This is a genomic window from Kribbella sp. NPDC056345, assembly GCF_042262745.1.
Classification (GTDB): domain Bacteria; phylum Actinomycetota; class Actinomycetes; order Propionibacteriales; family Kribbellaceae; genus Kribbella.
Genome location: NZ_JBHJQQ010000022.1, coordinates 1 through 57671, shown reverse-complemented (window position 1 = coordinate 57671; position 57671 = coordinate 1). Strand labels below are relative to the sequence as shown.

The 57671-nt window shown below is 68.2% G+C and carries 45 protein-coding genes and 1 pseudogene; 28 read left to right on the top strand and 18 right to left on the bottom strand.

The features are described 5' to 3' along the window. Positions 1-699: 699 nt before the first annotated feature. Positions 700-1248 carry a TetR/AcrR family transcriptional regulator gene (locus ACFCV3_RS40460; RefSeq protein ID WP_376040202.1) on the bottom strand — a complete coding sequence of 183 codons (549 nt, stop codon included), beginning with the start codon at positions 1246-1248 and terminating at the stop codon, positions 700-702. Between the two features lie 66 nt (positions 1249-1314). After that, on the bottom strand, positions 1315-2916 hold the full coding sequence (locus ACFCV3_RS40455; RefSeq protein WP_376040199.1) for a hypothetical protein: 1602 nt from the start codon (positions 2914-2916) through the stop codon (positions 1315-1317). 199 nt (positions 2917-3115) lie between these two features. Between ACFCV3_RS40455 and ACFCV3_RS40450 the strand changes: the two genes are divergently transcribed. The 5 genes from ACFCV3_RS40450 to ACFCV3_RS40430 are packed head-to-tail and all read left to right on the top strand — an operon-like array spanning position 3116 to position 9277. Continuing rightward, a complete protein-coding gene (locus tag ACFCV3_RS40450) occupies positions 3116-4540 on the top strand; it encodes an MFS transporter (RefSeq protein ID WP_376040196.1) in 1425 nt (474 codons plus the stop codon). 16 nt (positions 4541-4556) lie between these two features. After that, positions 4557-4886 (top strand): MmcQ/YjbR family DNA-binding protein, encoded by a 330-nt coding sequence (locus ACFCV3_RS40445; RefSeq protein ID WP_376040194.1) that lies wholly within the window; start codon positions 4557-4559, stop codon positions 4884-4886. 47 nt (positions 4887-4933) lie between these two features. Then, positions 4934-6619 (top strand): DUF885 domain-containing protein, encoded by a 1686-nt coding sequence (locus tag ACFCV3_RS40440; RefSeq protein WP_376040192.1) that lies wholly within the window; start codon positions 4934-4936, stop codon positions 6617-6619. Beyond that, entirely contained in the window at positions 6616-7806 is a 1191-nt protein-coding gene (locus ACFCV3_RS40435; RefSeq protein ID WP_376040189.1) for a Maf family nucleotide pyrophosphatase, read from the top strand. The genes ACFCV3_RS40440 and ACFCV3_RS40435 overlap by 4 nt, the downstream gene beginning before the upstream one ends. Continuing rightward, positions 7799-9277 carry a hypothetical protein gene (locus tag ACFCV3_RS40430; protein ID WP_376040186.1) on the top strand — a complete coding sequence of 493 codons (1479 nt, stop codon included), beginning with the start codon at positions 7799-7801 and terminating at the stop codon, positions 9275-9277. The genes ACFCV3_RS40435 and ACFCV3_RS40430 overlap by 8 nt, the downstream gene beginning before the upstream one ends. Before the next feature lie 25 nt (positions 9278-9302). Here the strand turns inward: ACFCV3_RS40430 and ACFCV3_RS40425 are convergent, their stop codons facing one another. The 3 genes from ACFCV3_RS40425 to ACFCV3_RS40415 all read right to left on the bottom strand — a co-directional run bounded on the left by ACFCV3_RS40425 (position 9303) and on the right by ACFCV3_RS40415 (position 11729). Then, positions 9303-9497: an acyl-CoA carboxylase subunit epsilon gene (locus tag ACFCV3_RS40425; protein WP_376040183.1), complete on the bottom strand. Its 195-nt coding sequence runs from the start codon at positions 9495-9497 to the stop codon at positions 9303-9305. Positions 9498-9510: 13 nt separating this feature from the next. Then, positions 9511-11088, bottom strand: a complete 1578-nt coding sequence (locus ACFCV3_RS40420) for an acyl-CoA carboxylase subunit beta (protein WP_376040180.1) — start codon at positions 11086-11088, stop codon at positions 9511-9513. Between the two features lie 170 nt (positions 11089-11258). Then, positions 11259-11729, bottom strand: coding sequence for an SCP2 sterol-binding domain-containing protein (locus ACFCV3_RS40415; RefSeq protein WP_376040177.1), 471 nt, complete (start codon positions 11727-11729; stop codon positions 11259-11261). Between the two features lie 65 nt (positions 11730-11794). Here ACFCV3_RS40415 and ACFCV3_RS40410 point away from each other — a divergent pair, with 65 nt between their 5' ends. The 3 genes from ACFCV3_RS40410 to ACFCV3_RS40400 all read left to right on the top strand — a co-directional run bounded on the left by ACFCV3_RS40410 (position 11795) and on the right by ACFCV3_RS40400 (position 15946). Further along, positions 11795-12421 (top strand): TetR/AcrR family transcriptional regulator, encoded by a 627-nt coding sequence (locus tag ACFCV3_RS40410; RefSeq protein ID WP_376040174.1) that lies wholly within the window; start codon positions 11795-11797, stop codon positions 12419-12421. A 100-nt stretch (positions 12422-12521) separates the two neighbouring features. After that, positions 12522-15149 (top strand): phosphoenolpyruvate carboxylase, encoded by a 2628-nt coding sequence (locus ACFCV3_RS40405; protein ID WP_376040171.1) that lies wholly within the window; start codon positions 12522-12524, stop codon positions 15147-15149. Continuing rightward, positions 15149-15946, top strand: coding sequence for a biotin--[acetyl-CoA-carboxylase] ligase (locus ACFCV3_RS40400; RefSeq protein ID WP_376040168.1), 798 nt, complete (start codon positions 15149-15151; stop codon positions 15944-15946). The genes ACFCV3_RS40405 and ACFCV3_RS40400 overlap by 1 nt, the downstream gene beginning before the upstream one ends. Positions 15947-16042: 96 nt before the next feature. On the opposite strand, the gene ACFCV3_RS40395 is transcribed toward ACFCV3_RS40400, so the two are convergent. Further along, positions 16043-17437 carry an OFA family MFS transporter gene (locus ACFCV3_RS40395; protein WP_376040166.1) on the bottom strand — a complete coding sequence of 465 codons (1395 nt, stop codon included), beginning with the start codon at positions 17435-17437 and terminating at the stop codon, positions 16043-16045. A 159-nt stretch (positions 17438-17596) separates the two neighbouring features. Here ACFCV3_RS40395 and ACFCV3_RS40390 point away from each other — a divergent pair, with 159 nt between their 5' ends. Further along, entirely contained in the window at positions 17597-18187 is a 591-nt protein-coding gene (locus ACFCV3_RS40390; protein ID WP_376040163.1) for a PH domain-containing protein, read from the top strand. Here the strand turns inward: ACFCV3_RS40390 and ACFCV3_RS40385 are convergent. Both ACFCV3_RS40385 and ACFCV3_RS40380 read right to left on the bottom strand, forming a co-directional pair. Then, positions 18174-19904 (bottom strand): annotated as a pseudogene (locus ACFCV3_RS40385) (hypothetical protein). The gene ACFCV3_RS40390 and the pseudogene ACFCV3_RS40385 sit on opposite strands and share 14 nt — an antisense overlap. A 401-nt stretch (positions 19905-20305) precedes the next feature. Beyond that, complete coding sequence (locus ACFCV3_RS40380) at positions 20306-20863, bottom strand: GtrA family protein (protein ID WP_376040160.1); 558 nt, start codon at positions 20861-20863, stop codon at positions 20306-20308. Between the two features lie 141 nt (positions 20864-21004). On the opposite strand from ACFCV3_RS40380, the gene ACFCV3_RS40375 reads away from it, so the two are divergent. The 3 genes from ACFCV3_RS40375 (at position 21005) to ACFCV3_RS40365 (ending at position 23983) form a co-directional block, all read left to right on the top strand. Continuing rightward, positions 21005-22177, top strand: coding sequence for a 5-(carboxyamino)imidazole ribonucleotide synthase (locus ACFCV3_RS40375; RefSeq protein WP_376040157.1), 1173 nt, complete (start codon positions 21005-21007; stop codon positions 22175-22177). 25 nt (positions 22178-22202) lie between these two features. After that, positions 22203-22688 (top strand): 5-(carboxyamino)imidazole ribonucleotide mutase, encoded by a 486-nt coding sequence (purE, locus tag ACFCV3_RS40370; RefSeq protein WP_376040254.1) that lies wholly within the window; start codon positions 22203-22205, stop codon positions 22686-22688. 74 nt (positions 22689-22762) lie between these two features. After that, positions 22763-23983 carry an MFS transporter gene (locus tag ACFCV3_RS40365; RefSeq protein ID WP_376040154.1) on the top strand — a complete coding sequence of 407 codons (1221 nt, stop codon included), beginning with the start codon at positions 22763-22765 and terminating at the stop codon, positions 23981-23983. A 610-nt stretch (positions 23984-24593) separates the two neighbouring features. Here the strand turns inward: ACFCV3_RS40365 and ACFCV3_RS40360 are convergent. Next, complete coding sequence (locus ACFCV3_RS40360) at positions 24594-25931, bottom strand: UDP-glucose dehydrogenase family protein (RefSeq protein WP_376040151.1); 1338 nt, start codon at positions 25929-25931, stop codon at positions 24594-24596. Between the two features lie 133 nt (positions 25932-26064). Between ACFCV3_RS40360 and ACFCV3_RS40355 the strand changes: the two genes are divergently transcribed. The 4 genes from ACFCV3_RS40355 to ACFCV3_RS40340 all read left to right on the top strand — a co-directional run bounded on the left by ACFCV3_RS40355 (position 26065) and on the right by ACFCV3_RS40340 (position 31670). Further along, entirely contained in the window at positions 26065-27228 is a 1164-nt protein-coding gene (locus ACFCV3_RS40355) for an acyl-CoA dehydrogenase family protein (protein WP_376040149.1), read from the top strand. Between the two features lie 204 nt (positions 27229-27432). After that, entirely contained in the window at positions 27433-27954 is a 522-nt protein-coding gene (locus ACFCV3_RS40350; RefSeq protein WP_376040146.1) for a hypothetical protein, read from the top strand. Positions 27955-27994: 40 nt separating this feature from the next. After that, positions 27995-28645, top strand: a complete 651-nt coding sequence (locus tag ACFCV3_RS40345) for an HAD family hydrolase (RefSeq protein WP_376040144.1) — start codon at positions 27995-27997, stop codon at positions 28643-28645. A gap of 226 nt (positions 28646-28871) precedes the next feature. Further along, positions 28872-31670 (top strand): glycoside hydrolase family 3 C-terminal domain-containing protein, encoded by a 2799-nt coding sequence (locus ACFCV3_RS40340; RefSeq protein ID WP_376040141.1) that lies wholly within the window; start codon positions 28872-28874, stop codon positions 31668-31670. On the opposite strand, the gene ACFCV3_RS40335 is transcribed toward ACFCV3_RS40340, so the two are convergent. Together ACFCV3_RS40335 and ACFCV3_RS40330 are read right to left on the bottom strand one after the other, a co-directional pair. Beyond that, positions 31663-33909: a rhamnogalacturonan lyase gene (locus tag ACFCV3_RS40335; protein ID WP_376040139.1), complete on the bottom strand. Its 2247-nt coding sequence runs from the start codon at positions 33907-33909 to the stop codon at positions 31663-31665. The genes ACFCV3_RS40340 and ACFCV3_RS40335 overlap by 8 nt on opposite strands. Before the next feature lie 104 nt (positions 33910-34013). Beyond that, positions 34014-34232 (bottom strand): hypothetical protein, encoded by a 219-nt coding sequence (locus tag ACFCV3_RS40330; protein ID WP_376040136.1) that lies wholly within the window; start codon positions 34230-34232, stop codon positions 34014-34016. Positions 34233-34417: 185 nt separating this feature from the next. Between ACFCV3_RS40330 and ACFCV3_RS40325 the strand changes: the two genes are divergently transcribed. From ACFCV3_RS40325 to ACFCV3_RS40280, 10 genes are all read left to right on the top strand, one after another. Then, entirely contained in the window at positions 34418-34561 is a 144-nt protein-coding gene (locus tag ACFCV3_RS40325; protein WP_376040134.1) for a GPGG-motif small membrane protein, read from the top strand. A gap of 111 nt (positions 34562-34672) precedes the next feature. Beyond that, positions 34673-35059 (top strand): VOC family protein, encoded by a 387-nt coding sequence (locus ACFCV3_RS40320; RefSeq protein ID WP_376040132.1) that lies wholly within the window; start codon positions 34673-34675, stop codon positions 35057-35059. Beyond that, on the top strand, positions 35056-35721 hold the full coding sequence (locus tag ACFCV3_RS40315) for a DUF6766 family protein (RefSeq protein ID WP_376040129.1): 666 nt from the start codon (positions 35056-35058) through the stop codon (positions 35719-35721). Before ACFCV3_RS40320 ends, ACFCV3_RS40315 begins: the two co-directional genes overlap by 4 nt. Beyond that, on the top strand, positions 35722-36708 hold the full coding sequence (locus ACFCV3_RS40310; protein WP_376040127.1) for a DNA topoisomerase IB: 987 nt from the start codon (positions 35722-35724) through the stop codon (positions 36706-36708). It begins immediately after the preceding gene. Positions 36709-36790: 82 nt separating this feature from the next. Then, positions 36791-37120, top strand: a complete 330-nt coding sequence (locus ACFCV3_RS40305; RefSeq protein ID WP_376040124.1) for a hypothetical protein — start codon at positions 36791-36793, stop codon at positions 37118-37120. A 15-nt stretch (positions 37121-37135) separates the two neighbouring features. Then, a complete protein-coding gene (locus ACFCV3_RS40300; protein WP_376040122.1) occupies positions 37136-38932 on the top strand; it encodes a thiamine pyrophosphate-requiring protein in 1797 nt (598 codons plus the stop codon). 2 nt (positions 38933-38934) lie between these two features. Next, a complete protein-coding gene (locus tag ACFCV3_RS40295) occupies positions 38935-41301 on the top strand; it encodes a phosphoketolase (protein ID WP_376040252.1) in 2367 nt (788 codons plus the stop codon). Continuing rightward, a complete protein-coding gene (locus tag ACFCV3_RS40290; protein ID WP_376040120.1) occupies positions 41289-42320 on the top strand; it encodes an acetate/propionate family kinase in 1032 nt (343 codons plus the stop codon). The genes ACFCV3_RS40295 and ACFCV3_RS40290 overlap by 13 nt, the downstream gene beginning before the upstream one ends. A gap of 34 nt (positions 42321-42354) precedes the next feature. Then, the gene (locus ACFCV3_RS40285; protein ID WP_376040119.1) at positions 42355-42639 is read left to right on the top strand and encodes a hypothetical protein; all 285 of its coding nucleotides are present in this window, start codon (positions 42355-42357) and stop codon (positions 42637-42639) included. Between the two features lie 18 nt (positions 42640-42657). Continuing rightward, positions 42658-43035: a DUF2809 domain-containing protein gene (locus ACFCV3_RS40280; protein ID WP_376040249.1), complete on the top strand. Its 378-nt coding sequence runs from the start codon at positions 42658-42660 to the stop codon at positions 43033-43035. Position 43036: 1 nt separating this feature from the next. On the opposite strand, the gene ACFCV3_RS40275 is transcribed toward ACFCV3_RS40280, so the two are convergent. Both ACFCV3_RS40275 and ACFCV3_RS40270 read right to left on the bottom strand, forming a co-directional pair. After that, positions 43037-45043 (bottom strand): glycoside hydrolase family 6 protein, encoded by a 2007-nt coding sequence (locus tag ACFCV3_RS40275; protein ID WP_376040117.1) that lies wholly within the window; start codon positions 45041-45043, stop codon positions 43037-43039. A gap of 163 nt (positions 45044-45206) precedes the next feature. Then, positions 45207-46253 (bottom strand): LacI family DNA-binding transcriptional regulator, encoded by a 1047-nt coding sequence (locus ACFCV3_RS40270; protein WP_376040114.1) that lies wholly within the window; start codon positions 46251-46253, stop codon positions 45207-45209. A 67-nt stretch (positions 46254-46320) separates the two neighbouring features. On the opposite strand from ACFCV3_RS40270, the gene ACFCV3_RS40265 reads away from it, so the two are divergent. Next, a complete protein-coding gene (locus ACFCV3_RS40265; protein ID WP_376040112.1) occupies positions 46321-48957 on the top strand; it encodes a substrate-binding domain-containing protein in 2637 nt (878 codons plus the stop codon). 22 nt (positions 48958-48979) lie between these two features. Here the strand turns inward: ACFCV3_RS40265 and ACFCV3_RS40260 are convergent, their stop codons facing one another. Then, positions 48980-50278 carry a glycoside hydrolase family 6 protein gene (locus ACFCV3_RS40260; RefSeq protein WP_376040109.1) on the bottom strand — a complete coding sequence of 433 codons (1299 nt, stop codon included), beginning with the start codon at positions 50276-50278 and terminating at the stop codon, positions 48980-48982. Positions 50279-50487: 209 nt separating this feature from the next. On the opposite strand from ACFCV3_RS40260, the gene ACFCV3_RS40255 reads away from it, so the two are divergent. Then, entirely contained in the window at positions 50488-53415 is a 2928-nt protein-coding gene (locus tag ACFCV3_RS40255; RefSeq protein WP_376040107.1) for a glycoside hydrolase family 48 protein, read from the top strand. Positions 53416-53475: 60 nt separating this feature from the next. On the opposite strand, the gene ACFCV3_RS40250 is transcribed toward ACFCV3_RS40255, so the two are convergent. Genes ACFCV3_RS40250 through ACFCV3_RS40235 form a run of 4 tightly spaced genes read right to left on the bottom strand, consistent with a single transcriptional unit; the run spans position 53476 to position 57582 of the window. Beyond that, entirely contained in the window at positions 53476-54468 is a 993-nt protein-coding gene (locus ACFCV3_RS40250) for a LacI family DNA-binding transcriptional regulator (RefSeq protein WP_376040105.1), read from the bottom strand. Next, complete coding sequence (locus tag ACFCV3_RS40245; protein WP_376040102.1) at positions 54465-55874, bottom strand: GH1 family beta-glucosidase; 1410 nt, start codon at positions 55872-55874, stop codon at positions 54465-54467. The genes ACFCV3_RS40250 and ACFCV3_RS40245 overlap by 4 nt, the downstream gene beginning before the upstream one ends. Beyond that, a complete protein-coding gene (locus ACFCV3_RS40240) occupies positions 55871-56722 on the bottom strand; it encodes a carbohydrate ABC transporter permease (RefSeq protein ID WP_376040100.1) in 852 nt (283 codons plus the stop codon). Before ACFCV3_RS40240 ends, ACFCV3_RS40245 begins: the two co-directional genes overlap by 4 nt. Then, complete coding sequence (locus tag ACFCV3_RS40235) at positions 56719-57582, bottom strand: carbohydrate ABC transporter permease (RefSeq protein WP_376040097.1); 864 nt, start codon at positions 57580-57582, stop codon at positions 56719-56721. Before ACFCV3_RS40235 ends, ACFCV3_RS40240 begins: the two co-directional genes overlap by 4 nt. Positions 57583-57671: the final 89 nt, after the last annotated feature.

Genomic DNA, 57671 nt, shown 5'->3' with positions numbered 1-57671 from the left:
TCGTGCGGACCCCAGGGCCATCACAACTGCCTGCCGCCGTCCCTGCTCCGCCTAAGCACAGGCGCCGCGGGCAATTGTGATGGCCTGGCGGTCCGCCCACCGCGTCGGTCGCTCCACGTGGCCCGACCGCCGACCGCAGCCCGTCAACCCCAGACACGTGGACCGACCGCCGACCGCAGCCCGTCAACCCCCAGGCAACGTGAACCGACCGCCGACCGCCCGGAATTGGTTGGAGAGGCTGGGGAGTCGTCGCTGTCGATCGGGGGTGATTGGTTCCCCTGCCCAGCCAGGTACCCCCAACCCGATCTCGAATGTCAGGGGATATCCGTCCGAGTTGCCCCTCCTCAGCTCGTATACGGCGTGAGAAGGAGCAACACCAACGGATATCCGTTGGTGTTGGCGGGGCGGGCGTGGTGGGAGCGGGTGAGACGGGGCGGCACGGTGGGACGGGCAGGCGGGGACGGGCCGTGCGGGCGTGCAGGGCGTGTGTCGTGCGGGCGTGCGGGCGTGCGGGGCGTGCAGGCGCGCGGGGCGTGTGTGCGTGCGGGCGCGCGGGCGCGCGGGGCGTGTGTGCGTGCAGGCGCGCGGGCGTTGGGGCGCGCGGAGCGTGTGGGGCGTGCGGGCCGCGGAGCGTGGGGTGCGTGCGGGGGCGCGGGGCGTGCGGGCGGCGCGTGGGGGCGTGCGGGTGGGTGGTGAGGGTTAGTTGGTTTGGATGGTGAGGGTGGATTTTAGTTCTTCGGCCCAGGGGGCGGGGTGGGGGTTGGGGCCTAGGACCTGCATGGCGGAGAGGACGGTGAGGAGCATGCCGGTGCTGAGGAACTCGCGGGCTTCTTGGGGGGTGGCGCCGGTGAGGTCTCGGATGAGGTTGTAGATGCTGCCGAAGCGTTCGCGGACGCAGTCGCCGATGTCGGGGTCGGCGCTGGCGGAGAAGCCTTGGAGGAGGACGAGGAGGAGTTCGCGTTCCTCGGACATTTTCTCGTAGCCGCGGGCGAGGCTGGCCAGGTCGGGGGACTCGAGGGCGGCGTCGCGGAAGACCTGTTCGATCCGGGTGCAGACCCAGCGGACCGAGGCCAGGAAGAGTTGCTGTTTGGTGCCGAACAACCGGATGACGTACGGCTGGGAGACGCCGGCGAGGCGGGCGATCTCGTCGGTCTTGGTGCCTTGGTAGCCCGAGGCGGCGAAGGCCAGGACGGCGGCCCGCAGCACCTCCTCGCCGCGCTCGGCGGCGGTCAGCCGTACTCTCGTCATCCGGTCCTCCGTCAGTAGCGCGCGATCACCCCGCCAGTGAGGTTATCAGTCAATGCATACAACGGTTCAGCGGTGCCGGTCCAGGTACTGCGCCTGGTACAGCGACGGCGGGACCAGGCCCGGGCGGTTCGCGCCCTCGATGTAGCCGGCGGGCTGGGGGAAGGGGCCGTCGCCGGTGATCACGCCTCGGCCGCCGATCGCGTAGTTCTGGGCGGTCGGTGGCTTCTGTACGACGAGTTTGGCGGTACCGGTGTCGCAGTTCCAGCCGACCGAGTGGGAGGTCGCCCAGCCGTGGCCCGTGCCGTAGTCGCCGCGGTTGTAGATGCCGAGGACGAGGTCGACCTTCGGTGCGATGTCGCAGTGGTTGTCCCAGAGCAGGCCCTGGCTCCACCGCCGGTGGCCTTCACTCGAGGCGAGCGCGCCCTCCGATGTGCCGCGGAGGAAGACGATGCCCGAGGCGCTGCTGGCGCCGTTCGAGATGAACGCGTGCCGGGCCTTGCTGGCGTAGCAGTCCACGAACAGCACCTGCTGTGAGAACGACTCGCAGTTGAAGTTGTAGCGCAGTCCGCCGGTGATGACCGAGGCCGGATCCAGCGCGCGGCAGTTGCGTACCGTGACCCGCGTGGCTTCGGTCGTCTCGACCCCGGCCTTCGCGAAGTGCAGGAAGGTGCTGTCGCGCACCCACGCATCCTCCACCTGGCGAACCTTCACGCCGACCCAGGCGTGCGCCTCGTCGGCATCCGGGTCACCCGCGAACTGGATGTCGATCCGCAGGCTCTCCACGCCGACGCCGGTCACCAGGCCGGCGCGGTCCCAGACGTACAGGTAGGACTGCGAGCGGGCGCGTCGCAGGTGCTCGAAGATCGGTACGTCGACCGTCACCGTGTTGCCGCGGATCGAGCGGATGAAGCGGTTGTACGTGATCGGTTGGCTGTCGACCGTCCAGCCGGCGTCCTTCGCCGTACCGCCGTAGTCGACGGAGGCGAGCCAGGCCTCGGTGCACGGGTGGATGATGACGATGTTGTCGCCACGCTTCAACCCACTCGCATCGGCGACGTCGAACGATCGCGACCCGACCTGCACCCAGTCGCTGGTGATGTCGGTCCGGGTGCCGGCGACCTCACCGCGCCAGCCGGTGCTGACCGACCCACCGAGTACGACGACATCGCGCGCCACCGGGGTGTTGCCGGTCGCCTGGATCACCGTGTTCTTCGCCGGATCCGCACCGTCGCCGGAGCCACGCAGTACGACGCCGGAGCGGTTCACCCGTAGCGTTCCGGCCACCGGGTAGTTGCCGGGGGCAAGCAGTAGCGCCCCGCGGAAGCCGTTGCGGTCCGGCGTGCGCAGGCCGATCTCGTCGATCGCCGCCTGCAGGTGCGCGGTGTTGTCACCCTCGATGGGCTGCACGGTCTTGACCGTGCGGACGTGCGGGATCGGGCTGTCGCCGTTCTTGTACCCGGCGTGGCTGAAGTCCGGGATCCGGTTCCCCTCGGCGTCGGCGGTGTAGACCAGCCGGTACTTCGAGTCGTACCGGACCCGCTCGGACTGCCAGAGCCGGCCGGTGGGTGACGCGGTGGCCTGTTCTAAGCCTAGGGAACCGAGTGCGGCCGCTCCGACCGCTGCTCCTCCGGCTCCGAGCACACTGCGTCGCGTGAAGAGGTTGGTCATCGAGCACCTTCCTGATGGCGGAATCAGGTGGCCATAATGCGGCCGGCCCACCGCCTTGGCAAGCGCTTACCGAAACATTCAGAACAAATTCCCGTCAAGCGGAACTCGACAGCCGAAGCGACCGGTTGACAAGTTATCAGTCGATGCATACCTTGCTGAGGAGACTTGTTATCAGTGAATTACAACTAGGAGCTGGCAGATGACGTCGACCGCTCTCGGCGAGCAGGTACCGGTCGCCGCGGCGCCGGGCCGGAAGCGCGGGATGGCCGCGGTCCTGGCCGCCGTCGGAATCCCGACCTTCATGGTCACGCTGGACAACCTGGTCGTGACGAACGCGCTGCCGGTGATCAAGACCGAGCTCGGCGCCTCCCTGGCCGACCTGCAGTGGTTCATCAACGCGTACACGCTGTCCTTCGCCGCCCTCCTGCTGACCGCGGCCGCGCTCGGTGACCGGCTCGGCCGGCGCCGGATGTTCCTGGCCGGCATCGTGCTCTTCACGCTGGCCTCGGCCGCCTGTGCGTTCGCGACCGAACCGTGGATGCTGATCGCGGCCCGTGCGATCCAGGGCGTGGGCGGTGCCGCGGTGATGCCGCTGGCGCTGACCCTGCTCGCCGGTGCGGTGTCCGACCGGCAACGGAGTGCGGCGATCGGGATCTGGGGAGGTATCTCCGGGCTCGGTGTGGCGCTGGGCCCGGTCGTCGGCGGGGCTGTGGTCGAAGGACTCAGCTGGCAGTGGATCTTCTGGCTGAACGTGCCGATCGGCGTCGTCGCCGTCGTGCTGGTCGCCCGAGTGCTGCCCGAGTCACTGGGAGCGAAGCAGCGCCTGGACCTGCTGGGGCTGCTGCTGGCGAGCGCCGGTGTGCTGTCGGTCGTGTGGGGTGTGGTGAACGGTGCCGATGACGGCTGGACCTCCGGTGGCGTGCTGGGTTCGCTGATCGCCGGCCTGCTCCTGCTGGTCGCCTTCGTGGCCTGGGAGCGGCGAACGCCCGCGCCGATGCTGCCAATGCGCCTGTACCGGGTGCGTTCGTTCGGCGTGGTCAACGCGGTGTCGTTCACCTTCTCGCTCGGTGCCTTCGGGTCGGTCTTCCTGCTGGCACAGTTCTTCCAGGTCGTGCAGGGCTACAGCCCGCTGGAGTCCGGGATCCGCACGATGCCCTGGACGATGGTGCCGATGGTGGTCGCACCGATCGCCGGGCTGATCGTCGACCGGGTCGGGCCGCGCGTGCTGATCGGCAGCGGTCAGGTGCTGCTGGCCGTGGGCCTGGGTTGGATGGCGGCCGTCACGACGGCCGACGTCACCTACGGCGCGTACGTCGTCCCGTTCGTGCTGGGCGGAATCGGGATGGGGCTCACGTTCGCACCCTCGGCGAGTGTGGTGATGAACGGAATGGCCGAGGTGGATCGCGGGGTGGCCTCCGGCACGAACGCGACCATTCGCGAGATCGGCGTGGCGATGGGCGTCGCCGTACTGGCCTCGGTCTTTGCCTCCGCTGGTTCGTACGAGACCCCCGAGCGGTACGTCGAGGGCCTGGTGCCGGCGGTCTGGACGGGAGCCGCAGTGGTCGCGGTCGGCGCGGTTGTCAGCCTGCTGCTACCCGGTCGTCGCAGAGTTGTCGGCGGCTGACTCTAAGGTTGTCGGCGTGCTGGACGCTGACGACGTACGACGGATTGCGCTGTCCCTCCCGGAGACTCGGGAGAAGCAGCGGTGGGGGCATCCGACGTTCGATGTGGCCGGGCGGATGTTCGTGACGGTGCCCGACGACCAGACGTCGTTCGCGGTGCGGTGCCCGCAGCTGGAGCGGGGCGAGCTGATCCTGGCCGAGCCGGACAAGTTCTGGGTGCCTCGCCACGAGGCGGGGTCGAGCTGGGTCCGCGCCCGGCTGGCCGCGCTCGAGGACGAGGGCGAGCTGCGGGACATCCTGCTCGATTCCTGGCGCCAGGTGGCCCCGCCGGAACTGCACCCCGGCTAAGCGAAAACGGCAGGATCGCAGTCCTCCCCCGAGGTAGGGTCGGGCGTGTGACTGATGCGACCGACAGCCCGATCGACAAGCTCTCCGAGAGCTACCTCGAGGAATACATCGCGCTCGATCCGACCGAGGCGACGTTCATGGGCATCGAGGGCCACGACCACGAGCTGCCGGACTGGACGCCGGCCGGGTACGACGCCGTCCTCGAGCTGACCCGGCGGACGCTGGCGCAGGCCGCCGCGATCGAGCCGGCCAGTCCGCGCGAAGAGGTGGCCAAGGATGCGTTCGTCGAGCGGCTCGGCCTCGAGCGGGAGATGCACGAGGCCGGCGTACCGCAGCACCAGCTGAACGCGATCTCGTCGACCCCGGCGCACCTGCGGCAGGTCTTCGACCTGATGCCGACCGCGAGTGCCGACGACTGGGAGCGGATCGCGATCCGGCTCAACCTGGTGGGTACGGCGCTCGATGGGTACCGCGAGACGGTCCTCGACCAGGCTGCCCAGGGCAGGGTCTCGGCGCAGCGTCAGGTGCTGGATCTGGCCGGCAAGATCGCCACCTGGACCGACCCGGCCGGTGACGACTACTTCGGCGGTCTCGCGAGGCAGGCCCCGGAGAGCGCGATCAAGCCCAGCGTGACGGCCGCCGCGGAGTCGGCGCGCAAGGCGTTCGCGGAGTTCGGCTCCTGGCTGACCGCCGAGGTGGCGCCCCAGGCGCCGGCGCGGGACGCCTGCGGTCGCGAGGTCTACCAGCTCGCCTCGCGGAGCTTCCTCGGTGCGACCATCGATCTCGACGAGACCTACGCCTGGGGCTGGCAGGAGCTGGCCCGCATCGAGGGCGAGATGCAGCAGATCGCCGCCGGCCTGAATGGTGGCGACCGCAACATCCAGGCCACAGCCGCGCTGCTCGACGCCGACCCGGCGCGCAAGATCCACGGCAAGGACGCATTCCGGGACTGGATGCAGCAGCTGTCCGACCAGGCTGTCGCCGAGTTGGCCGGCAAGCACTTCGACGTACCGGACTCGATCCGCACCCTGGAGTGCATGATCGCGCCGACGTCGGACGGGGCGATCTACTACACCCCGCCGAGCGAGGACCTGACCACGCGGCCGGGCCGCATGTGGTGGGCGGTGCCGAACGGTGTCGACGACTTCGCCACCTGGCGTGAGGTCACCACCGTCTACCACGAAGGTGTGCCGGGCCATCACCTGCAGTGCGCGCAGACGATGCTGCGTACCGACCTGCTGAACCGCTGGCAGCGGATCGCCTGCTGGGTCTCCGGCCACGGCGAGGGCTGGGCGCTGTACGCCGAGCGTCTGATGGAGGAGCTCGGTTACCTGGAGGACCCGGGTGCCCGCTTCGGCATGCTGGACGCGCAGGGCTTCCGGGCCGCGCGGGTGATCGTTGACATCGGCATGCACCTCGAGCTGGAGGTCCCGCGGGACAACCCGTTCGGCTGGCGGCCGGGTGAGCGCTGGAACGCGGAGCTCGGGTTCGAGTTCCTGCGGGCGCACAGTGGCCTCGAGACCGAGTTCCTGAAGGCCGAGCTGAACCGGTACCTCGGGTGGCCGGGGCAGGCGCCGTCGTACAAGGTGGGCGAGCGGTTCTGGCTGCAGGCGCGCGAGGAAGCCAAGCAGCGCAAGGGATCCGCGTTCGACCTGCGGCAGTTCCACTCCGACGCGCTCAACCTCGGGTCGATCGGCCTCGACCCGCTGCGCCGCGCGCTGGCCAAGCTGTGAGGTTCGTTCTCGCGTCGCAGTCGCCGGCGCGCCTACAGACCTTGCGGAGTGCCGGAGTCGAGCCGGAGGTGATCGTCTCCGGGGTCGACGAGGACAACGTCACCGCGGAGAGCCCGGGGGAGCTCGCCCGGCTGCTGGCAACGCTGAAGGCACGAGCCGTCGTGGCCGAGCTGGACGATCACGCGACTGTGCTGGGTTGTGACTCGGTGCTGGAGATCGACGGGGTCGCGTACGGCAAGCCCGGTACGCCGGAGATCGCGCGCGAGCGGCTCCGGGCGATGCGCGGGAAGTCCGGCGTACTGCACACCGGGCACTGCCTGTTCGACACCAACACCAAGCAGGAGTTGCGCGAGCTGGCCTCGACGAAGGTCTACTTCGCCGACATGACCGACGACGAGATCGACGCGTACGTCGCCACCGGCGAACCGCTCGTGGTCGCCGGCTCGTTCACCGTCGACGGCATCGGCGGTCCCTTCGTCACCGGTATCGAGGGCGACTACCACAACGTCGTTGGCCTCTCGCTGCCGCTGGTGCGGACCATGCTCGCTCAGGTCGGTATCGCCTGGCCGTCGCTGTGGGCACCGCCCAAGAATCGCCTTGAGTACAACGAGTCCGAGGCGGCCCGGTACGACGACAGTCGTGGTGGCGTGGAGCGTGCGCAAGCTGCGGCTCGGGCAGTCGGTGAGCTGCTGCCCGCGGGTTCGCAGCGCGTACTGGAGCTGGCTGTCGGCACCGGAATCGTCGGCGCCGAGCTCGTTGCTCTAGGCAACCTCGTGCACGGTTTCGACCTCTCCACGGCGATGCTGCAGCACGCCAAGGTCCGCCTGCCCGGCCACGTCGCGGCCGCCGACGCAACCCGGCTCCCGGTCGCAGACCGCCGTACCGACGCAGTCGTCGCGATCTGGCTCCTGCACCTGCTCGACGACAGCGCCCCGATCCTCGCCGAGGTCGCCCGCATCCTCCGCCCCGGCGGCGTCTTCCTCACCACCACCGAGAAGAACGAAGTCACCCGGTACGCCGATGGCCGCGAGCCGAACACCACCCGCGCCCAGGACTCGCTCACGCGCCTGGTCGCCGAAGCCGCCAACCACGGCCTCCTCCTCGACGGCGCGACCACGTTCCCCGGGCCGGCCTATCCGTCCGGCGGGATCCCGGTCTATCCGCTGGTCAGGTTCCGCCGTGCCTGAGTACGTCGACGGTGTCCGGCTGCTGCACAGGCCCGCTGAGCAGAAGCACACCGAGATCACGCTGACGTTCGCCGCCGGCGCGCAGGACGAGACGCTGCGGACGATCGGCGTCGCGCATGCCCTGGAGCACCTCGTGATGGGAACCGTCCGCCGGATCCCGATCGAGATGAACGCCGAGGTCGACGTACAGACGACCTCGTTCACGGCGTCCGGTTCGCCGGCCCGCGTCGGGGAGTTCCTCGAGCAGCTCTGCCACAGCCTGACGGCTCCGCCGGTCGACCGGCTCGCGCTCGAAGCCGGCATCCTCGCGGCCGAGGACGGACACGCCGCGCATCCGGTGGTCGCCTACCTGATGCACGCGCTGCACGGCGCCCAAGGACCGGGGCTGCTGTGGCTCGAAGGGCCTGGGTACGACGGCCTCACGGGCGATCACGTGCTCACCTTCGCCCGCAGGTGGTTCGTCGCCTCGAACGCGATCCTGGAGGTGACCGGACCGCTCCCGGACAACCTGCGCCTGCCGCTGGATCCCGGTCCGGCTCCGGCACGGCCTGACTTTCCGCGGCGCGCTTTCGGCGGGCCCGTGGTCGTCGAGTTCGGCATCCCGGCGGCCGGCCTCGCACTGACGCTGCCGATGGAAGACCCGGCCCGGCGGTCGGCCCTCACGATGTATGTCCTCGCCGAGCGGATCGAGGAACAATGCCGGCACGTGGGCGGCCACAGCTACGTGATCGACGGCGACCTGGTGATGCGCCCGGACGGCGCGGGGGACTATGTCGTGTACGCCGAAGCCCGTGACGGCAGCGAAGAGGCGGTCGCTCGCATTGTTGCCGAGGCGCTCAGTGACCTGGCCGCGCACGGCCCGACAGAGTCCGAGCTGAGCTATCAGATCGATCGGTGGCTGGAGCGTCTGGAGACTGATCCGGCTGAGGCGCAGCCCGACCGCCACAACGCGGTCGGCGCGTTGTTCGGCCTGCCCACACGCGATCCCGTCGATGTGGAGGCCCTGCGGAAGGTCAGCCCTCAGGAGATCGCTGCCCTGCTCACAGCGGCGCTGCCGACCGCGATCGGGTACACCTGCGAGGACACGAGCGGCGTCTGGCAACAGTCCGGGTTCCGGCTCACTCCCGCCTGCCCGGTGATCGGGGAGCTGCCGGCCGGCAAGGTTTTCAAGCCGCCGCTCTTCGCTCGCGCCTTCGTCAAGGAAGCTCGCGGGATGGAATGGGTGCAAACCGCCGACAGCCTGGTACTGCGCGACGAGGACGGCATCCACGAGATCCGGTTCGACGCGATCGCCGGTGTCGAGCGCGGCGACGACGAGGTGCCGACGGTCGTGTACGGCATCAACGGTTGCGCGATCCCGGTGGACACGGACATGTTCCGCGGTGCGAACGACGTACTCACCGAACTGCAGCGGCGGGTGCCGGCCAGTTTGTGGTTCGACCCGTCCAAGCTCCGCCCGGCCGACGACTAGGTCACTCGGGACTAGGCCACTCGGGTCAGGGGTGGGCGCTGGCGCGCCACTGGCCCGGGCCGGGGTGGAAGGGCTGGCGGGCGTTGCGCCAGTACGTCGCCCAGTTGCTGGCGCGCTCGGTTTCGGCGGGAGCGTCGGTGGTGGGACGGGCGGCGAGGACTGCTACCAGGGCGGCGAGTTCCTCGGGGGTCGGGTCGCCCTTCAGGATCTGCAGGTTCATCAGGGGTCTCCGATCAGAGCGGGATGTTGCCGTGCTTCTTGGGCGGCAGGGTGTCGCGTTTGGTGCGGAGCAGGCGGAGGCCGCGGACGATCTCGGCGCGGGTCTCGCTCGGCCTGACGACCGCGTCGATGTAGCCGCGCTCGGCTGCGACGTACGGGTTGGCGAGCTGGTCCTCGTACTCGGTGATGAGCTCCTGGCGGCGGGTCTCGGGGTCCTCGGCGCCGGCGAGTTCGCGGCGGTAGAGGATGTTGACCGCGCCCTGGGCGCCCATGACGGCGATCTGGGCGGTCGGCCAGGCCAGGTTGATATCGGCACCGAGGTGCTTGGAACCCATCACGTCGTACGCGCCGCCGTAGGCCTTGCGGGTGATCACGGTGATCATCGGGACGGTCGCCTCGGCGTACGCGTAGATCAGCTTGGCGCCGCGGCGGATGATGCCGTTCCACTCCTGGTCGGTGCCGGGCAGGAAGCCGGGTACGTCGACGAAGGTCAGGATCGGCAGGTTGAACGCGTCGCAGGTGCGGACGAAGCGGGCCGCCTTCTCGGAGGCGTCGATGTCGAGGGTGCCGGCGAACTGCAGCGGCTGGTTCGCGACCACGCCGACCGGGCGGCCCTCGACCCGGCCGAAACCGACGATGATGTTCGGCGCGAACAGCGTCTGCACCTCGAGGAAGTCGCCGTCGTCGACGACCGACTCGATCACGGTGTGCATGTCGTACGGCTGGTTCGGCGAATCCGGGATCAGCGCATCCAGCGCGAGGTCGATCTCGCTGGGCTCGAGGTCGGCCGGGGCGTCGTACACCGGCGGGTCCTCGAGGTTGTTCTGCGGGAGGTGGGCGACGAGCGACTTCACCCACTCGATCGCGTCCTCCTCGTCGCTGCCGAGGTAGTGCGCGTTCCCGGACTTGGTGTTGTGCGTCCGGGCGCCGCCGAGCTCCTCCTGGGAGACGTCCTCGCCGGTGACGGTCTTGATCACGTCCGGGCCGGTGATGAACATGTACGACGACTCGTCGACCATCACGGTGAAGTCGGTGACCGCGGGGGAGTACACCGCGCCGCCGGCACACGGGCCCATGATGAGGGAGATCTGCGGGATCACGCCCGAGGCCCGGACGTTGCGGCGGAAGATCTCGCCGTACAGGCCGAGGCTGACGACACCCTCCTGGATCCGCGCGCCGCCGGAGTCGTTGATGCCGATCAGCGGGCAGCCGATCTTCATCGCCAGGTCCATCACCTTGACGATCTTCTCGCCGAAGACCTCACCGAGGCTGCCGCCGAAGACCGTGAAGTCCTGGGCGAACACGCAGACCTGACGGCCGTCGATGGTGCCGTAGCCGGTCACCACGCCGTCGCCGTACGGGCGGTTGGCCTCCAGCCCGAAGCTGGTCGACCGGTGCCGGGCGAACTCGTCGAGCTCGGCGAACGACCCCTCGTCCAGCAGCAGCGCGATCCGCTCCCGGGCGGTCTTCTTGCCCCGGGCGTGCTGCTTCTCCACCGCGCGCTCCGATCCGGCGTGCACCGCGTCGTCGAGCCGCTGCTCGAGGTCCGCGATCTTGCCGGCGGTGGTGTGGATGTTCACCGTCTCTCCCATGACAGGGCAGCCTACGCGTCAGTAGGCCGCCGTGCCTGTGACGTCGGCCGCAGCGCGTTGCGTAACGTCCGACGATCCGGAGACCGCCCCTGCGGGTTCTTCGGACGTTAGCGAAGAGGCTGACGTAACGTCCGACGATCCGGAGACGGTGCCTGTGGGTTCTTCGGACGTTAGAGGGGGCCTACGGCGAAGATTTTGGTGAGGCGGGCGGCTAGGGCCAGGTCGCCGCGGACGGAGAGGCGCTGCTTCAGTACGGCGTTCACGGGGTCTTCGTTGCCGGTGACCACGCGGAGCAGGGTGGCGGGGTCGGTGCGGATCGAGATGTCGGGCTCGGCGGCGGCGTCGAGGAGTTCGCACCGGCCGTCGCTGACGCGGATCCAGAAGGCGTCGCAGTCCTCGGGACCGCCGGCCCCGGTGATGTGCCAGGCGACGACGGCGTCGAACCCGGCCGCCCGGGCGGGCCGGAGGTACTCCGGCATCCGCCGAAAGATCTCGCGCAACGCGATCTCTCGTACTCCCCCGATGAGTCGATGCCGAAGCTCCCGCTCCGATGTCCGGTCCACCAGCCGGGCCAGCTCACACGCGTCAAGACCCGCGAGCCCGGCCGAATCCAGCCAGCCGGCACTTCCTCGATCGGTCATCGACCACCCCCGTGGCAGTTCCTACCGGACCGTAGGAATTTCCCCTGATCTGGTAGCTTTGTCAAGTGGTCGAGCCCTCCGACAAACGCCGGCGGGCAGCACATCTGGGGCCGGAGCGACGACGGCCGATGTTGCTGGACGCCGCCCTCACGGTCTTCTCCGACAAGGGCTTCGCCGGGACGACGATGCAGTCGGTGGCGGAAGCGGCCGGCGTGACCAAACCGGTGGTCTACGACTCCTTCGCGAATCGCGACGAGCTGTTGCTCGCCCTGCTGGCCCGCGAGGAGCAGCACCTGGTCATCTCGATCGTGGCCGCGCTGCCGGCCGACCCGACCGTCGGCACTCCCGAGGAGCACGTGCTCGACGGCCTGACCGCCTTCCTCACCACCGCCGCGGAGAATCCGCAGTCCTGGCGGATCGTCTTCGGAGCCCAGTACGGCGCCGCTCCCGTGGTGGCCGATCGGGTCCGCGCGGCCCGTGCATTCCTGGTCGAGGGATTGCGGCTGACGCTGCTGAAATCCCTGCCCGGCGTGACCGACCCGGACGCCAACCTCCCGGTCCTTGCCGAGCTGCTCGCGTCGATGACCGAAGCGTGCGCCCGGATGCTCGTTGTCGACGGCACCGACCGCACCCCGGCCGAGCTGGCAAAGGTCGTCTCCCAGGTCGTCGGCGGCGGTTTCGGCAACGTGTGAGTGACGTACTGTCAAGTAGCGTGAGAAACGGTCACGATAGGCATCCAGTTGGCGGACTTGGCAGGGCGTGAGCTGGGTGCGCCCGCTAGGGTGGGCGAACGTGACCGAGACCGGTAGTGAGACCCGTACCCGCGCGCGGTTCGAGGTGCCCGAAGAGCTTCGGGCCGACGTTCGTCTGCTGGGTGAGATCCTCGGCAAAGTGCTCGTCGAGTACGCCGGTCAGCCGCTGCTCAACGATGTCGAGCGGCTGCGTGAGCTCACGATCGCAGGCGACGGTCTGGCGGCCGAGCAGTTGGTCGCGTCCTGGCCGCACGAGCGGGCCGAGGACGTCGCCCGCGCGTTCAGCTGCTACTTCCACCTCACGAACCTGAGCGAGGAGCTGCACCGCGCCCGGGTGCTCCGCGAGCGCGACCGCGACGACAACGCGCTGGTCACCTCGGAGCTGGCCCAGGCGGTCGAGCAGATCTCCCGCGACAGCGGTGAGCAGCAGGCACGCGCGTTGCTGACCGGGCTGGAGTTCCGCCCGGTGCTGACCGCGCACCCGACCGAGGCGCGTCGGCGCGCCGTACTGGCGACGATCCGGCGGATCACCAAGCTGCTGGAACAGCGCCACGACCCGCGGGCCGGTGACAGCGAGCTGGCCGAGAACCGGCGCCGCCTGATCGAGCAGGTCGACATCCTCTGGCGGACGGCACAGCTGCGGGAGAGCCGCCCGTCGCCGCTGGACGAGGTGCGCTCGGCGATGGCCGTGTTCGAGGAGACGCTCTTCGACGTGGTGGGCAATGTCTACCGGCGCCTCGACGACGCACTGGCGGGCGAGGGCGCCGGTCTGCGGCAGCCTGTGGTGTCCCCGTTCGTCCGGCTCGGTTCGTGGATCGGTGGCGACCGCGACGGCAACCCGAACGTCACCGCGGCGATCACTCGCGAAGCAATGCAGATCCAGGCCGACCATGTGCTTAGGGCGCTCGAGCTGGCGACGGACAAGCTCGGCCGGGCACTGACTCTCGACGCAGCGACCACTCCGCCGTCCGCGCCGGTACGGCGGATCCTGGAGGACGCTCGGGCGGTGAACCCGGAGCTGATCAGCGATATCGAGGAGCGGTCCCCGTCCGAGCCCCATCGGCAGCTCCTGTTGCTGGCAGCCCGCCGGTTGGCCGCTACCCGCGCCCGTGATGCCGACTTCGGTTATCCGCGAGCCGCAGACTTCCTGCATGAGCTGAAGGTCCTCCAGGACTCGCTGGTCTCCGCAGGCGCACCCCGCCAGGCCTACGGCCATCTCCAGCAGCTCATCTGGCAGGTGAACTCGTTCGGCTTCCACCTCGCCGAGCTGGAGGTCCGTCAGCACTCCTCGGTGCACGCCAAGGCGCTCGAAGAGGTGCTCGGTGGCGGTGAGCTGTCCGACCAGACCGAAGAGGTCCTCGCGACCCTGCGGGTCATCGGGCAGATCCAGCAGCGCTTCGGCCCCGAGGCCTGCCGCCGGTACGTCGTTTCGTTCACCCGGAACGCCGGTGACCTGGCAGCTGTCTACGAGCTGGCCGATGCGGCTCTGGACGGCCGTCCGATCGAGCTGGACGTCGTACCGCTGTTCGAGACCGGCGAGGACCTGCAGAACTCGGTAGAGGTCCTCGACAACGCCATCCAGCTCACCCGCGTCCGGCACCGCCTCACGGCGAACGACCGCCGCTTCGAGGTCATGCTCGGGTACTCCGACTCCGCCAAGGACGTCGGCCCGGTGTCGGCCACGCTGGCCCTGTACGACGCCCAGGCGCGGATCACCGCGTGGGCACAGCGCAATGCGATCCGGCTGACCCTGTTCCACGGCCGTGGTGGTGCCCTGGGTCGCGGTGGCGGTCCTGCGAACCGTGCGGTGCTGGCACAGGCCCCTGGCTCGGTGGCTGGTCGCTTCAAGCTGACCGAGCAGGGCGAGGCCATTCCGGCTCGCTATGGCAACGCACCGATCGCCCAGCGGCACATCGAGCAGGTGACTGCGGCAACGCTGCTGGCGTCCACTCCGGCGATCGAGGAGCGGGCCGCCGTGGCTGCGGATCGCTTCGCGGTGATGGAGAAGACGCTCGACGAGGCGGCGCGTACGGCGTACCACCGGCTCGTGAAGGCGGATGGCTTCGCGGAGTGGTTCGGCCGGGTGACTCCGCTGGAGGAGCTCGGGCAGCTGCCGCTCGGGTCCCGACCGGCCCGTCGTGGTGTCGCAGTCTCGTCACTCGAAGACCTGCGGGCGATCCCGTGGGTATTCGCGTGGTCGCAGGCTCGCGTGAACGCACCGGGCTGGTACGGCCTCGGTTCTGCGCTCGCCGCGGTCGACGACGTCGCCGTACTGCAGGATGCGAACCAGAACTGGCCGCTCTTCCAGGTGATGCTGGAGAACGCCGAGATGTCGCTGGCGAAGACCGACCGCCGCATCCTCAGCCGCTACCTGGAGCTGGGCGACCGGTCCGACCTGACCCAACTGATGCTCGACGAGCACGCCCTGACCACCGAGTGGGTGCTCAAGGTGCTCAAGCAGGAGCGACTGCTCGCCGGACGCCGCGTGCTAGGCCGTGCGGTCGAGCTGCGGAACCCGTACGTCGACGCCCTCAGCTACCTGCAGTTGCGCGCACTGCGGACGCTGCGGACCGATGACTCGCTCACCGAAGCGCAGATCGTCCGTACCCGACGGCTGCTGTTGCTGACCGTCTCGGGCGTTGCCGCCGGTCTGCAGAACACCGGCTGATGTTCGATGACCTGGAACGGCCGCCACTCGACGCACGCTATCTGAGTGGGCGGCTGGTGCGTCCCGGCTCGCTGTGGACGCAGATCGACGTACTGGCCGACACGCCGTCGACCAACGCAGACGTGGCCAAGGCTGCGGCTGATGGCGCCGCCGAGGGCCTTGTGGTGCTGACTGAGTACCAGTCTGCTGGCAGAGGCCGGCTCGGGCGCACCTGGACGACGCCACCGCGTTCTGCACTGTTGATGTCCGCCCTGCTGCGTCCAACCGCAGTGGACCCAGCGCACTGGCCGTGGCTCGGTTTGCTGGTGCCGTTGGCGGTGGCTGCGGCAGTGCGGCGGGTGGCGGAGATTCCGGCGCAGGTGAAGTGGCCGAACGACGTACTGGTCGAGGACCGAAAGCTGGCCGGCATTCTGCTCGAGCGGATCGAGGGGCCGGCCGTCGTCGTCGGCTGCGGTCTGAACGTGACCCTGCGCGAGTCGGAGAAGCCGCATCCCGCGGCGACCTCGCTGGCACTGGAGAACGCGGCCACGACCGACCGGGTCACCGTGGCGGCCGCCGTACTGCGTGAACTCGAGTCCCGCTACCGGGTCTGGCTGGATGATCCCCGCGCGCTCCTACCCGAGTACAGGGAGCTGTCGGCGACGCTAGGCCGAGCTGTCCGGGTGGAGCTGCCGGACGGCACCTTCCTGGAAGGCACTGCCCGCGACCTGGCCGACGACGGCCGGCTGATCGTCGACACCCCCGACGGTGAGCGAACACTCGCCGCCGGGGACGTCACACACTTACGAACTAGCTAGTGAACAGCTTGGCTGCGGTGATCAGGGTCTGGATCACGCCGTAGCCGAGCAGTACGGCGACGAGCAGCCAGGAGATCACCAAGCGCGGGGTCTGGTTCATTTCGCTGCCTCCACGCTGGTTGCGGACTTCTCGTGGAACTTCGCTGCCACCGGCCGGATCAGCAGGTTGGCGATGAAGCCGATGGCCAGTACGCCGACCATCGTGAACAACGCCGGCCGGTAGGCCTCGGCGGTCAGGGTGCCCGGTTTGCCCTCGCGGTCGAGGAAGCCGTTCACGATGAGCGGACCGGCGACACCGGCCACCGACCAGGCGGTGAGCAGCCGGCCGTGGATCGCGCCGACCTGGTAGGTGCCGAAGAGATCCCGCAGGTACGCCGGGACCGTGGCGAACCCGCCGCCGTAGAACGACAGGATGACGGCCGCGAGCAGCACGAAGATCGCGGTGCCGTTGTGGCCGATGGTCGCCAGCAGGAAGTAGGCGATCATCCCGATCCCGAGGTACATCGCGTAGATCGGCTTGCGGCCGATGACGTCCGACGTGGACGACCAGACGAACCGGCCGGCCATGTTGAAGATCGACAGCAGACCGACGAAACCGGCCGCGGCCGCGACAGCGACCGTGGACTTGCCGTCGCCGCCGCGGAAGAAGTCCTGGATCATCGGGCTGGCCTGCTCGAGGATGCCGATCCCGGCGGTCACGTTGCAGAGCAGGACGACCCACAGGCACCAGAACTGCGGGGTCTTGATCGCGTTCGCGGCCGAGACGCTGGCCGTGGTGACGAGTGCCTTCGACTTGACCGTCGCCGGGTCGAACCCGTCCGGTTTCCACCCTTCGGCGGGGACCCGGATGTTGAAGACCCCGAACATCATGATCAGGAAGTAGGCGACGCCGAGCGTCAGGAACAGGGCGACCAGGGCGCCGCCGTCGGCGAGCGACTTGCTGTTGTTCGGGTCGTAGCCCGAGTCGTACAAGCTGAGCAGCTGGCGCGACAGCGGGCTGGCGACGAGCGCGCCACCACCGAAGCCCATGATGGCCAGGCCGGTGGCCAGACCCGGCCGGTCGGGGAACCACTTGATCAGAGTCGAGACCGGGGAGATGTAGCCGATTCCCAGCCCGATGCCGCCGATCACGCCGTACCCGAGGTAGAGCAGCCAGAGCTGGCCGGTTCCGATGCCCAGGGCACCGACCAGGAACCCGGTGGCCCAGAAGCAGGCCGACACGAACATGGCCTTGCGCGGACCACTGCGTTCGACCCAGGTGCCACCGATCGCGGCGGACAGGCCCAGCATCACGATCGCGATACTGAACACGACACCGACCGAGGTCAGGCTGGTGTCGAAATGCGCCACCAGCGACGTCTTGTAGACGCTGGTGGCGTACGCCTGGCCGATACACAGATGCACGGCGAGCGCGGCCGGCGGGATCAGCCACCGGCTGTATCCCGGGGGCGCGACCGTGTGCTCCCGGTCGAGTACCGACAAGATGCCCATCACGGCTCCTTCTCCAGAACTGCGTTTGTCAGTTCAAACGTGTGTATCCCTCGCGCATCCTCGCCGACCTGTATGCAATTTGTGAAGAGTTGTATTACCTCCTTTGCCCTTTCGTGTCGGCGGAGGACAACGGCCCCTGCGAGCTGTGAGACTGGGGCCATGGCGATCTCGGCGAAGTTGTTGGGTGAGGACGAGTACGTCGTCGTCAGCACCCGGACGCACTGGAAGGCACTGATCTTCCCGGTGTTCCTGCTGCTCGTGGTGGCCGGTGGCGGCGGTTTCCTGGCGGCGATCGTGCCGCCCGGGGACCTGCAGACCCCGGCCCGGATCGCGATCCTGGCGGTCGGCGTGGTGCTGCTGGTGGCGTTCGCGGCCAAGCCGTTCCTGAACTGGTTCTTCTCGACCTACACGCTGACGAACCGCCGCCTCATCACCCGGCACGGCATCCTGACCCGGACCGGCCGTGACATCCCGCTGATGCGGATCAACGACGTCTCCTACGAGCACCACCTGATGGACCGCATCCTCGGCTGCGGCACACTCCACATCGAGTCGGCCGGTGAGCGCGGTCAGGTGGTGCTGCCCGACGTACCGCACGTCGAGCATGTCCACCTGCAGATGTCCGACCTGCTCTTCGGCGGCCCCGAGGGCAAGCCCGGCGACGGAATCCTCGACGACGAGCAGCCCCCGGAGCACCAGCGCCGCAAGCAGCAGCCGGACGACGGCGAGACGCTGTTCAAATCAGACTGACGGGGGCTTCCGGTCCGCGGTTGGAGGTCGCCGCAATCGGTACGACGGCGAACGTGCGGCCGCGGGACAGGTCGACAGCCTCCGCGAAGAACACGTCCCGGCTCACCCGTCCGAGCCAGTAGAGCCCGGAATCGGTCTGCTGGAGGACGTCGTACGCGACGGCGTCGCCTTGCAGTGACCAGCTGAAGCTGAGATTCCGGGCGCCTTCGTCGCGCACCGCGAGGTCGCGAACCTTCCGCGGCCGGTCCCGCAGGTCGCGGGCATCGGCGAGGACGATCTTGCCGACGTGGCCGGAACCCTCGCTCCACAAGGAGATCCGGGCGATCCGGTCCGCCCGCGGCCCGAACGATCCGAGGTGCTCTGTCCATCCCTCGCGCTGCCCGGCCGGGAGCAGCCGGGTCCACGAGACCTTGTCCGGTGTGCTGCGCCACGTCACGCCGATCCGCAGCTTGGACAGACCGGAGGCCATCACCTGTACGGCGGTCGCGCCGTGCTGCGTGAGGTCGGTCTTGAACAGGTGGATCGCGCCGGTCCCGGACACGGCCAAGCTGTGCGCACCTTCGTACGCCGTACTTTCGTCAAGGCTGACCGTCAGTCCGTTGGTCCAGTACTGCCAGGTCAGCGCGCGATCCGCACAGCCCTGGTTGTCCCAGCCGGTATCCCGAATCTCCTGGCCGGCCAGGAAGAACCTGCTCCCGACCCCGATCTGGAAGCTGGTCGCGATCGGGAGAGCGCCGTACGGCGACCGCTCGACGATCGCGTGCGCGACGCCGTCCCAGCGCTTGTAGTTGAGCACGTCGGTCCGGTACGGCGGTGTGCGTTCCTCGAGCCGCCCGGATGTCGTGGGGTTGCCGGTCGGACCGGACCAGAAGCGCTGCTCAAGATCGCGGTACGTCGCTCGGCCGGCCGGAGTCGCGGTCAGGCCCTGACCGGCGGCGGTCGCCCAGATCTGGTTCTCGACGAACAGCGCCCAGGAGGTCGGGGGAGGCGTGAGATCGGTGAACATCTCGCGCGGGTTGAAGCCGCCCATCTGATGCTCGGCCCCGGCGAACACGACCTTGTGCGGATCGAATCCGGCAGCGGTCGCGGTCCGCGCGCTGCCGGTCAGGGCAGGGTCCACCCGCGGCCAGTCGTAGTTGAGGAAGATCGAGTCGACGCCACCGCTCAGCCAGCCGACGTTCTACGCGTTGAGCTCGTTCTGGTAGTCGAGCGTGCCGTCGGGCAGCACGGCGTCGTAGTACTGGAGGTAGAAGTCCGGATCGGTCTTCTTGAGGTAGAGGAACAGTTTGCGCAGCTTGTCCGCCTGCGCGGCGGTGATAGATGCTTCCTGGTTGATGAACAGGCCGTCGAAGCCGAAGTACCTCCGCAGTTCGATCAGCTTGTCGGCGACCGGGAAGGAGCCGTCGGGACGCTGTTCGAGGAACGCGTCGAAGTTCGCCTGCGTGCGCGGCCAGAACCAGCCGCCGATCGCGCGGGCGCCGTTCTTGTGCGCGGCCTCGGTCCAGCCCGGGTTCGGCAGGTCGACGACGCCGTAGTACCGGCCGGGTGCGCTCGGATCCTTGACGACCTCGTCCGGGACCGACGGCAGCACCTGACCGTGCCAGGTGCCCCAGATGTCGATGTACGGCCAGAACCGGTGCGTGTAGACGTGGTCCTCGAGACCGATCGGCTGGTTGCGGCCCTCGTAGATCGAGCCCGCGTCGTCGTGGCTCAGCATCGACAGCTGTACGGCGGGGTCCAGGTGGGGGTGGGCCTGCGTGGGCGCGAACGGCGCGATCCGCGGCGCACGCGGGATCAGGCAGCGCAGGTGCCGGGCCCAGGGATGGGTCGCCGGGTCGAACTCCAGCAGGTCCGGCGCGTTCCACCCGTACGTCGACGGGCCCGGTGGGATCCCGCCGCTGCCAGGTTTCGGCGCGGTTCCCGTTGCCGCCGCCGCTGGGCCGGTGTGCCCCAGCGCGGCTGCCAGGCCGGCTCCGGCCACCGTGATGAACGTCCTTCGTGACAGATCGGTCATGCCCCACCTCTCGCCTCACGTGTGCTGGACCGGAACAGATATACCGGTTTAGTTAGCTCACGAAAAGGGCTCGGCGATCTCGCCGAGCCCAAGGCGCGCGGTCGTCAGCGGACGACCGGTAACTCCCCGGTGTCCGGGTCCAGCTTCCTGGCCGGGTCCGCGTGTTCCGGGTGCTCGATCTCGTCGAGCAGGATCTCTTCGCGGAAGACGAACTTGCGGTACGACCAGAATCGGAAGAGCGTGCCGAGACCCAGGCCGACGAAGTTCGCGGCGATGTTGTCGGACAGCCAGGTGTGCAGGTCGAGCACGTAGCGCGAGAAGGCCAGGCAGCCGGCCGCGATCAGCAGGCCGACGCCGTTGAGCACGAAGAACAGCACGTACTCACGGTGCAGGCCGCTGCGCTCGCGGTGCCGCCACGTCCAGTACCGGTTGCCGAAGTACGTCGCGAGGGTGGCGACCGTGGTGGAGATCAGCTTCGCGGTCAGCGGCTTGTGGTGCAGCATGCCCACGCCGGAGTCCGCGAGCACCAGCGGGTTGGCGAAGACCAGCCAGTTGTAGATCGGCAGGTCGACGACCAGACCGAGCAGACCGACCAGACCGAACTTGGCCACTTCGTGCACCAGGTGCTCGACCTGGCGGTACAACTTGGTGACGAGCTTCAACGGTCTCCGGCACTTTCTGTGATCAAGCCGCAACGGCGGGGGCTGTCCCACGGTACCCGGCGACCGGGCCCGCTCCGAAATCGCCAGCGCGCCCAGTGGCCGCCGTACAGGCGTTCATCGGTGGAGATTAGGCTCAGCTTCGTGAAGTTTTCCCGAGATGAGCTGCCGGTCGGCACTCCCGTGGTGGGCATGGTCGGCGGCGGGCAGCTGGCCCGGATGACGCAGGAGACCGCGATCGCGCTGGGTGTTCAGCTCCGCGTGCTGGCCGAAGGGCCGGGCGTGTCGGCGGCGCAGGCGGTGGCCGACGCGCCGGTGGGTGACTACAAGGACCCCGAGACGGTACGGCGGTTCGCTGCGGAGTGCGACGTGGTCACCTTCGACCACGAGCACGTGCCGACCGATTTGCTCCGTGCGCTCGAGGCCGAGAACGTAAAGGTTTTCCCGGGACCGGACGCGCTCGTGCACGCGCAGGACAAGGCGGTCATGCGGAGCCGGCTGGACAGCTTCGACGCGCCGTCGCCGGCTCATCAGGTGGTCTCGTCCGCGGCTGACGTCGCCGACTTCGCCAAGCGGGTCGGTGGGTTCCCGATCATCCTGAAGACCACCCGCGGGGGGTACGACGGCAAGGGTGTGTGGTTCGTCGACGGGCCGGAGGACGACGCTATCGCGGTCGCCTTCGACAGCGGCGTACCGATCCTGGCCGAGGAGAAGGTCGACTTCGTCCGCGAACTGTCCGCGATCGTCGCGCGCTCGCCGCATGGGCAGGCGGTCGCGTACCCGATCGTCGAGTCCGTTCAGCGGGACGGGATCTGTGTCGAGGTCACCGCACCTGCGCCTGGGCTCGCGCCTGAGAAGGCCGCGCAGGCCCAGCAGACCGCGCTGCGGATCGCCGGTGAGCTTGGCGTGGTCGGCATCCTCGCGGTGGAGATGTTCGAGGCGCGGGACGGTCGGCTGCTCGTCAACGAGCTGGCGATGCGTCCGCACAACACCGGCCACTGGTCGATCGACGGCGCAGTCACCTCCCAGTTCGAGAACCACCTGCGCGCGGTGCTCGATCTGCCACTCGGGTCGCCGGCTGCGCGAGCGCCGTACACGGTGATGGTGAATGTGCTCGGTGGTGATGTCGAGGACATGCATCGCGGATTGCTGCACTGTATGGCGCGCGATCCGGAGCTGAAGGTGCACTTCTACGGGAAGTCCGTGAAGCCGGGTCGCAAGGTCGGCCATGTGACGGCGTACGGCTCCTCGTTGGAAGAGACCCAGGAGCGGGCGCGGCACGCGGCGGCTTATCTGACCGGCACGATCGACGAATGAGGGTACTGCTGTGATCGGGATCGTGATGGGGTCGGACTCGGACTGGCCGACGATGAAGGCGGCGGCCGAGGTGTGTGTCGAGTTCGATGTGCCCTTTGAGGCAGACGTCATCTCCGCGCACCGGATGCCGACCGAGATGATCGACTACGGACGGTCAGCGCACGAGCGGGGCCTCAAGGTGCTGATCGCCGGGGCCGGCGGGGCCGCGCATCTGCCGGGCATGCTGGCGTCGGTGACGCCGCTGCCGGTGATCGGCGTACCGGTGCCGTTGAAGTACCTCGACGGGATGGACTCGCTGCTGTCCATCGTGCAGATGCCGGCCGGCATTCCGGTCGCGACGGTGTCGATCGGGAACGCCAAGAACGCCGGGCTGCTCGCGATCCGGATCCTCGCTGCCTCGGACGAGAAGCTGCGGGACAAGGTGATCGCGTATCAGGAGTCGCTGGCCGAGCTGGCCCGGGGCAAGGGTGCTACCGTGCGTGACGGGGCGACAGACCTGCGTAAATCCTGACCTCAGCCGGTTTTTCACCGACTTCGTGGGGTAGTCGTCAGATCCCACCCATTTGTCGTCTAAGGTCGTCGATCGTGACTCCGCCCGCTGATTCGGACACACAGCGCATCCCGGTCCGGTACTGGATCTGGCTGTTCGGTGCTGCTGTGTCACTCCTCGGCGACCTGACGATTACCTTTGCGATCGGCTGGTCAGCCAGTAAGCACGGCGGCAGTGTCGCCGGATTGATCCTGCTCCTCGCCGCTGCCCCGCGTGCTGCACTGCTGCTGGTCGGCGGCGCGGTCGGTGACCGCTTCGGCGCGCCGCGAGTGCTGCTGCTCAGCTGTACGGCGATGTTCCTCGTGACCGGCGCGTTGGTCCCGGCGACCCTCGCCGCTGGTGAGCCGATCTGGCTCCTGGTCTGCCTGGCCCTCGTCGTCGGCGTGATCGACGCGTTCTTCCTGCCGTCGTCGCGGGCGATGCCGCGCTTGCTGGTGCCGCCGCAGCAGGTTCCGCGGGCCCTGGCCAGCTTCCAGGTGACCGGCGTCGTGTTCGCCGTCACCGGTACGGCGGTCGGTGGCATCCTCGTCACGTGGTCCGGGCTGACCGCAGCCGCCGCCTTCGACGCCATCACCTTCGCGATCATGATCGTCGTACTGCTGGTCCTGCGGACGTCGACCGCCGCCGCTCCGCCGCCCAGCCAGGCAGGCATCTTCAAGTCGATCGGCGAGGGCCTCCGAATCGCCTTCGGCAAACCCCTGACCCGCGCCCTGCTCATCACCATGACCCTCGCGGCCGGCCTGCTGATGCCGATGGACTCCCTGGTCCTGCCCCTGCTCGCCCGCCACCACGAGTGGGACGCCAAAACCGCCGGCCTGGTCATCGCCACCCGCAGCCTCGGCGTCGGTGTCGTCTCGGTCCGCATCCTCGTCCGCGGCGCCTTCCAGCGCCCCGGCGTAGTCGCCATGCTCGGCCTCTTCTGCGCCGCCCTCGGCTACATCGGCCTCTCCATCGTCGACTCCATCCCCCTAACCATCGCCGCCGCCATCATCAGCGGCATCGGCGTAGGCGCCTTCACCGGCCACGTCCTCCCCCTCCTGATGAACTCAGTAGACCGCGGCTACCAGTCCCGCCTCCAGTCAGTCATCGTCCTCTGCCAAAGCCTCGCCCTGGTAGTCATGAACCCCCTCCTGGGCTGGATCTCCGACCAGTCCGTCGGCATCACCGGCGTCTGCCTAGGAATCGGCGTCGCCGTAGCCCTCATCGGCACAATCGCCCTAACCCGCCAAGTAATCCGAACCGCCACCGTCTCCTAGCCCCACTCCGCCGAACCCCATTTGGTGGGTGCACCCACCACGTCGGAGGTTCCCACCCGGAAATCTGGTGGGGGAACCTCCCATCTGGTTGGTTCACCCACCAAATGGGCGCAGCGGGCCGGGACCGTGATCCAGCGCCACCTTGAGCACCCATCAACAGAGAGGGCCCGCCCCACCTCAGCCACACCCCGGGCCGCGCGCACCCACGCCAGCCATCGCCCCACCCCAGCCACAGCTCGCAGGCTCTCGCGTCACAACACACGGCCGGCGCGGCGGGAGGTTGCGCCGACCGGGTCGGCCGCATTCGTGGCGGCCTCAGCTGAGGGTGCGGTTGCCACGAATGCGGCCGAGGGTGTCTGCGTGGGTGCTCGCCGCTGCGGCCGAGAGGTTGTGAGCCATAAGCCCGTCACCTGTGGCTGGGGTGAGCGGTGGCTGGCGCGGGTACGTGGCCGGCCCGGCGTGTGGTTGATGTGGGCGGTGCCTGGGGTTGTACGTGCCTGCGGGTGGCTGGGGTGGGCTGCCCGGGGGTGGTTGGCGTGTACTTGGTTGGGGTGGTACCTGTGGCTGAGGCGGGTGGTACCTGACCGCGAACCGGTGGGTGGCGACCGGACTACGGCTTGCCGGGGGCTCGGTAGGTCCAGCCGGCGGCTCGCCATTTGGGGGCGTCGAGGAGGAGGCGGGCGTCGATGATGACGGGGGACTCGACGGAGCCGCGGAGGGCGGCTGGGTCCAGTTCGCGGAACTCGGGCCACTCGGTCAGGTGCAGTACGGCGTGGGCGCCGACGCAGGCCTCCGCAGCCGAGGCGGCGTACCGGAGCGTCGGGCGGACGCGGCGGGCGTTCTCCATCGCTTCGGGGTCGTAGACGGTGACGGTGGCACCGTGCAGGGAGATGCGGCCGGCCACGTCGAGGGCGGGTGAGTCGCGGACGTCGTCCGTACCGGCTTTGAAGGCGGCACCGAGGACGGTGACGTTCTTGCCCATCCAGACGCCGCCGAGCATCTCGTGGGTGATGTCGACCAGGCCGGCGCGGCGGCGCTGGTTGATGTCGTCGACCTCGCGGAGCAGCGTGATGACCTCTTCGACACCGAGCTCACCGGCGCGGTGCATGAAGGCGCGCAGGTCCTTCGGGAGGCAGCCGCCGCCGTACCCGGGGCCGGCGTAGAGCATGCCGCGGCCGATCCGCTTGTCGTAGCCGAGGGCGTCGGCCAGTTGGGTGACGTCGGCGCCGGTCGCGTCGGCCATCTCGGCCAGTGCGTTGATGAACGAGATCTTGGTGGCCAGGAACGCGTTCGCGCCGCCCTTGACCAGCTCGGCGGTCGGCAGGTTGCAGACGACGACCGGCGTACCCTCGCTGATCGGTGTCGCGAAGACCTCGCGCAGCCGCGCCTCGGCCTCCGCCGACTGCACCCCGAAGACCAGCCGGTCCGGGTGCAGGGTGTCGTCGACCCCGTGCGCCTCGCGGAGGAACTCCGGCTGCCAAGCGATCTCGATGCCAGTACCCGCCGGGGACTCGGTGTGGAAACGCGCCTCCACGATCTTCGACGTACCGACCGGGACGGTCGAGCGGCCGACCACCAGCGTGGGCCGAGTCAGCAGCGGCGCGAGCATCGAGACGACCGAGTGCACCTGGGCCAGGTCCGCGCCCTCGCTGCTCTCCAGCTGCGGGGTGCCGACGCAGATGAAGTGGACGTCGGCCCAGTCGGCGATCTCGGTGTAGTCCTTGGTGAAGCGCAGTCGCCCGGAGTCGACGTGCTTCTTCAGCAACGGGTCCAGGCCGGGCTCGTACAGCGGCGCCTTGCCGTCGTTCAGCAGCTTCAGCCGGTGCTCGTCGATCTCGACCCCGACGACGTCGAAGCCGAACTCGGCCATCCCGGCCGCGGTGTTCGCGCCGAGGTAGTTGGTGCCGATCACGGCGATCCGCAGCGGGCGGGAGGTCGCTTCACTCATGCCCGGGACTCTACCCATCCTGGTTAGCAACCGGTGACCGGCTCATGTCCGGCGGCTCTCGGACCGTGCGGGGTTGGTCACTTTCGGCGTCCGGCAACTCCCGGTACGGCGCTGTCCGTCGTACTGTGAACTCGTGAGTAACTCATTCGACCTGTACGCGCTGTCCGAGGAGCACGAGGCGATCCGGGAGGCGGTCCGCGACGTCTGTGACGCCAAGGTCGCGCCGAACGCCGGTGACGTGGACGAGCTGGCCGAGTTCCCGAAGGCGTCGTACGACGCGCTGAAGGCCTCGGACTTCCACGCCCCGCACATCCCCGAGCAGTACGGCGGCGCCGGGGCGGATGCACTCGCGACCGTGATCGTGATCGAGGAGGTCGCCCGGGCCTGCGCCTCGACCTCGCTGATCCCGGCGGTCAACAAGCTCGGCTCGCTGCCGCTGCTGCTGTCCGGTTCCGAAGAGGTCAAGCAGCGCTACCTGCCGCCGGTGGCCGCCGGTGACGCGATGTTCTCGTACTGCCTGTCCGAGCCCGAGGCCGGTTCGGACGCGGCGTCGATGAAGACCCGCGCGGTGTTCGACGGCGACCACTACGTGCTGAACGGCGTGAAGCGCTGGATCACCAACGCCGGCGTCAGTGAGTACTACACGGTCTTCGCGGTCACCGACCCGGACGCCCGCTCCAAGGGCATCTCGGCGTTCGTCGTGGAGAAGTCCGACGACGGCGTCTCCTTCGGCGCCCCGGAGAAGAAGCTCGGCATCAAGGGTTCGCCGACCCGCGAGGTCTACCTCGACAACGTCCGGATCCCCGCCGCCCGCCTGATCGGCGACCCCGGCACCGGCTTCGGTACGGCGATGGCCACGCTGGACCACACCCGCGTCACGATCGCCGCCCAGGCCCTCGGTATCGCCCAGGGCGCCCTCGACTACGCCCTCGGCTACGTCCAGGAGCGCAAGCAGTTCGGCAAGGCGATCGCCGAGTTCCAGGGCCTGCAGTTCATGCTCGCCGACATGGGCATGAAGATCGAGGCCGCCCGCCAGCTCACCTACGCCGCCGCCGCCAAGTCCGAGCGCAACGACGCCAACCTCACCTACTTCGGCGCCGCCGCCAAGTGCTTCGCCTCCGACGTCGCCATGGCCGTCACCACCGACGCCGTCCAACTCCTCGGCGGCTACGGCTACACCCACGACTACCCCGTAGAGCGCATGATGCGCGACGCGAAAATCACCCAGATCTACGAAGGCACCAACCAGGTCCAACGCATCGTCATGGCCCGCCAGTTGCTGAAGGGCCTCGCCTAGGCCTCCGGCCAAAGGACACCGCCTCCGGCGCGGCGCGCAACGTAGTCATACCCACCGCCTAGCCGCGGGAGCAGGTGGCGGGCGGCTATGACGCGCGGATCGGCGTACTGCCCGCCGGCTCCTCACCTCGGCTGCGGCGACGCGCGGTGAGGTGAGGTTCGGGACCCTCAGCCTGGATAATGGGTTTCCGAGCCTGGGGGGCGGATGCGTACGCGGATTCTTGTGGTGGGTTTGCCGGTGCTGCTGGTGGCGGCAGTGGGTTGGTTCTTCGGCGTACGGCATGGTGACGGGCCGTTGGGTGACAGCGGGCTGGGGGACAAGGTCTGCGTGCAGGCCGGTCAGTCGGCTGATGGGACCGTCGGCCATATGCCTATGCTGCGGAACGGCGGCTCGGGGCCGGTCCGGATCACGGCGGTTGAGCTGATCGGTCCCCGTAATCTCGACAACGGGGGTGCGTTCCTCGTTCCCGATCCGATGTCGTCGGGCAGCAAGTCCGGCTGGGCGTTCGGTTACGGGCCCTTCGACGGCGATGTCAATAAGGTCAGGCTGGCGGTCGACGCCGAGATCGCGGGGAAGTCAGAGACCATGCTGGTTGTTCATGTGCTGCGGCCTGATGTCCTCGGCGAAGGTCATCTGGACGGCGTCCGGGTGGAGTACACCGCGGGCCTTCGTCGCTACGCCTTCGAAACGGGCCCAGAACACACCTTCCGCCCGGGCAAGTGCTAACTACGAGGGCACAGCCTCGGGACGGTAAGGCGAACGTGGCATGGGTGGACAGTCAGTAAGTGAGATCGAGCTCGGCGGCGTTGCGATCGTCGGTGTCGACCTGGACCTCACTCTCCTGGATACCAGGGCGGCCACTGCGCACGCGCTGGAAGTCACCAATGTCCGGTGTGGTGAGTCCATCGACGTCGACGACCTGGTCGCTCGGCTCGGTCCTCCCATCCGGGACGAGTTGTTGCGGTGGGTTGCCGAGGAGCGCGTCGACGACGTCGTACGGATCTATCGTGCTGCCTTCCTGGAGGAAGGCATTGCCAAGGTCACGCCGCTGCCTGGGGCGACCGGGCTGCGCGCTCATGTGCACGAGCGCGGGGGGCGGCTGGTCGTGATCACCTCGCGGATCCAGCAGATCGCCGAGGCCTGCCTGCTGGCCGCCGGTCTCGAAGCCGATGTGGTGGTGGGTGGGTTGTCCGGACGCGGCAAGGCCGGCGCGATGACCGCGAACCAGGTCGATGTGTACATCGGGGACCACACTCTGGATATGGAGGGCGCTGTCGTGGCCGACATCCCCGGCATTGGGGTGACCACCGGGGCGCACGACGAGGCGGCGCTGCGCCAGGCAGGGGCCGCCTGGGTCGTGCCCAGCCTGGTCGAGGTCAGCGAGGCACTGCGACGAAACGCCCGCCACGACGGTTGAGATCCCGGGGGCTTCGGTCTTGACGGGTGGGGTTGGTGCGTCGATAGTCGAAGCGCTTCGACACCTCGTGGAGGGGACTGCTATGAGTTATCGCCGTCGAGTTGGGGGCGCCTTGGTGGCGCTGTTGGTTGTGCCTGTGTTTTTGGTGGGGCAGCCTGCGCAGGCTGAGGTGGGTCTGCCGTTTCGGGATCCTGGGCTTCCGCTTGCGACGCGGTTGGATGATCTGGTGGGGCGGTTGACGGTGGACGAGAAGGTTTCGTTGTTGCATCAGTACCAGCCGGCGGTTCCGCGGTTGGGGATTGCGTCGTTCAAGACTGGGACCGAGGCGCTGCACGGGGCGGCTTGGTTGGGGAAGGCGACTGTGTTTCCGCAGGCTGTGGGGCTTGGGAGTACGTGGGATCCGGGGTTGATCAGGCGGGTCGGGGCGGCGGTGGGGGATGAGGCTCGGGGGTTCAACAAGGTTGATCCGGCGAAGAACGGGTTGAATCTTTGGGCGCCGGTGGTGAATCAGTTGCGCGATCCTCGGTGGGGGCGTAACGAGGAGGGGTATGCCGAGGATCCGTTGCTGACTAGTGAGATCGCGACGGCGTACGGGCGTGGTTTGCAGGGGGATGACCCGCGGTATCTGAAGACGGCGCCGACGTTGAAGCATTTCGCTGCGTACAACGTCGAGGCGGATCGGAGTCGGGTGTCGGCGAGTGTGCGGCCGCGGGTGCTGCATGAGTACGAGTACAAGGCGTTTCAGCCGGCCTTGACCGCGCGAGCGGCCACTGGCGTGATGGCGTCGTACAACCTGGTCAACGGGCGGCCGACCCATGTGTCACCCGAGCTGGACGAGGCGGTTCGGTCGTGGTCGGACGATGAACTGATGATCGTTGGCGACGCCTCGGGGGCGGGGAACATCAGCGGTTCGCAGAAGTACTACCCGACGCCGGTCGAGGCTACGGCCGCGGCGATCAAGGCTGGGCTCGACAGCTTCACCGAGAACGACGCCAACGGTGGTCCGACCGTCGCCGCGGTGAAGGAGGCGATGGCGAAGGGGTTGCTCACCGAGGCCGACATCGACAAAGCGGTTCGGCATCTGCTGTCGGTTCGTTTCCGGTTGGGCGAATTCGATCCGGCGGGGCGGAACCCGTACGAGAAGATCGGGCCGGACAGCATCGACAGCCCTGCCCACCGCGAACTCGCCCGCGAGGCTGCGCGCAAGCAGATGGTTCTGCTCGAGAACAAGGATCAGGCCCTGCCGCTCAAGCCCGCCCGCACCAAGAATGTCGCGGTGATCGGCCCGCTGGCCGACGCCATCTACGAGGACTGGTACTCCGGCACGATGCCGTACCGGATCACTCCGCGAGCCGGTATCGCCGAGCGGCTCGGCGCCGGCGCCACGGTCACGGCGACCGAAGGCGTGGACCGGATCGCACTGCGGTCAGTTGCTAACGGCAAGTATGTGACCGCCCCGGCCGGCGCCGCTGGTGGTGCGCTGGCCGCCGACGCGACGACCGCGGGTCCGGGGCAGGCGCTGGATGTCTTCGACTGGGGTGGCGACACCCTGGCGCTGCGGGCGGCTGCCAACGGCAAGTATGTCTCGCGGAGCGGGAACGAGTTGGTGAACAACCAGGACAAGCCCAACGGCTGGTTCGTCCAGCAGCAGTTCAGCTTGGTGAAGGTAGCCAATGGCAACTATGTGCTGCACTACCGCGGCAACGAGATCAAGGAGCCGTGGAACGGCCCCAACCAGTACATCGTCGTCCAGCCCGACGGGAAGCTCGCCATCGGCGCGGCCACGCCGGAGACCGCGGCGCAGTTCACTCGTGAGGTCCTCATCAGCGGTACGGCGGCCGCCGTGGAGGCCGCGAAGAAGGCGGACACCGCGGTCGTCGTGGTCGGCAGCAACCCGTTCGTCAACGGGCGTGAGGACGATGATCGTCAGGACACCGCGCTGGCCGCCGATCAGCAGGCGATCGTGAAGGCGGTCACCGCTGCCAACCCCAGAACCGTTGTGGTGCTGGAAAGTAGCTACCCGCTGACGGGTGACTGGTCGCGCGCCAAGGCGGTTCTGTGGACGTCGCACGCGGGCCAGGAGACCGGCCGCGCGCTCGCCGACGTCTTGTACGGCGACTATTCGCCGTCGGGCCGGCTGCCGCAGACGTGGTACCGCACGGACCAGGAACTGCCGGATCCGCTCGACTTCGACGTAATCAAGGCAGGCTGGACCTACCAGTACCACCGGCCGCGAGCGCTCTACCCGTTCGGCCACGGCCTGACCTACGGCACATTCCGGTACTCCGGCCTGAAAGCCTCGCCGGTCGTCGCGGCGAACGGACGCCTCAAGGTCAGCGTCGACGTCACCAACACCAGCCGGACGGCGAGCGAGGAGGTCGTCCAGCTCTACACCGCTCAGCGCACCTCACGAGTGGCCCAGCCGATCAAGACACTGCGCGGGTTCCAGCGACTCACGTTCGCGCCCGGCCAACGGCGTACCGTCTCCTTCGAGGTGAAGGCGAGCGACCTGGCCTTCTGGGACGTGACGCGGAACAAGTGGACGGTCGAGTCGGCCCTCCAGGACGTGCAGGTGGGCAGTTCGTCGGCCGACATCAGGGCCCGTACGACGGTTGCGGTCCGTGGCGAGGTCATCCCGCCCAGGGACCTGAGCCGCCGTACCGCGGCGTCCGACTTCGACGACTACTCGGGTGTCGAGCTCATCGATGCCGCCAAGGTTCGTGGCGATGCGGTCGGCAAGACCGCGGCAGGCGACTGGATCGCCTTCCACGACGTCCAGCTGAACCGCGGCCGGCTGGAAGCCACCGTGTCCCGATCTGCGGAAGGAACTGCCAAGGCGGAGGTTCGCCTCGGCAGCCCGACCGGTCCTCTTGCAGGCACCCTGACCGTGCCCGCCACACCCGACCACTACAGCTGGACCACGACGTCGGCCCAACTGGACCGACGGATGACCCGCGGTGTCCGTGACGTCTACCTAGTCTTCACCGACGGCGGCACGAACATCCGTGACCTGACCATCACTTGACCAGAGGGACCATTGACCAGTCGAGGTCGGAGGCCAGGTAGAAGCTGGTGTACGACGGCTGGTTGTAGGCGGTGTTCTGGCGCGCGACCTCCACGCGGTACTGGGGGTCGTGCATCAGGGTGTAGAGCTTGCGGTCGGTGAGCTCGGTGCTGAGGTAGATGCGGATCGCGCTGCTGTCGGTGGTGCGGACCAGTAGCTCCTCGCGCCAGTCGCCGAGGATGTCCGCGACCAGGGACGGGTTGCCCTTGGTGTGGTTGTTGGTCTGGGTGCCGTCGGCGGTCAGGAGGGTGCCGCGGCGCCAGTCCTTGATGGTGGGGGTGACGGCCAGGGCGCCGTCGACGATCTGGGTGGTCATGTCGGCGGCCCAGCGGATGCTGGCGTTCGTGCCCGGGTACGTCGTGCCGAGTGCGTCGCCGTCCGCGGTACGCAGCCGCATCGCCCAGGTCTCCAGGCCTGGTTCCTCCGGGACGATGTCGCCGATCATGCCGCGCCCGGTGTCCTTCCCGGAGTACTCGCCGTAGATGGTCTTCCCGGTTGCCGCGTCCCGCAGGGCATAGCCGTACGGCGCGTAGGTGCCGCCCTCGTGGACCGTGAAGATCTCCTGGCCGGGCCGTTGCGGGTCGATATCCGTGACATGCATGGCGTCGCCGTGCCCGAGTCTTGCGATCGAACCAGGGTTCACACTGCCCGGCGGCATCACGTCCTCCGAGCTGTAGAGCAGGCTGCCGTCGTGGTCGATGGTGGCGGAGCCGTAGACGATCTCCTGCTTCCCGTCACCGTCCACGTCGGCCGCACTCAGCGAGTGGAATCCCTGTGTCGTAATGGATCCGTACGTCGGGTCGGTGCCGTCGCGGCCGTGCGGTCCGTCGTTGAAGGGGTTCGTCATCGGGGTCCAGCCGCTGTCGACGGACCAGCCCTTGGTGATCCGCCGGCCGTTCCAGCCGTAGGTGGCGAGCGTCGTACGGGTGTAGTAGCCGCGGGCGAAGACTGCGGAGGGACGGGATCCGTCCAGGTAGGCGACGCCGGCCAGGAAGCGGTCCACGCGGTTGCCGGGTTCGATCCGGGCCATCGCGTAGTCACCCCAGCGGAGGCCGTCGTCGGTTCGGCCCGGTTCGTAGCGGGTCGTCTGGAGTTCGCGGCCGGTCAGCCCGTCGAAGACGGTCAGGTACTCCGGGCCGCGCAGGATGAAGCCCTCGAAGTTGCGCAGCTGGTTGCGCGTGCTCCGGCTCGGTGCGTACACGTCCATGAAGTAGTCGACGAGCGCCGAAGCGTCAGTGCGGTTGAGCGGATAGTCGTACCGCTGCGCGATACCGAAGGCGGCCTCCAAAGTCGCAGGCCACTGCCCGCCCTTCACTTCGGGCTGGTCCTGCCACTGCTGGAACATCGTGACCAGGTGATCGTGGTACCCGGCCTTGCTGACCCGGTAGTCGTCCTGGTGGCTATAGCCGGTACGGCGATCCGCCGCCGGCATGGTGATGTACCGCTCGGAGTTGACCTCGCCCGACTTCGAGTATCTGGTCGTCTTGGTACCGGGCGCAGTCTTCAGCATCATCTCGGAGCGGCCGTCGCCGTCGAAGTCGTAGACCAGGAACTGCGTGTAGTGCGCGCCGGCCCGGATGTTCACCCCGAGGTCCAGCCGGTGCAGCAGTTGGCCGTCGGCCTTGTACGTGTCGATGTAGACGTTCCCCGTGTAGCCGATCTGGGAGACGTCCTTGGCGTTCGACGGGTTCCAGAGCACGACGTACTCGTACGCACCATCGCCGTCCACGTCGCCAACGCTCATGTCGTTGGCGGAGTAGGTGTACGCCTCACCCGCCGGAGTGACGCCGTCGGCGGGCTTGCGGAGCGGCAGTTCGCGGTACCCGCCGGTCCACGGGGTGGCGTAGTCGCTGCGGTCCCGCTCGCGACCGTTGACCAAAGAGACAACCCGGTACCGCGAGGTCGGCGTACCGGCCTTGTCGAGGTAGTTGGTGCTGTCGGCGACTGTGGCCAGGCGCTTGCCGTCGCGGTAGACGGCAAAGTCGGTCCCGGTCAGGCCGTGGTCGGTCCTGCTCGTCGCCTCCTTGCCGAGCAGGCGCCAGCTCAGGAACACGCCTTCGCTGGTGGTGGTCGCGACCAGACCGCGATCCAGCTTCTCGAGGTGCGGACCGGATGGCGGCTGTGCGTACGTCGTACCGGTTGTTGCGGTGGCCGCGAGCAGGGCGGCGAGGACAAGAGTGGCAGCTCGGCGGAAGGTCATGGCGGATCCTTCGATGCGAGAGGATGGCAAGCGCTTTCCAGGAAGCTAGCCTGCCAGCGGGACGCTGTCGACGATCCTGTCCGCAATCGGTCGCGCGATGGCGGTCAGGCGGACCAGGACTCCAGAGGGAGTGGGCACTCCGGCTCGGTGGCGGCGTCGGCCAGGTCGTAGGCCACCATCGGGCACTGGGTGCAGTAGAGCAGGCCGTCGCCCGGATCGGTGACGAAGTCGTGACCGGTGGTGGTGCCGGTCCGGCTTGGCTCATTGGTCTCGTTGAACAAGTCAGTCCCGAACTGCCGTTTGGGGGTTCTCGCCTGACCCATCGCTGGAGTTCAAGCGTTCGTTACAGGGACTCCGCATCTTCACGCGACCGCAATGAAGATCAGCGTCCTGCGAGGCCCGGTACCCACCCCGAATCACCCCCTGCGGTGCATGGGCGCGGGTACTGGATCAGTGATCTCGGGGTCCGCCGGTAGAGCGTCTGCCGGCTTCAGCAAAGGGGTGTCTGATGGAGTTCGTGTTGTGGATCATCGCGGCGATCCTGGTGATCTCCGGAATCTTTTCGATCATCCGGGGCGCCTTGACCTGGGGAATCGTGCTGATCGTGGTCGGCCTCCTGGTAGGCCCCGGTGGCGTCAGCATCTTCACCTGAGCCGGTACGGCGGCACCCGGTCGTTTGACCTGCCGACGACCGGGAGCCGCCCGGCCATGCCGGAGCCCGGTCAGCAAACACCCATCCCAGCCTGGCCTTCTGGAGGAAGTCATGACCGCACGCCCGGCCGAGATCGGCGACCTTCGGCTCGCGACGGTTTGCGTCAACGCCACCGACATGGACCGGGCCGCCGACTTCTGGGCGGCTGCCCTCGGCTACCGCCGCCCGGAGCGGATCGGGGACAAGGACCAGTTCGCACACCTGAAAGATCCTGCGGGTACCGGGCCGACCGTGCTGATCCAGCGGGCCGATTCGGTCCAGGATCAACCGACGCCGGTGCATCTGGACCTCTACACCTCCGACCCCGATCACCACGTCGAGCGGCTGCTCGGCCTCGGTGCCACCAAACCTGATGAGTGGCCGTATCCCGACGCACACGATTTCGTGGTGCTGCGTGACACCGAAGGCAACGAGTTCTGCGTCATTCTGGTCGAATGATGCGTTGGGCGCGGTTACGCGCGTTGCTGCTGGTCAATCTGGGGCTGTTCGCTTTTTTCCTGATCGGTGTGCTGCTGACCGGGCACGCGCATGAGAACGAGGAGCTGGCCGACCACGGGCAGCCGGCCCAAACGCTGATCGAGTACGCCGGTTCGTCGTCGTTCGGGGAGACCGTCTTCGAGAACTGGGAGTCGGAGTTCCTGCAGATGGGGATGTACGTGTTGCTCACGACATTCCTGGTGCAGAAGGGTTCCGCGGAGTCGCGGCCGATCGGTGAGGCCTCGCCGCAGGACGAGGATCCACGGGACCACCGCGACGATCCGGAGGCGCCGTGGCCGGTGCGCCACGGCTCGGAGCTGTTGTTGCGGCTGTACGAGAACTCGTTGGCGATCGCGTTCGGAGTCGTGTTCCTGCTGTCGTTCTGGCTGCATGCGGTGACCGGGGCTGGTGCGTACAGCGAGGATCAGCAGCTCCACGGCAGTGAAGCGGTCAGCGCCTGGCAGTACGTGCAGACCTCCCAGTTCTGGTTCGAATCGTTCCAGAACTGGCAGAGCGAGTTCCTCGCGGTCGCTGCGATCGTCGGTGGATCCGTCTATCTGCGGCAGCGGAAGTCGTCGCAGTCCAAACCCGTCCATGCCCCCCACAGCCAAACAGGGGAATGAATGCGACTTCGCCGTAGCCATCCCGACGGACCCGGCTTCACCCGCCGGGGTCGTGGGCGTGGCTTCAGCTATTTGGATGCCAAGGGCAACGTGATCCGCGACGCCGATGTGATCGAGCGGATCCGGACGCTGGCGATCCCGCCGGCCTGGACGGACGTGTGGATCTGCCCCTACCCGAACGGCCACATCCAGGCCCTCGGTACCGACGAGGCCGGGCGGCGGCAGTACCTGTACCACGACGACTGGCGGACGGCGCAGGACGCCGACAAGCACGATCGGGTCCGCCAGCTGTCCCGGCGGCTGCCGGCCTTCCGGGAGGCCGTGGACGCGGATCTGTGTGCTCGCGGTCTGGGCCGCCAGAAGGTCCTGGCCGTTGCGTTGCGGATGCTCGATTACGGCGTCTTCCGGACCGGCAACACCGAGTACGCCGATGACTCCGGGAGCCGCGGGGCGGCCACACTGCTGCGCGACGACGTACGGGTCAGCAAGGGCAAGGTGGTCTTCGACTTCGTCGCGAAGGGCGGTGTGCAGCGCACGCTCGAACTCGAGGACGACCGTCTCGCCACCGCCGTGCGCTCGCTGAAGCGTGGCCGGTCCAAGAGCCCGCGGCTGCTGGTCTACCGCGACAAGACCGGCTACCACGAGATCGATGCCGACGATGTCAACGGACGCTTCCAGGAGCTGGTCGGTGAGGACTACACCGTCAAGGACCTCCGCACCTGGACCGCCACCGTGCACGCCGCCGTCGACCTGGCCGACGCCGACAGCTCGATCGGCGACATGCTGGAGGAGGTGTCGGATCACCTCGGCAACACCCCGGCCGTCGCCAGGGCGTCGTACGTCGATCCCCGTGTGGTCGAACAGTATGAACACGGTCACACCATCGCGGCCGCCGTACGCCGCGCCGGCAAGGACCTCGAGAACCCCAAGACCCGGGCCCGCCTCGAACGCGCCACCAATCGCCTCCTCGACCGCGACGCCCGCTGATTGCACCTGCCCGGTGTGGGTACTGGCAGACGACTCGTCAGGCAGGGGCGGGTTCGGCATGCAATGGCGGAGGTCGGGGTCGATGACGGTTCTTGAACACGAAATGCCCGAGCAAGTGGCTGATCCGCAGGTGCGCCTGGAGCGTGCCGGCTCCCAGGTGCGGATCGTCGTCGCGGAGCAGCTGACCGAGGTGGTGTCGGCTGCGGTTCGCGAGTTACTGGTGGACGTGTGCGACCGGCGTACTCGCTGTGTCGTGATCGCTCTCGAGGCAGGACTCGGTCCGGCCGGTCACGAAGTGTTACCGCACCTGCTGGATGTGGCCGAGCGCCGGTGCTGGTCGGCCAGCTGCCATCTGGATGTGACGGCATCCACTCCCGAGGATCTGGAGCTGCTGGCCACGTTGGGTTTCTGACGGAAGGAGCAGTGAATGACGAGCACAGTCGCGGACGTGCTACTGGAGCGACTGCGGGAGTGGGGTGTCGACCACGTCTTCGGGTACGCCGGGGACGGGATCAACGGGCTGTTGTCGGCCTGGGAGCGAGCCGGTGATCAGCCCCGGTTCGTGCAGGCCCGGCACGAGGAGATGTCGGCCTTCGAAGCGGTCGGGTACGCGAAGTTCACCGGCCGGGTCGGCGTCTGTACGGCGACCAGCGGCCCCGGCGCGATCCACCTGCTGAACGGCCTGTACGACGCCAAACTCGACCACGTGCCCGTCGTGGCGATCGTCGGGCAGACGGCGCGGTCCGCGCTCGGCGGGAACTACCAGCAGGAAGTCGATCTGATGTCCTTGTTCAAGGACGTCGCGAGCGAGTACTGCCAGCAGGTGATGGTCCCCGAGCAGCTGCCCAACGTGCTGGATCGCGCGATCCGGATCGCGGCCACCCGGCGTACTGTCACAGCACTCGTGGTGCCGGCCGACGTGCAGGAACTCGAGTACGTCGCGCCTTCGCACGCGTTCAAGATGGTGCCGTCGAGCCTCGACCTCACCTCGTCGGCTGCGGTTCCGGCCGACGACGGTTTGCGCCGGGCGGCCGACGTACTGAACGCGGGCGAGAAGGTCGCCATGCTGATCGGCCAAGGGGCTCGGGAGGCGCGTGAAGAGGTCACCATGGTTGCCGACCTGCTGGGCGCGGGGGTGGCGAAGGCGTTGCTCGGGAAGGATGTGCTGTCCGACGAGCATCCGTGGGTCACCGGATCGATCGGCCTGCTCGGGACCCGGCCGTCGTACGAGCTGATGCGGGACTGCGACACGTTGCTGGTGGTCGGATCGAACTTCCCGTACAGCCAGTTCCTGCCGGAGTACGGGAAGGCGCGTGCGGTCCAGATCGACCAGGACCCGACGATGATCGGGATGCGCTACCCGTTCGAGGTCAACCTCGTCGGCGACTCGGCCGCGACGCTGCGGCGGCTGATTCCGCTGCTGGAACGGAAGCTCGACCGCTCGTGGCGCGAAACCGTCGAGAGCAATGTCGGCCGCTGGTGGGAGGTGATGGAGCGGCGGGCCAAGACCTCGGCGGACCCGGTGAACCCCGAGCTCGTCTTCCACGAGTTGTCGTCCCGCCTGCCCGCGGATGCGATCGTGACGGCCGACTCCGGTTCGGCCGCGAACTGGTACGCGCGGCACCTCCGCTTCGGTGACAACATGCGCGGCTCGTTGTCCGGCACGCTGGCCACGATGGGACCGGGTGTCCCTTACGTGATCGGCGCGAAGTTCGGCCGGCTGGGGCGGCCGGCTATCGCGCTGGTCGGCGACGGCGCGATGCAGATGAACGGCATCAACGAGCTGATCACGATCGCGAAGTACTGGCAGGACTGGGACGATCCGCGTCTCGTCGTGGCGGTGCTCCACAACAACGATCTCAACCAGGTGACCTGGGAGCTGCGGGCGATGGGCGGCTCGCCCCAGTTCCTCCCGTCCCAGGAACTGCCGGACTTCCCGTACGCCGATTACGCGCGCAGCCTCGGGCTCCGGGGCATCCTGGCGGCCAAACCGGAGGAGGTCGGGCCGGCCTGGGAGGAGGCGCTGGCCGCGGACCGGCCTTGCGTGGTCGAGTTCGTGACCGATCCCGCCGTACCGCCGATTCCACCGCATGCGACGTGGGACCAGCTGGAGAAGGCCTTGGAGTCGATCGTGCGCGGTGACTCCGATCGCGTGGACATGATCAAGGAAGGCGTGAAGTCGAAGATCCAGGAGTTCCTGCCCGGTCGAGGAGGAGATTCGTGACGATGCCGCAGGTCGAGGCCCGCCCGCTGAGCGATGACGAACTGCAGGGGATCGATGCCTATTGGCGGGCTGCCAACTACCTGTCGGTGGGACAGATCTACCTGCTGGCGAATCCGTTGCTGAAGGAGCCGTTGCGGCCCGAGCACATCAAGCCGCGGCTGCTCGGCCACTGGGGTACGACGCCTGGCCTGAACCTGATCTATGCGCACCTCAACCGCGTGATCCGGCAGCGTGATCGGCAACTGATGGCCGTGATCGGGCCGGGGCACGGTGGTCCGGCAATCGTGGCGAACACCTGGCTCGAGGGCAGCTGGACGGAGGCCTACCCCAACACCACGCAGGACGAGCAGGGGATGGCTCGGTTGTTCAAGCAGTTCTCGTTCCCCGGCGGTATCCCGAGTCATGTCGCGGCCGATGTCCCCGGGTCGATCAACGAGGGCGGTGAGCTGGGCTACTCGCTGAGTCACGCGTACGGCGCTGCCGCGGACAGCCCGGAGTTGGTCGTGGCGTGTGTGGTCGGTGACGGCGAAGCGGAGACCGGTCCGCTGGCGGCCGCGTGGCACTCGAACAAGTTCCTCAACCCGGCGCGGGACGGCGCCGTACTGCCGATCCTGCATCTGAACGGCTACAAGATCGCCAACCCGACGGTGCTGGCGCGGATCGGTGACGAGGAGCTGACCTCGCTGTTGCGCGGATACGGTCACGAGCCGTATCTGGTCGAGGGGTCGGACCCGGCGGTCGTGCATCAGGCGATGGCGGCCGCGCTGGATGCCTGCCTCAATCGGATCGACGAGATCCAGCGTGAGGCGCGCTCCGCCGACACGCCGCCGACGAGGGCCGCCTGGCCGATGATCGTGCTGCGGACGCCGAAGGGCTGGACCGGTCCCGCGACCGTGGACGGTGAGCCGATCGAGGACACCTGGCGGGCTCATCAGGTCCCGTTGTCCGGGGTCCGGACGAACGAGGACCACCTGCGGCAGTTGGAGTCCTGGCTGCGCAGCTACCGGCCTGAGGAGCTGTTCGACGAGACAGGGCGACCGGTTGACAGTCTGCTCGACCTTGCGCCGGGTCCGCAGCTGCGGATGGGCTCGTCGCCGCATGCGAACGGCGGGCTGGTGGCACGTGATCTGGTGCTGCCGAAGGTTGCGGAGTACGCCGTACCGGTGAAGGCGCCGGGGGCCGAGGACGGTGAGCCGACGAAGGTGTTCGGCGCCTTCCTGCGGGACACCTTTGTGCTGAATCCCAGCAATTTAAGGCTTTTCGGGCCGGACGAGACCGAGTCGAATCGGCTGAACGCGGTCTATGACGTCACGGACAAGTCGTGGCTGGCCAACCGCCGGGAGACCGATGAGCACCTCGCTGCGGACGGGCGGGTGTTCGAGATCCTCAGTGAGCACACGTGTCAGGGCTGGCTGGAGGGTTACCTGCTGACCGGCCGGCACGGGGTCTTCTCGTCGTACGAGGCCTTTGTGCACATCGTGGATTCGATGGTGAACCAGCACGCGAAGTGGCTGAAGACGATCAACCGGGTGGGCTGGCGGCAACCGATCCCGTCGCTGAACTATTTGCTCACCTCGCATGTCTGGCGTCAGGACCACAATGGTTTCTCGCATCAGGACCCGGGGTTCATCGACCACGTGGTGAACAAGAAGGCGGAGGTCGTGCGCGTCTACCTGCCACCGGACGCGAACACGTTGCTCTCGACCATGGACCACTGCCTGCGGACCCGGAACTACATCAACGTCGTTGTCGCAGGCAAACAACCGCAGCCGAACTGGCTGGACTGGGAGTCGGCCGCACTGCACTGCGCACGGGGGATCGGGGTCTGGGACTTCGCCAGCAACGACAACGGTGATCCGGATGTGGTGATGGCGTGCGCGGGCGACGTACCGACGATGGAGACGCTGGCCGCGGTCAGCCTGCTGCGGGAACACCTGCCAGAGCTGCGGATCCGCGTGGTGAACGTGGTGGACCTGATGCGGTTGCAGGGTGCGACCGAGCATCCGCACGGGTTGCCGGATCCGGAGTTCGACGCGTTGTTCACCACCGACAAGCCAGTGATCTTCGCGTACCACGGCTATCCGTGGCTGATCCACCGACTGACCTACCGCCGGAACGGCCACGACAACCTGCATGTCCGCGGCTACATCGAGGAGGGTACGACGACCACGCCGTTCGACATGGTTGTCCTGAACAACCTCGACCGCTATCACCTCGCGATGGATGTGATCGACCGGGTACCGTCGCTCGGGACGCGGGCGGTGTCGACCCGGCAGTACTTCGCGGATCAGCGGACCCGGCATCGCGCCTACGTCAACGAGCACGGCGAAGACATGCCGGAGGTCCGGGACTGGCGATGGACCTCCTGATCGTCAACGCCGGCTCGTCCAGCCTGAAGCTGCGCGTCCTCGGGCCGAACGACGCCGTACTGGACGAGCGATCCATCTCGGACTGGGACGGATCCGGCGACGCGTTGTCGGAGCTCACCGCGGATGCGATCGTCCATCGGGTAGTCCACGGCGGTTCGCGGTTCGACGGCGCGGTGCTGGTGGACGACGAGGTGGAGGCGGCGATCGAGGAATTGGTGCCGTTGGCCCCTTTGCACCAACCGCGGGCACTCGAACTGATCCGGGCGTCCCGGCAAGGTGATCGGCCGGTGCTCGCCTGCTTCGACACGTCGTACCACCGCAGTCTCCCGGCGGCCGCGGCGACGTACGCGTTGCCGGGGGAGTGGCGGGAGCGCTTCGGCCTGCGGAAGTACGGCTTCCACGGCCTCTCCCACGAGTACGTCGCTCGCTCGGTCGACGCACCGCGGATCGTGAGCTGCCACCTCGGTGCGGGTGCGTCGTTGTGCGCGATCGCCCAGGGGGTATCCGTGGACACCACGATGGGGTTCACGCCGGTCGACGGGTTGGTGATGGCGACGCGGTCGGGTTCGGTGGATCCCGGCCTTCTGCTCTGGCTGCAGACGACGGGAGGGCTGACGGCGGACGAGATTGCGGACGCCCTCGAGCACAACTCCGGTCTGCTCGGATTGAGCGGCACCGGCGATCTGGAGAAGGTCCTGGCCGGTTTGGACGACGACCGCAACCGGCTCGCGTACGACGTCTACCTGCATCGGCTCGTCGGCGAGATCGCCCGGATGGTCGCCGCACTCGGCGGCGTCGATGCGCTGGTCTTCACCGGTGGTGTCGGCGAACACTCCGCGCCGGTGCGGGCCGCCGCCTGCCGCGCACTCGACTGGCTCGGGATCGTCCTCGACGCCGAAGCGAACGAGACCGCCGCCCACCTCATCACCGCAGCCGGCTCGCCGGTCCGGGCGTACGTCGTACCGGCGCGTGAGGACCTCACCATGGCCGCGCAGGCCCGCCAACTGCTCAGCCGGTGAATGCCCCGGAAAGAGGTCGGGTACCGGCTGAAGTATGAGCTACCTGAGCAGACGCCTAGCGGGCGTGGCTGCGGTGCTGATGCTCGTGCTGAGCGGGTGCTTCCTCACCGCGAGCGCTGCGGTGGCAGCACCCACGCCGACCCCGAGTGCCACGGCGGACTCCCCGAAGGACTCCGATCCAGACGACTACAACCAAGCGTCCTGGGTGGTGATCGCCGCTGGTGCCGTGGTGGTCATCATCGGAGTCGGCACCTTCGTGCTGGTGCGCAGCCGACGGGTCGACCTGACCGAGCACAGCCACTCCGACGACGACCGGTAGGGGATCATCGGTCTCGTGATGAGACCTTGGCTCGCGGTACCCGTCGTACTGGCGTCGGGTCTTGCTGTGCGGGCGTTCGCGAGTGGTGACTTCGCCAAGTACGCCGGCGTCGCGCTCTACACCACGCTGATCTACGCGTTGGTGTCCTTCTGGTTGCGCCAACTCTGGGCAGCTGTGGTCGCCACAGGCTTCAGCTGGGCAGTGGAGTTCTTCCAGCTCACCGGTATCCCCGCGGAGCTCTCCGCGCGCAGCGGCCTCGCTCACCTGGTGCTGGGTTCGACCTTCAACGCACCCGACCTCTTCTGGTACGTCGTCGGTGCCGGGCTCGGCGTGTTGATCGTCAGGCCTCGCCTGACCTCGGGGCTACGGAGGTCAGGCGAGGAGTCTGGCGGTTAGGTCAGCTGGTGGTGCAGGTCTGGCCGCTGACGGTGAAGGTGGTCGGTGGGTTGTTGGTGCCGTTGTGTGCCCCGTTGAAACCGATGTCGACGGTTGCTCCGGGGGCGATGGTGACGTTCCAGGAGCCGGCCACCGGGGTTGCTGTGACCTTGGCGCCGGACTGGGTCCAGGTGGCGTTCCAGCCGTTCTGGACGGTCTGGCCGTTGGCGAAGTCGAACGAGAGCGTCCAGTTGGTCAGCGGCGCCGTCGAGGTGTTGGTCAGCTTCACGGATCCGGTGAAACCGGTGTTCCAACTGTTCGCCGAGTAGATGACCTTGCAGCCGCCTGGTGGGTTGCCGGTGCCGGTCGTGGTCACCGACAGGGCGGCCGACGGGGCCGAAACGTTGCCTGCGGCATCTTTCGCGCGGACAGTGAACGAGTACGCCGTACTGGCGGTGAGGCCGGTCGCGGTGAAGCTCGTGGTCGCGGAGCTACCGGCCAGGGTGGAACCCCGGTAGATGTCGTAGCCCGTCACGCCGACGTTGTCGGTCGAGGCGGTCCAGGTCAGCGCGACCGAGGTGTTCGAGACCGTGCCGGCCGTCAGTCCGGTCGGTGCCGAGGGTGCTGTCGGGTCCGTCGGGTTGGGGCCGCCGCCGATGACCGGGTAGGCGTTCCGGACCAGCTGGAAGAACTGTGCTTCGAACCAGTGACCGGACAGTGGCGCGTCCGGCAGTGCGCCGGTGAGCTGGTTGTCCAGCTTCGGTGCGACGAACGTTGGGTCGCACATCCGGTCGAACCGCTTGCCCTCGTTGTTCGGGATGTCGCTCGACGCACCGTCGGACTCGCCCGGCGGCTTGATCCACACGAACGCGTCGAGATGCGATGCCGGGTACCCGCTGGGCGTGGACTGCGGGCGCTCGCCGATACCGGCACCCGACGGGTTGCACCAGGCTCCCCGGTGGACGCGACGGTCGACGCGAGACTCGTTGACATAGGTGTTCAGGTCCGTGCTCGTCGACGTGGCCGTCGGGCGAGCGGCACCACCCCAGCCGTTGCGGGACGTGTCGATGAGCATGCCGGTACTGGCCGGGAAGCCTTCGGCGACCAGCAGGTTGTAGAGGTGCGCCGTCCAGTCGATCTCGTCGAAGTCGAAGTTCCACTCGTAGTACTTCGCCGACCGGACCGGATTGCCACCGACGGTCAGTGACGAGTTCGGCAGGTACGGCTCGACCAGCGGGGTCGTGTTCGCCGTGTTGGTGACGAAGCCGTCGATCGACGCGAAGCCGGCCACGGTGGTTCGGGCCACCTCGGCGAAGAGCTTCGCGGCCGGTCCGGCGTTGCTGTCCCAACCGAGCCAGCCCGAGTGCGCGGCGTCGATGTAGTTGTAGACGTTCGGGATCGCGTGCAGCTTGTCCAGCGCGTACTTGACGCCGGCCCGGTAGTACGGCGCGGCCTGCGCGCAGGGCTGATGGGAGATGTTGGTGATCAGGTTCGGCAGTGAGTCCGGTTCGATGGTGGCCGCGATTCGCAGGTTCTGGTACTTCGGGTCGGCCAGGATCGCCGCGATCGCGTCGATGTACTCGGTCTTGTACCGCGCGAGTCCGGCATCCGTCGCCGGGAGTTCGCCGTTCGACGCGAGGGCGTAGCAGTCCCGGCCGGGCAGGTCGTAAATCACCAGGTTCACGACCAACGGCGTACCGGCTTGCTTCTGCAGCAGCGCCTGATCCAGATGGAAGCGCAGCCCGTTGCCGGCGGTGTTGCCGGCGATGGCACTGATCTGGTCCATCCAGACCGCGGTCGGCTGCGTCTTGATGGCTCGCATCTTGGCGGCGAGCGCGGCATCGGCGCGGGTGGCAGCTCCCTCGACGGATGCGGACCAGCTGGGGTTCACATATTGGGTCGCCCCGGCGTAGGGGTTGTCGACGTGCGGCTCGGCAGCACTGGCGCTCAGGGCGGTGAGCGGCAGTGCGACCAAAGCGGTTGCCAGAGCGGTGGTTGCGGCGATCAGCCGCGGTGGAGTTCTGGACACGCGGTCCTCCTCGAGGATCAGTCCGGCGTACCGGTCCGGGCGGAAGCCGGTACGAGTCACCGTGGGCGCAGGTGGCTGACCTGAACCTCACATGGCGGACCTCGCGCCAGGGATGGTCCGAAACGTTTAAGGTCGTAGCGCGTTACCGGTTCGTGACCTGATTTCAGCGGGCCAGCGGACCGGTGCTGCCGCGAATCGCCAGCCCTCCGACCGGTACGACCTGGCTGGTCCCGGTCTGCGCGTGGAGCACCGCCAGCACGGCCTCTCCGACAGCCGTTCCCAGCTCCCGCAGTGGCGAGGGCAGCGCGGTGATAGCGGGCGTGCTGAGCCGGCACAGCGCCGAGTCGCTCGCGGCCAGGATCGACAGGTCCCACGGCACGTCAAGACCAAGCCGCCGCGCCACGTCGAGTGCGGCCAGCGCCATCTGGTCCGAGTCGTACACGATGACGGACGGTGGGTTCGGGCCCGTGAGCAGTTGCCGGGTTGCCGCGGCAGCCTCTTCCGGTCCGGCATCGGTCGTCATTCGGACCAGCGAACCTCCAGCGCCCTCCAGCGTCCGCGCGAGCGCCGCCACTCGCACCTGCGTGCGATGCAACTCAGGCGGCCCCGTCACTGCAGCCACTTCGCGATGCCCCAAGCCGATCAGGTACGTCGCCACCCGTCCGTATGCCTCCTCGTCGTCGAGGTGGACCGAGGTCAGCCCTTGGGCGGCGGCCGGTGGTCCCACCACGACTGCCGGTGCCCGGAGCCGTCGCAACGCCTCGACGCGTGGGTCCTGGCTGAGTACGTCGGTCACGATCATCACGTCGAACCGGCGCTCTGCCCACCAAGTCCGGTACGTCGCAACGGCCGCGTCAACGGAGTCCACAACCTTCAGCAGCAACGCGTACCCGGTGTCCGCGAACACGTCCTGGATCGCGGTGACGAGGCCGAGGAACGAGGTCGCCGACGACACCCCGCCAGCAGCAGTGCTGACCACCAGCCCGACCGCCTGCGGACCCGTGTGCATCGACCGGGCCGCAGCACTGGGCTGCCAGCGGTACTCCTCGGCGATCCGCAGCACGCGCTCACGCGTCGCCGCCGAAACACCCGGTCGCCCATTGACGGCGTAGGAGACAACGGCGATCGACACACCTGCCGCCCGGGCGATATCCGCGATCGTGGCGCGGCGCGCGGGCGAGCCGGGGCGGTCGGCTGGCGGTGAGACCACAATGACCAGTGTGTCGCCTGGCGGCCCGAAATACATCAGCTCGGCCGTTGCTGGGTAGGGAGTGCGGATGGGGACAGTACGGCGCAGTTCCGCGAACGGGATCCCGCGACGGACGATCGGTGTGCTCTCACCGGTTGTCGGCGGGTTCTACTTCGGCGCGCTGATTGCCGGGATCGCCCGGGCCGCACGCAATGCCGGGCACCGGGTGGTCGCCGTACAGACCTATCCGGCCGGTCTCGATCGCGAGCGCTATCCCGACGAGCCATTGCTCGAGGTACCAGTCGCGCTCGGTGCGGTGGACGGTCTGATCATCCTTGCCAGTGCTGTTCGGCAGGATCGGCTCGGGGCGGTTCAGGAATGGGGCTGCCCGGTTGTCGTGCTGAGTACGGACGCCGTCGGCCCGGCCGTGCCGGTGGTGGTTCCGGACAATGCCGGCGGCGTGCGGGCCGCCGTACGGCATCTGATCGACCACGGGCACACGCGGATCGGGTTCATCGGCAATCCGGCGCAGCGCGATATCCGGGAGCGGTACGAGGCGTATCTCGCGGCGCTCGCCGAGCATCGGATCGACCAGGAGTGGTTCGAGGAAACCGCTGACAATCATGAGCAGGCAGGTGCCGACGCCGCCTCACGCCTTCTCATCGCGGGGATGCCGACCACGGCGACCGTCGCCGCGACGGATCGCAATGCCATCGGATTCCTGCGCGCGCTACGCACGGCCGGCCTGGTGCTGCCGCGGGATCACGCAGTCGTCGGGTTCGACCACACCGACAGCGGTGCCCGGTTCCTGCCCAGGCTGTCGACCGTCGACCCGCACAACGATCGGGTCGGCGCGCTGGCCGTTGATCTCCTGCTCGCCCAGTTGCGCGGAGAAGCCGTGACCAGCGGCGTCCATCGTGCTCCATCGACCCTCGTGATCCGCGAGTCCTGCGGGTGCGGCGAAGCAGCAGTGGGCGCTCTGGACGCGCGCGACGAACCCGGTACGACGCCCGCGGGGGCCCGGCTGCGGCACCTGGCCGACACCGGATTCGCCGCCCCGGCATCGGTCACCGACAGCCGTCAGATCGACGATGAGGCCCGCGAGCGCTGGCTCCAGGCGGTTGTCGATCCGATCACCGCCGCCGCTGAGCAAGGCCGCACGCCGACCGGACCCGCGCTGAGCAACCTAGCCCGGCTCACCTCGGCCCGGCGACCGCATCCGGAGACTCTCGAACAACTGATCTCGGTTGTCCGCGATCTCGAGTGGGAGCTCGCCGCAACGCTTCCGGTCGGATCGGACCGGATGCCGGCGCTGTACCGCGCCGGCACAGACATCACGGTGGCTCTGACGAAAGGCTGCACGCAGCCGCTGCTCGCACGCAGTGGCTACCTGGAACGCGCGCTGGCCGACCAGTACGAGGTCGACCTGGATCTGCTGCGGGGCAACGGCGGCGGCCCGCGCAGCCTGACCTGGTTGCCGCGGGCCGGTCGTGGCGCCGCCTGCCTCGGCCTTTGGACCGGACCGGCGGTGGGCGACCGAGAGCTTGAGATCGTCGGGGTGGACGACAGTTCCGGTGCGCTCTCCCGCCTGGTCGGATCGAGGGCACGAGCCAGCCAGTTCCCGCCCGCCACGATGACTCGGGCCGGCGCGGCCGGTAGCAGCCGGCTCACGTTGGTCCTGCCGGTCACGTCCCGCGGCAGCGACTGGGGTCTGCTCGCCATCGAGGGCACGGTCGACACCCGGATGACCAGCGGCCGGGACAAGTACAACCACTGGGCCACGCTGCTGGCCGTCGCGCTGGACCACGAACGCCTGCTGGCCTCGCTGCACGACCAGCGGCAGGCGCTGGCGGAGGCGGCCAACCGCGAGCGGGCGCTGGCGGACACGCTGCGGGCGAGCGAGGAACGGTACGCCCTGGCCTCGATGGCGGCCCAGGACGGTACGTGGGACTGGGATGTCTCGGCCGGTACGGTGTACTACTCGCCGCGGTGGAAGCAGACGCTCGGGTACAGCGAGGACGAGATCGGCGGTACGCCGTCGGAGTGGCTCGACCGGGTCCATCCTGACGACCGCCTCGACCTGTCCGCGGCGATCGCAGCGCAGCTGGGCGGCTCCCGGGCTCCGCTCGAACTCGAGCATCGGGTGCGGACGTCCTCAGGGGACTACCGATGGATGATGTGCCGGGCCGTGGCGGTTCTCGACGATGCTGGTTGCCCGGCCCGCCTGGTCGGCGCATTCGTCGACATGACCGAGCGCAAGGAGGCGGAACTCGCCTTGCGCCGCAACAGTCTGCGGGACCCCGAGACCGGTCTGGCCGGCCGGGTGCTCTTCCTCGATCGCCTGGGCGAGGCCTTGGAGCGAGCCCGGAATCGCAGTGGGGACTACGACTGCGCCGTACTGCTCGCGCGAGTCGTCGACCCGTCGCCTCCGGTACGGGCCGACGTACGGCGTGAGGTGGTCCGACGGCTGCAGGCGGTTCTGCGCGACGGCGATTCGGCAGCCCGGCTTCGGCAGGACGAGTTCGTCGTACTGCTCGAAGGCGCCCGGCCGGATCAGGCCCGCATGCAGGAAGTCCTTGCCACGTTGACGGCTGAGCCTGCACTGGGCATCGCGGTCGGAGTGCTGCCGGGCATTCAGCAGTTCAAGGATGCCGATGATGCGCTGCGTGCTGCGGACATCGCCCTCCTCCGCGCCCAGACCAAAGCCTCGGTGCCTCCCCGCTGAGGGAGAGACACCGAGGCGTGGCTCAGGCGCAGGTAACGCCGTTCAGAGTTGCGGCGGAGAACGGCGGATTGCTGCCGTTGTAGTTCGCGTTGTAGCCGACCGTCGCGGTAGCACCAGTACCGAGATTGCCGTTCCAGGACGCGTTGACGACTCGTACGGCGTCGCCCGTGTCGGTCCACGTGCCGTTCCAGCCCTGGGTCACTGTCACACCCGGTGCCGAGAAGGTGAGCGTCCACCCGTTGATGGACGCTCCGCGGTTCTCGATGACCACCTCGCCGGTGTAGCCGGAGTTCCACGTGCTGGTCACCCGGTGGGTCACCTTGCAGCCGCCCGGTGGCGGTGTGGGAGTAGGCGTCGAGTTGCCGGCGGCTGCCAGTTCGTAGGCGCGCTGAGGCACGAACTGACCTGCCGGGGCGATACAGCCGTCGGATTCGCCCGGCAGCTTGACCCACAAGAACGCGGCGATCTGGCCATCACCGGTCTGATCCGTGCTCGCCGTACCGATGGCGCGGCCCGCCGGGTCGCACCACTCGCTGCCCAACGGTCCGTTGCCGTTGCGGCTGGTGTCGATGACCGCGCGCAGCCGAGAGTCTCCGACCGAGTTCAGGACGGCCTTGGCGAAGTTCGTCTCGTCGGCGGTGGTGCGGTAGTTCGACACGTTGGTGGAGATCCCGTCGGCGCTGTTCGAGATGTCCGCGCCGCGCAGCCGCGCCGCGGCCTCCGCCGGTGCCAGCCACGCGGAGTGGCCGATGTCGAAGTACACCTTGGCCTGGGCCGAACCGGACTTGAGCTTCTTCCCGGCATAGGCCATCGACGCCTTGGTCTGGTTCTGCTGGTCGGCCGACTGGCAGCTCGTCATGATCGGCAGGACGTCGGGCTCGAGGATGATCGCCGCCGGGCGGCCGGCCAGACCCGCGGCCACCTGGTCGATCCAGGCCCGGTAGGCCTCGTGCGACGGTGCTCCGCCGCTGCTGGCACCGCCGCAGTCGCGGTTCGGGACGTTGTAGACCACCATGATCGGTACCTTGCCGGCTGCCGCGGCGGCGCCGACGTAGGCCTCGACCTCACCCCGGACCGTGCTGGTGTTGGTGGTGGTGAACCACTTGCCCTGTGGCGTGGCCGCGATCCGGTCCCGGATCATCGGTGTGCGTGAGTCGCCCGGGTTGGCCGCGACCCACTTGGCCGCGCTGGTGTTCGGATCCACGTAGAACGGCGAGACAGCAGCCTGGGCGCTACTTCCGTTGGTCATCACGACCAGCAGGCCGGAAACAAGCGTGAGGGCGGCGATCAGGCCGCCGTACGCCGGGTGTCTTGAGCGCATGAACGCACCTTCCAATGTCGGGGACGGACATCGGAAGCACTCCCATCGCGATGGAATGTAGCCAGCCGGGCGCACTCCCGCATCTGAAACGTTTAGGTCCGCACTGCCATCTTCTCAGCGCGTCGTCTTCCTCCTACGCTGCCGCAACTGGGAGCGCTCCCATCCAGCGTCAGCCCAGACCACCTGGTCCTTCGATGGAGGAAAGAACTATGAGGCTTCGAACAAGAGCTGGTCGGTTACGCGGCAGACCGCTTGTCCTGGGCATCGCGATCGCCACCGCGGCCGGCCTGATGCAGCTCGTCGCGCCGACCGCACAGGCCGCGGTGGCCTGCTCGGTGAACTACACCGTGGCGAGCGACTGGAACAGCGGTTTCGTCGCCGACGTGACCATCAAGAACGAAGGCGACCCGATCAACGGCTGGACCCTCGCCTGGACCTTCCCGAACGGCCAGCAGGTGACGAACCTGTGGAACGGCAGCTTTACGCAGTCCGGCGCCAAGGTCACCGTCCTGCCGGTGGACCACAACCGGAACATCGGCACCGGTGGTACCGCGAACTTCGGCTTCCAGGGCACCCGCGGAGCAACGAACGGCAAGCCCACGGACTTCACGGTCAACGGCACGTCCTGCACCAGTGGCAACAAGGCCCCGACAGTGGCGGTGACCTCGCCGACAGCGGGGCAGACGTTCCAGACCGGGCAGGCGATCCCGCTCGCGGCGACCGCATCCGACAGCGACGGCACGGTGGCGAAGGTCGACTTCCTGGCCGACGGTGTCGTGGTCGCCACCGACACCACTGCGCCCTACCAGGGCTCGTGGACCGGCGCGTCCGTCGGTGATCATGCAGTCTCGGCCCGCGCGACCGACGACCGCGGCCTCGCGGCCTCGACGACACCCGTGCCGATCAAGGTGCTGGCCGGGGCGACGATCGTTGCGACGCCGGCGACGGTGAACGTCAAGCAGGGCGGTACGGCGAAGTTCGGCGTGACGCTGGCGAGCCAGCCGTCGGGGCCGGTGACTGTCGGGGTGGCCCGCAGCTCGGGCAGCACGGACCTGACCGCCACACCGCCCACCCTGACGTTCAGCACGACGAACTGGAACACTCCGCAGGACGTGACAGTGACGTCTGCGGCGAACGGCGGCGACCTGGTGACTGCCGTCTTCTCCGCGACCGCTACCGGCTATGCGGCGGCGACGGTGACTGCCAAGGAGATCTCGGCGACAACTCCTCCCTTCCAGGAGGCGTTCCTCACGCAGTACAACAAGATCAAGAACCCGGCCAGCGGCTACTTCCGCAAGTTCGGTGATCTGCTGGTGCCGTACCACGCGGTGGAGACGCTGATGGTCGAGGCGCCGGACCACGGGCACCAGACGACGTCAGAGGCGTTCAGCTACTACCTGTGGCTGGAAGCGAGCTACGGCAAGATCAGCGGCGACTGGGCACCGTTCAAGTCGGCGTGGGCCTCGATGGAGAAGTTCATCATCCCGGCCAAGGCCGACCAGCCCACCAACGACAAGTACAACGCCTCCAAGCCGGCGACGTATGCGCCTGAGCACCCCACGATGGACGCGTATCCGTCCCAGCTGGACACGTCCGTCGCGGTCGGCTCCGACCCGATCGCCGCCGAGCTGAAGTCGGCGTACGGCACCGATGACATCTACGGCATGCACTGGCTGCTCGACGTCGACAACACCCTCGGGTTCGGACGCTGCGGCGACGGTACGACGGCGCCGTCGTACATCAACACCTACCAGCGCGGGTCGTCGGAGTCGGTGTTCGAGACCATCCCGCAGCCGTCGTGCGACACGTTCAAGCACGGCGGACCCAACGGCTATCTGGACCTGTTCACCAAGGACAGCTCGTATGCCAAGCAGTGGAAGTACACCAACGCTCCGGACGCGGACGCCCGCGCGGTGCAGGTGGCGCTGCTGGCCGACCAGTGGGCGACCGCGCAGGGCAAGCAGGCGGAGATCGCACCCGAGCTGGCGAAGGCCGCCAAGATGGGCGACTACCTGCGGTACGCGATGTTCGACAAGTACTTCAAGAAGATCGGCAACTGCGTCGGTCCGGTCGCCTGCCCGGCGGGCACCGGCAAGGACAGCTCGCACTACCTGATGTCCTGGTACTACGCGTGGGGCGGCGCGACCGATACATCCGCGGGCTGGGCGTGGCGGATCGGTGACGGTGCCTCGCACCAGGGCTACCAGAACCCGCTGGCGGCGTACGCGCTGGCGAAGGTGCCCTCGCTGAAGCCGAAGTCGGCCACCGGTCAGCAGGACTGGACCAAGAGCATGGACCGGCAGCTGGAGGTCCTGCAGTGGTTGCAGTCGGCCGACGGTGGTATCGCCGGCGGTGTCACGAACAGCTGGGAAGGCCACTACGGCACACCGCCTGCCGGTACGCCGACCTTCTACGGCATGTACTACGACGCGCACCCGGTATGGCGCGACCCGCCGTCGAACCGCTGGTTCGGCTTCCAGGTCTGGCAGATGGAGCGGACGGCATCGCTCTATCAGATGACCGGGGACCCGAGGGCGAAGAAGATCCTCGACAAATGGGTGCCGTGGGCAATCGCCAACACCACGGTCGGGGCGAACGGGGCGTTCCAGATCCCGAACGACATGGCCTGGACCGGTGCCCCCGACACCTGGAACGCCGGTTCGCCGGGCGCGAACGCGAACCTGCGGGTCAACGTGCTCAACCACAGTCAGGACGTCGGCGTTGCCGCGTCGTACGCGAAGACCCTGCTGAACTACGCGGCCAAGGCGGGTAACGCCCCGGCCAAGACCACGGGCGAGGGTCTGCTGACGGCGTTGCTCGCGCACCAGGACGCCAAGGGTATCGCCATCCCGGAGACCCGGGCCGACTACAACCGGTTCGACGACAAGTACAGCGCCACCACCAAGGAAGGCCCGTACGTCCCGCCGGGCTGGACCGGCAAGATGCCCAACGGCGACCTGATCGACCAGAACTCCACGTTCCTGTCGCTGCGGTCGTTCTTCAAGAACGACCCGGAGTGGCCGAAGGTGCAGTCGTACCTGAACGGCGGTCCGGCACCGACCTTCACCTATCACCGGTTCTGGGCGCAGGCCGAGATCGCCACCGCGTTCTCACTGCATGCCGAGTTGTTCGGCTAACCCCAGGCCACACTGAATGCGCGCCCCCGGGACCACCTGACCGGGGGCGCGTCCAGTGATTCAGGCGCTGCCGCGGAGCTCCAGGCGAGTCTCGACGATCACCTGGGTCTCCGTCGGCTGTTCGCCGGCCAGCTGGGTCAGCAGCAGCCGCGTCATCTCCCGGCCCATCTCCTCGGCCGGCTGGAAGACCGAGGTCAGCGGCGGGTCGGAATGCCGGCCGCCCGGTGAACCGTCGAAACCGATCACGGCCACGTCCTCGGGGATCCGCCGCCCGGCCGCCTTGAGCACCCGCATCGCGCCGAAGGCCATCGGGTCCGAAGCGGCGAAGACGGCATCCAGGGCAGGCTCGCGTTCCAGCAGCGCTGCCATCGCGCGGGCTCCGCTCTCCTCGCTGAAGTCGCCGTACTCGACCAGGTCGTCACCGGCGATCTCGCGGAAACCCTGCAACCGGGCCACCCCGGCAGACATGTCCTGCGAGCCGGCGATGGACGCGATCCGGCGGCGGCCCTGATCGAGCAGGTGCTGCGCAGCCAGGCGGGCGCCGCTCGCGTTGTCGGCGTCGACGAAGGGCATCTCCGGCCCGCCCAGCGGCCGGCCGCACAGCACCAGCGGCAACCCGCTGGCCAGGACCTTGCCCGGCAGCGGATCGTCGGCGTGCTGGGACAGCATCATCACGCCGTCGACGTGTTCTCTGGTCAGGAACCGGTCCGCGCGAACGCGCTCGGCCGGGCTCTGCACCATCGACAACCACAGCTGCAGCGGCGTCTCGGCCAGCGCCGCACTGATACCACGGACGATGCCGGCGAAGTACGGCTCGGTGAACAGCCGCTCGCCTGGTTCGGAAATCACCAGCGCCACACAGTCGGTCCGGCGGGTGACCAGGTTGCGGGCGGCCCGGTTCGGGACGTACCCGAGCTCGTCGATGGCCTTCAGTACGGCGGCCCGCGCGGCGGGGCTGACCTGGGACGAGCCGTTGACCACCCGGGACGCGGTACCCCGCCCCACCCCCGCCCGAGCCGCGACGGTTTCGATGGTGGGACGGGGTTCGATCATGTACTCAGCCTGCCTCGGATCAGGTCGCCGTACCAATACGCGCTGCTTTTCGGCGTGCGTGTCTGCGTCTCGTAGTCGACGTGGACGAGCCCGAATCGCCGGGAGTAGCCCCAGGACCACTCGAAGTTGTCGAACAGCGACCAACAGAAATAGCCGTGCAGCGGGACGCCCAGATCGATGGCCGCCTGACACGCCCGGAGATGGCCGTCCAGGTAGTTGACCCGGTCGGTGTCCCGGACCGAACCGTCCGCGTCCGGTACGTCGGGGAACGCGGCACCGTTCTCGGTCACGTACAGCCGCACCGAGGGGTACTGCGTCGCCAGACGCACCAGGACGTTGGTGAGCCCGGCGGCATGGATCTCCCAGCCCATGGCCGTCAGCGGCAGATCGCCCTTGGCGAAGCCGACCTGGTCGCTGGCGGGCCAAGGGGAGGCGCCGCCGGTCCCGCCGTGGCCGTCGTCACCGCCGCCGGCGACCCCGGTCACGACGTGCCGGGTGTAGTAGTTCACGCCCAGCATGTCGAGCGGCGTCGAGATGATCGCCAGGTCACCGTCGTGGACATGCGCGAAGTCGGTCACCCCGGCAAGATCCTCGATCACGTCGGCCGGGTACGAGCCCAGCAGGACGGGATCGAGGAAGAAACGGTTCTGCAGACCGTCGATCCGGCGCGCGGCATCCAGGTCGATCTCCCCGTCGCTCACCGGCACGACGTCGTACAGGTTGATGGTCACGCCGACCTGATGGCCGTCGGCCTTGAGCCTGCCGGCGGCCAGACCGTGCCCGAGCATCAGGTGATGCCCGGCCCGGACGGCTGCGGCGGGATCGGTCCGGCCGGGTGCGTGCACGCCGGAGCCGTAGCCCAGGAACGCCGAGCACCACGGCTCGTTCAACGTCGTCCACCGCTGGACCCGATCACCCAGTACGGCGGTGATCGCGCCGGCGTAGTCCGCGAATCGCTCGGCGGTGTCGCGCTCCGGCCAGCCGCCGGCGTCCTCCAGCGGCTGCGGCAGATCCCAGTGGTACAGGGTCGGCCACGGCTCGATGCCGGCTGCGAGCAGCTCGTCGATCAGCCGCGAGTAGAAGTCGACGCCGGCCGTGTTGAGCGCGCCGCGGCCGTTCGGCTGGACCCGCGGCCAGGAGATCGAGAACCGGTAGGCCTGCAACCCGAGCTCGGCCATCAGAGCCACATCGTCGCGGAACCGCTGATAGTGCTCGATCGCGACATCGCCGGTCTCACCGCCCAGGACCCGTCCCGGCGTGTGCGCGAAGGTGTCCCAGATCGAGGGCCCGCGTCCGTCGGCGGTCGCTCCACCCTCCACCTGGTAGGCGGCAGTGGCGGCGCCGAACAGGAACCCGGTGGGGAACTGCAGTCCGGTCCCGGGCTCAATCTGGCTGTCGGTTGTCACGACTTGATCGCACCTTCCATGATGCCGCCGATGATTTGGCGGCCGAACACGATGAACACCGCGAGCAGTGGCAGCGTGGCCAGGGCCGTCGCCGCGAAGACCTGCGCGTAGTCGGTGTAGTACGCCGTCGCCAGCAGACTGAGCGACAGCTGGACAGTGGGAGTGTTGGCATCGAGGATCGCGTACGGCCAGATGAACTCGTTCCACGTCTGCATGAAGGTGAGCAGTCCGAGGATCGCCGCGGCCGGCCGCAGTACCGGCAGCACGACGTTCCAGTAGATCCGGAAGGTCGAGCAACCATCCACCCGGGCCGCCTCCACGAGCTCGTCCGAGATCGCCTCGGCGGCGTACTGGCGCATCATGAAGACGCCGAAACCGCTGACCAGGAACGGCACGATCACCGCCTGCAGACTGCCGTTCCAGCCGATCTTCACCATCAGCATGTAGAGCGGGATCAGACCGAGCTGCACCGGCACCATCATCGTCGCGACGATCACCAGCAGCATGGCGTTGCGGCCGCGGAACCGCAGCTTGGCGAACGCGAACCCGGCCAGTGTGGAGAAGAACACCACCGACAGCGTCACCACACTCGAGACCACCAGTGAGTTCACCAGCCCGTAGCCGAAGGCGGCGTGCTCGTTCGCGAACACCCGGCCGATGTTCTCGGCGAGTTCGGCGCCGGGCGTCAGCGGCGGCGGGACGTCGTTGATCACGTCGTTGGACCGGGTGGCCACCACGAACATCCAGTAGATCGGGAACAGCGAGGTCACGCAGCCGACGATCAGCGCCAGGTACGTCAACGGGCTGGCCCGCCACAGCCGCACCGAGGCGGCGCGCAGCCGGCTCACCGGGCGGCCCTCCGGACCAGGAGCAGGTTGACCAGGGAGAAGATCACGATCAGCCCGAACAGCGCCCAGGCGATCGCGGCGCCGTACCCGTACTGGAAGCGCTGGAACGCCGTCTCGTACATGTACATGGTGACGGTCTGGAACTGGCCGAGGGTGCCACCGAGCATCCTCCCGTTCCCGAAGATCACCGGCTCGGTGAACAACTGCAGGCCTCCGATCGTGGAGATGATGACGGTGAAGACCAGCGTCGGACGCAGCAGCGGCACGGTGATCCGCCAGAACTGCTGCCAGGGCTTCGCGCCGTCCAGCGAGGCGGACTCGAACAGGTCCTTCGGGATCGCCTGCATCGCACCGAGCAGGATCAGCGTGTTGTAACCGGTCCAGCGCCAGTCGACCATCACGGCGATCGCGATCCAGCTCGACCAGGTGTTGGCCTGCCAGTCGACCGCGTCCAGGCCGAGGCGGGTGACCACGTAGTTGACCAGACCGACATCGCGGGCGAACAGCTGCCCGAAGACGATGCCGACGGCCGCCACCGAGGTGACGTTGGGGATCAGCACACCCATCCGGAAGAACGTCCGGGCGCGGATCTTGCGGTTCAGCAGGTTCGCCGTCGCCAGCGCGATCATCAGCTGCGGCACGGTGGCGAGGACGAAGATGCCGACAGTGTTCCGGAGTGCGTTCCAGAAGTCCGGGTCCGCGAAGAGCGTGCTGTAGTTGCCGAACCCGACGAACGTGTGTTCACCGATCAGATGCCAGTCGTGCAACGAGACCCAGCCGGTGTAGACCAGCGGGAACGCCCCGAAGATCGCGAACAGGACGAAGAACGGCGCGATGAAGAAGTACGGCGCGAGTTTCACGTCCGCGCGGGTCAGCCGGGAGCGCCAGGGAACCCGGCCGTGGGGGGGGGGGGGGGGCGGCCCCCTCGAACCCACGACCCAAGGGGGGG

What these genes read in the sequence shown, in the direction of transcription:
- ACFCV3_RS40250 (WP_376040105.1), bottom strand. Translation starts at nt 54,468, where the DNA reads ATGATCGAACCCCGTCCCACCATCGAAACCGTCGCGGCTCGGGCGGGG.
- ACFCV3_RS40325 (WP_376040134.1), top strand. Translation starts at nt 34,418, where the DNA reads ATGGAGTTCGTGTTGTGGATCATCGCGGCGATCCTGGTGATCTCCGGA.
- ACFCV3_RS40390 (WP_376040163.1), top strand. Translation starts at nt 17,597, where the DNA reads ATGGCGATCTCGGCGAAGTTGTTGGGTGAGGACGAGTACGTCGTCGTC.
- ACFCV3_RS40280 (WP_376040249.1), top strand. Translation starts at nt 42,658, where the DNA reads ATGAGACCTTGGCTCGCGGTACCCGTCGTACTGGCGTCGGGTCTTGCT.
- ACFCV3_RS40255 (WP_376040107.1), top strand. Translation starts at nt 50,488, where the DNA reads ATGAGGCTTCGAACAAGAGCTGGTCGGTTACGCGGCAGACCGCTTGTC.
- ACFCV3_RS40415 (WP_376040177.1), bottom strand. Translation starts at nt 11,729, where the DNA reads ATGACCGATCGAGGAAGTGCCGGCTGGCTGGATTCGGCCGGGCTCGCG.
- ACFCV3_RS40460 (WP_376040202.1), bottom strand. Translation starts at nt 1,248, where the DNA reads ATGACGAGAGTACGGCTGACCGCCGCCGAGCGCGGCGAGGAGGTGCTG.
- ACFCV3_RS40335 (WP_376040139.1), bottom strand. Translation starts at nt 33,909, where the DNA reads ATGACCTTCCGCCGAGCTGCCACTCTTGTCCTCGCCGCCCTGCTCGCG.
- ACFCV3_RS40420 (WP_376040180.1), bottom strand. Translation starts at nt 11,088, where the DNA reads ATGGGAGAGACGGTGAACATCCACACCACCGCCGGCAAGATCGCGGAC.
- ACFCV3_RS40400 (WP_376040168.1), top strand. Translation starts at nt 15,149, where the DNA reads ATGTTCGATGACCTGGAACGGCCGCCACTCGACGCACGCTATCTGAGT.
- ACFCV3_RS40425 (WP_376040183.1), bottom strand. Translation starts at nt 9,497, where the DNA reads ATGAACCTGCAGATCCTGAAGGGCGACCCGACCCCCGAGGAACTCGCC.
- ACFCV3_RS40330 (WP_376040136.1), bottom strand. Translation starts at nt 34,232, where the DNA reads ATGGGTCAGGCGAGAACCCCCAAACGGCAGTTCGGGACTGACTTGTTC.
- ACFCV3_RS40320 (WP_376040132.1), top strand. Translation starts at nt 34,673, where the DNA reads ATGACCGCACGCCCGGCCGAGATCGGCGACCTTCGGCTCGCGACGGTT.
- ACFCV3_RS40260 (WP_376040109.1), bottom strand. Translation starts at nt 50,278, where the DNA reads ATGCGCTCAAGACACCCGGCGTACGGCGGCCTGATCGCCGCCCTCACG.
- ACFCV3_RS40345 (WP_376040144.1), top strand. Translation starts at nt 27,995, where the DNA reads ATGGGTGGACAGTCAGTAAGTGAGATCGAGCTCGGCGGCGTTGCGATC.
- ACFCV3_RS40455 (WP_376040199.1), bottom strand. Translation starts at nt 2,916, where the DNA reads ATGACCAACCTCTTCACGCGACGCAGTGTGCTCGGAGCCGGAGGAGCA.
- ACFCV3_RS40315 (WP_376040129.1), top strand. Translation starts at nt 35,056, where the DNA reads ATGATGCGTTGGGCGCGGTTACGCGCGTTGCTGCTGGTCAATCTGGGG.
- ACFCV3_RS40265 (WP_376040112.1), top strand. Translation starts at nt 46,321, where the DNA reads ATGGGGACAGTACGGCGCAGTTCCGCGAACGGGATCCCGCGACGGACG.
- ACFCV3_RS40290 (WP_376040120.1), top strand. Translation starts at nt 41,289, where the DNA reads ATGGACCTCCTGATCGTCAACGCCGGCTCGTCCAGCCTGAAGCTGCGC.
- ACFCV3_RS40310 (WP_376040127.1), top strand. Translation starts at nt 35,722, where the DNA reads ATGCGACTTCGCCGTAGCCATCCCGACGGACCCGGCTTCACCCGCCGG.
- ACFCV3_RS40285 (WP_376040119.1), top strand. Translation starts at nt 42,355, where the DNA reads ATGAGCTACCTGAGCAGACGCCTAGCGGGCGTGGCTGCGGTGCTGATG.
- ACFCV3_RS40450 (WP_376040196.1), top strand. Translation starts at nt 3,116, where the DNA reads ATGACGTCGACCGCTCTCGGCGAGCAGGTACCGGTCGCCGCGGCGCCG.
- ACFCV3_RS40395 (WP_376040166.1), bottom strand. Translation starts at nt 17,437, where the DNA reads ATGGGCATCTTGTCGGTACTCGACCGGGAGCACACGGTCGCGCCCCCG.
- ACFCV3_RS40300 (WP_376040122.1), top strand. Translation starts at nt 37,136, where the DNA reads ATGACGAGCACAGTCGCGGACGTGCTACTGGAGCGACTGCGGGAGTGG.
- ACFCV3_RS40360 (WP_376040151.1), bottom strand. Translation starts at nt 25,931, where the DNA reads ATGAGTGAAGCGACCTCCCGCCCGCTGCGGATCGCCGTGATCGGCACC.
- purE (WP_376040254.1), top strand. Translation starts at nt 22,203, where the DNA reads ATGGGGTCGGACTCGGACTGGCCGACGATGAAGGCGGCGGCCGAGGTG.
- ACFCV3_RS40350 (WP_376040146.1), top strand. Translation starts at nt 27,433, where the DNA reads ATGCGTACGCGGATTCTTGTGGTGGGTTTGCCGGTGCTGCTGGTGGCG.
- ACFCV3_RS40295 (WP_376040252.1), top strand. Translation starts at nt 38,935, where the DNA reads ATGCCGCAGGTCGAGGCCCGCCCGCTGAGCGATGACGAACTGCAGGGG.
- ACFCV3_RS40305 (WP_376040124.1), top strand. Translation starts at nt 36,791, where the DNA reads ATGACGGTTCTTGAACACGAAATGCCCGAGCAAGTGGCTGATCCGCAG.